Raw genomic sequence first — 56819 nt, forward strand, 5'->3', positions numbered from 1 at the left:
CCTTGACGTTTAGCCTGACCGCGACAAAAACAAAAGCCCGCTGTCACGCGGGCTTTTGTGTGTGGCGCAAATGCCTCATTCCCACTCAATCGTCGCCGGCGGCTTGCTCGACACGTCATACGTCACGCGCGAGATCCCTTCGATCTCATTGATGATCCGCCCGGAGACGGTCTCCAGCAGCTCGTACGGCAGGTGTGCCCAGCGAGCGGTCATGAAGTCGATGGTTTCCACGGCGCGCAGGGCGACGACCCAGGCGTAGCGACGGCCATCACCGACCACGCCCACCGATTTCACAGGTTGGAACACCACGAAGGCCTGGCTTACCTTGTGGTACCAGTCGGCCTTGCGCAGCTCTTCGATGAAGATGTGGTCGGCGCGACGCAGCAGGTCGGCGTATTCCTTCTTCACTTCACCGAGGATCCGCACGCCCAGGCCCGGGCCCGGGAATGGGTGACGGTAGACCATGTCATACGGCAGGCCCAGCTCCAGGCCGAGGCGACGCACTTCGTCCTTGAACAGTTCGCGCAGCGGCTCGACCAGCTTGAGGTTCATTTCCTCTGGCAGGCCGCCGACGTTGTGGTGGGACTTGATCACGTGGGCCTTGCCGCTCTTGGCGCCGGCCGACTCGATCACGTCGGGGTAGATGGTGCCCTGGGCCAGGTACTTGATGTTGTCCAGCTTGCAGGATTCGGCATCGAACACGTCGATGAAGGTACGGCCGATGATCTTGCGTTTCTTCTCCGGGTCGGACTCGCCGGCCAGGTTGTTCAGGAATTGCTCCTCGGCATTGGCGCGGATCACCTTGACGCCCATGTTCTCGGCGAACATGGCCATCACTTGCTCGCCTTCGTGCAGGCGCAGCAGGCCGTTGTCGACGAAGACGCAGGTCAGCTGGTCGCCAATGGCCTTGTGCAGCAGCGCGGCAACCACCGAGGAGTCAACGCCGCCGGACAGGCCCAGCAACACGTTGTCGGTGCCAACCTGGGCGCGGACCTGGGCAATGGCGTCTTCAGCGATCTTCGACGGCGTCCAGAGGGCTTCACACCCGCAGATGTCGAGGATGAAGCGCGACAGGATACGGCCGCCCTGCTTGGTGTGGGTCACTTCCGGGTGGAACTGCACGCCGTAGTAACGACGATCGTCGTTGAACATGCCGGCGATCGGGCAGCTCGGGGTGCTGGCCAGGATGTGGAAGTCTTCCGGCATCTTGGTGACCTTGTCACCGTGGCTCATCCACACGTCGAGGCCGAACAGGCCGTCGGCGTCGACGTGGTCCTCGATGCCGTCCAACAGGCGGCTTTTGCCGACCACGTCGACACGGGCGTAACCGAACTCGCGCAGGTCCGAACCTTCGACCTTGCCGCCCAGCTGTTCAGCCATGGTCTGCATGCCGTAGCAGATACCGAAGACCGGCACGCCCAGGTCAAACACCGCTTGTGGGCAGCGCGGGCTGTCGGCTTCGTGCACGGACTCGGGGCCGCCGGCGAGGATGACGCCTTTAGGCGCGAATTCGCGAATCGCTTCGTCATCCATGTCGAACGGATGCAATTCGCAGTACACACCGATTTCACGCACGCGGCGGGCGATCAGCTGGGTGTACTGGGAACCGAAGTCGAGGATCAGGATGCGGTGAGCGTGAATGTCGAGGGCCATGACTCATTCTCATGTAGTGAATCAGAAACAACTCGGGGCTGAATGAACAGCCCCGGTGATTAACGTTTTGCTGAAGGCCTTAACCTACACGGTAGTTAGGCGCTTCCTTGGTGATTTGCACGTCGTGGACATGGGACTCGGCCATGCCGGCGCCGGTGATGCGCACGAACTCCGGCTTGGTGCGCATCTCTTCGATGTCCGCGCTGCCGGTGTAGCCCATGGAAGAACGCAGGCCGCCCATCAGTTGATGGATGATGGCGCTCAGGGTGCCCTTGTACGGCACGCGACCTTCGATACCTTCCGGCACCAGCTTCTCGGCACCCGCGGAGGAGTCCTGGAAGTAACGGTCGGAAGAGCCCTGGGCCTGGGACATGGCGCCCAGCGAACCCATGCCGCGATAAGCCTTATAGCTACGGCCCTGGAACAGTTCGATCTCGCCTGGGGCTTCTTCGGTACCGGCGAACATCGAACCCATCATCACGCAGTAGGCACCGGCAACGATGGCCTTGGACAGGTCACCGGAGAAACGGATGCCGCCGTCGGCGATCAACGGCACGCCGGTGCCTTCAAGGGCGGCGGCGACGTTGGCGATGGCGCTGATCTGCGGCACGCCGACACCGGCGACGATGCGAGTGGTGCAGATCGAGCCAGGGCCGATACCGACCTTGACTGCGTCGGCGCCGGCTTCGGCCAGGGCCTTGGCAGCTGCGCCGGTGGCGATGTTGCCGCCGATCACCTGCACGTCAGGGAAGTTCTGCTTGACCCAGCGAACGCGGTCGATCACGCCTTTGGAGTGGCCGTGGGCGGTGTCGACCACCACCACGTCAACGCCGGCGTTGACCAGGGCGGCGACGCGGTCACCGGTGTCCTTGCCGGTGCCGACAGCGGCGCCGACGCGCAGACGACCTTGGTCATCCTTGCTGGCCAGCGGGTAGGCCTTGGCTTTTTCGATATCGTTGACGGTCATCATGCCCTTGAGGGCGAACTTCTCGTCGACGATCAGCACGCGCTCGATGCGGTGCTTGTGCAACAACTCGCGAACTTCGTCCTTGCTGGTGCCTTCCTTGACCGTGACCAGGCGCTCTTTAGGCGTCATCACTTGACGGACGGAAGCGTCCAGGCGGTTTTCGAAACGCACGTCGCGGGAAGTGACGATGCCGACCAGGTCGCCATCGTGCAGCACCGGAACGCCGGAGATGTTGTGCATGCGGGTCAGTTCGAACAGATCCCGGACCGTGGCGTCAGCCTCGATGGTGATCGGATCCTTGACCACGCCGGCCTCGAACCGCTTGACCTTGCGCACTTCGGCGGCCTGCTGTTCGATGGTCATGTTCTTGTGGATGATCCCGATACCGCCTTCCTGGGCCATGGCAATGGCCAGACGGGCTTCGGTCACGGTGTCCATGGCGGCGGAAACCAGGGGGATATTCAGTTCGATGCCACGGGTGAGACGGGTTTTGAGACTGACTTCGTTAGGCAGCACCTCGGAATAACCGGGCACTAGGAGAATGTCGTCGAAGGTCAGAGCTTCTTGGCTGATACGCAGCATCGCGGGGGCTCCCGAGCGGGAAAATGGAAGCGCGCCATTATACTCATGCACCCCGTCTGGCTCAATGTAAAACTCTGTCTATTATTGGCGGGGTGATTGGCGGGACTGAACACTGTACTTGGGCCACGGGAATTGCATGTTTTCTCCCCACTACAACTCCACCTTCACCCAACTCACCGGCTGATCCAGCCAATCGGCGAATTCATCGATAAAGTCCTGCTTGAACCCCGCCTCCAGCCAATTATTGAAAATGAAACCCAGGTTCGAGAAAGCGCAGGGTTGCAGGAACAGGAAACCGTTGATGTCGTCCTCATGCCCGCATTCAGGACAAGTGAAGTTATCGGTGCGCCCAGGCATCCAATCTTCCAGGCTTTCAAACAGCGCTTCGCCGATTTCCTTGCGACACTCGGCGCAACCGGCTTCTTCGAGAAAACCCTTGGCCGGCGTATAAATGCAGCGCTTGGTGATGACCTCCAGGCCGTTGACCGATTCGCCAAACGGCAGCGCGTCGGGATGCAGGACCACGTCACGGGCACCGGGAGCGATAGCGTGGGCCATTCGATTGCCAGTGCGGCCGCAGGTGGTCAGTTGCTCTTCGACGATATTCTTGCGCACCAGCCAGCGCACGATCGCCCGAGCCCGAGGCTCGTGGACCGGCAAGGTGGAAATTTTCGGGACGATGATGCTTTGCGAATTCATGGGACATCCTGCGGTGAATCTACTGGTGGCGGCGAGCGAGCCCGCGCCCACCTTGAACCTATGGGCAATGGTGCATTGTACCGCGCCGATTCGCGGAAGGTTTTTCGCTGAACATGGAGATTGAGCAGCGAATGCCCTTATCATGCCGCCCATGATTAAAGATCCCTTTGCCCGATTGGGCCTGGACCGCGAGGTCCTGACTGTCAGCCAGCTCAACGGCCGCGCGCGGGTGTTGCTGGAGGACGTGTTCAGTAACATCTGGGTCGAGGGCGAGATTTCCAACCTCGCCCGACCCGCTTCCGGCCACGTGTACTTCACCCTCAAGGACAGCGGCGCCCAGGTGCGTTGCGCACTGTTCCGGCAGAACGCCGCGCGGGTGCGCCAGGCCTTGAAGGACGGATTGGCGGTGAAGGTGCGCGGCAAGGTCTCGCTGTTCGAAGGCCGTGGCGATTATCAACTGATCCTCGACACCGTCGAGCCGGCCGGCGATGGCGCCCTGCGCCTGGCCTTCGATGCCCTGAAGGAAAAGCTCAGCGCCGAGGGCCTGTTCAGTGCCGAGCGCAAGGTGCCACTGCCTGCCCATCCGCAACGCATCGGCATCATCAGCTCGCCCACCGGCGCGGTGATCCGGGACATCATCAGCGTGTTCCGCCGCCGCGCGCCGCAGATATCCCTGACCTTGATTCCCACCGCCGTGCAAGGCCGCGAAGCCACTGGGCAAATCGTCCGAGCCCTGAAACTGGCCGATGCCCGCGGTTTCGATGCGCTGATCCTGGCCCGGGGCGGCGGTTCGCTGGAAGACCTGTGGTGCTTCAACGAGGAAGCCGTGGCCCGGGCGGTGGACGCCTGCGTCACGCCGATCGTCAGCGCCGTTGGCCATGAGACCGACGTGTCCATCAGCGATTTCGTTGCCGACGTGCGCGCCCCTACACCTTCCGCCGCCGCTGAACTGCTGGCGCCGGATGCCGGCGACCTGGTGCGCCGGGTGGAAAGCCTACACCGACGATTGGTAATGCGCATGCGCGATCGCTTGATGCGCGACCAGTTGCGCCTCGAAGGCCTCACCCGGCGCCTGCGCCATCCCGGCGAACGCCTGCGCCAACAGGCCCAACGCCTCGATGACCTGGACATGCGCATGCGCCGGGCCTTCGAACGCAGTCTCAATACCCGCCGCGAACGGCTGATCCGCCTCGAAACGCGCCTGGCCGGACAACACCCGGGCCGACAACTGGCCATGTTGCGCCATCGCCTCGACAGCCTCGCCGAACGCCTGCCCCGAGCCATGCGCGAAGGTCTTAAAACGCGACGCGTACAACTGCAAAACCAGATGCAGACGCTGCACATCGTCAGCCCGCTGGCGACTCTTGGCCGTGGCTATAGCATCCTGCTCGACGAACGCGGCCATGCCATACGCAACGCCGGGCAAACCCGCACCGGCCAGCGCCTGACCGCCAAGCTCGGCGAAGGCGAACTGCTGGTACGGGTCGAAGACAACCACCTGACGCCGGTCACCCTTTCTTTACTGGATTGATTCATGTCGCGATTTCTCGGCCCCTTGCTCTTGCTGTGCCTGACCTTCAACGCCCACGCCGACAGCTACATCACCCGCCTGTTGAACAAACCGGTGCCCGGTGGCGTGGCCGTGGTGGACCTGGGCAGCGCGGCCCAGGCTCCCAAAGCCACCTATCAGGGCAAACCGGTGTTGGTGGTCAAGGAACAGCAGAATTGGCTGGCGATCGTCGGCATTCCGCTGACGGTCCAGCCCGGCACGCAGCAGATCAGCAGCGGCGGCAGCACCCAACCCTTCGTGGTCGGCTACAAGAAGTATCCCGAGCAGCACATCACGCTGAAGAACAAGCGTCAGGTCAACCCGAACCCGGCGGACCTCAAGCGCATCGACGCCGAGCTGGCGGTGCAATTGAAGGCCTACCGCAGCTTCAGCCCGAACATCCCCAGCAACCTGTTGCTGGACAAACCGGTCAACGGCCCGCTGTCGAGCAAGTTTGGTGTGCGCCGCTTCTTTAATGGCGAAGAGCGCAATCCCCACGCCGGCCTGGACTTCGCCGTGCCCGCCGGCACGCCGATCAAGACTCCGGCAGCCGGCAAGGTGATCCTCACGGGCAATTACTTCTTCAATGGCAACACCGTGTTCGTCGACCATGGCCAAGGCTTCATCAGCATGTTCTGCCACATGTCGAAGATCGATGTGAAAGTCGGCCAGCAACTGGCCCGGGGCACCGTGGTCGGTAAAGTCGGCGCTACCGGTCGCGCGACGGGGCCGCACATGCACTGGAACATCAGCCTGAACGATGCGCGGGTGGATCCGGCGATTTTTATCGGGGCGTTTCAACCCTGAGTTTTGTGATGATGCAACGGGCTTGCTCGCGAAGGGCAGCCGCATCGCAGTCCGTCATCATGGATTGCCAGGCAAGAAACATCGACGCAATAAAATTACAAATACGTCAGCATCACGCGATTAAATCTCGCAAACCAACCTAAAAGCAGAACTTCTCTCAATTTTTTTCGACTGCTTGCAACCCCCCGTCCACACGGTTAGGGTTGAAGGCATGAAAACCTCTCACACCCTCATCCAGCTTCGCCAGCACCGCAGCCTGTGCCTCGTCAGCGCACGACTGCCAGGCTGAATCGCGGCACCTCGTCCCGGCTGAAAGGCCAACCCATTCGAACCACCGGCAGGCCGCCTCTTTCCGGCCACGACAATAAGGATTCCGCCCATGAGCATGCTCAAAGACCCGTCTTCGAAATACCGCGCTTTCCCGACCATCAACCTGCCGGATCGCACCTGGCCATCGAAGACCATCACCGCCGCGCCAATCTGGTGCAGTTCCGACCTGCGTGATGGCAACCAGTCGCTGATCGAGCCCATGGACGCCGCCAAGAAGCTGCGCTTCTGGAAAACCCTCGTTGCCGTGGGCGTGAAGGAAATCGAAGCGTCGTTCCCGGCCGCGTCCCAGACCGACTTCGACTTCGTGCGCACCCTCATCGAGGAAGGCCACATCCCGGACGACACCACCATCCAGGTGCTGACCCAGGCCCGTGAAGACCTGATCGCCCGCACGTTCGAATCCCTGCGTGGCGCCAAGAAAGCCATTGTCCACCTCTACAACGCCACCTGCCCATCGTTCCGCCGCATCGTGTTCAACCAGGACAAGGAAGGCGTGAAGGAGATCGCGGTGAACGCGGCCAAGCTGTTCGTCAAGTACGCCGCGCAACAGCCGGAAACCCAGTGGCAGTTCGAATACTCTCCAGAAACCTTCAGCGCCACCGAGCTGGAGTTCGCCAAGGAAGTCTGCGACGCAGTGATTGAAGTGTGGAACCCTACCCCGGAACGCAAGGTGATCCTCAACCTGCCGGCCACCGTGGAAGTCGCCACCCCGAACATCTACGCCGACCAGATCGAGTGGTTCCACCGCAACATCAGCCGTCGTGACAGCGTGCTCATCAGCCTGCACACCCACAACGACCGTGGCACCGGCGTGGCCGCCACCGAGCTGGGCCTGATGGCCGGTGCCGACCGTGTCGAAGGGTGCCTGTTCGGCAACGGCGAACGCACCGGTAACGTCGATCTGGTGACCGTGGCGCTGAACCTCTACACCCAGGGCATCGACCCCGAGCTGGACTTCTCCGACATCGATGGCGTACGCAAAGTGGTCGAGGAATGCAACCAGATCCCGGTGCACCCACGTCATCCGTACGTCGGCGACCTGGTTCACACCGCATTCTCGGGCTCGCACCAGGATGCGATACGCAAGGGCTTCGCCCAGCAGAAACCGGATACCCTGTGGGAGGTGCCGTACCTGCCGATCGACCCGGCCGACATCGGCCGCAGCTACGAGGCGGTGATTCGCGTCAACAGCCAGTCGGGCAAGGGCGGTATCGCCTACCTGCTGGAACAGGAATATGGCATCAGCCTGCCGCGACGCATGCAGATCGAGTTCAGCCAGGTGGTGCAGCGCGAAACCGATCGCCTGGGCCTGGAGATGACCGCCCAGCAGATCCATGCCCTGCTGCAGCGTGAATACCTGCAAGCCAACACCCCGTACGCGCTGGTCAGCCATCGCCTGCAAGAAGAAAACGGCAACAGCGCCGTGGAAGTGGAAGTGGCGAGCAAGGGCCAGGGCGAGACCAACCTGCACTGGCGCGGCAAAGGCAACGGCGCGCTGGAAGCGCTGGTGGCCGGCCTGCCGATTCCGGTGGAGATCATGGATTACAACGAACATGCCATCGGTGCCGGCACCAATGCCAAGGCGGCGGCGTACATCGAACTGCGGGTCAACGGCGAGCGTGCGGTGCATGGCGTGGGTATCGATGAGAACATCACCACCGCGAGCTTCAAGGCACTGTTCAGTGCGCTGAACCGCTCGCTGAGCCAGCCGGAAGCCAAGGCGGCTTGATCGGTCACTGAAAATCAAAAAGGCCCTGGGGTGTGAACCCCGGGGCCTTTTTGTTTGGCTTGATGGTTTTGTGCGGCCTGTCAGACAACCAGAATGTCAGGCATGGGTATCGATCGAAACTGTCATCGCCTGCAACAGCGCTGCCTGCAGGGTCTGCAAAGTCGCCTGGGTTGCCATGATCTGGGTCTGGATCGCCATGGTTTCCTGGGCTTTTTGTTCCTGGTCGGCTCGGCTTTTCTGCACTCGGGCCAGTTGGGCTTGCTGTTCGGCCAGCAACTTCTCGGTCCGCTCGATCTGCTTCTTCAGCTGTTCGATAACGTTGCTGCCACTGCTGCCGCCCACACCGGCGATGTTCGCGCCACTGGTGTCGACTTTCAGTGTCTTGTCCTTGCCTTCGCCGGTTTCAGACGATGTTACTGGACTGACCGCTTTTTCTTCTTCGGCCCCACGGATGGAGACTTTCGGGGCCGACAATGGATAAGGGTTTACGGTCGTTGCGCTGATGCTGGTCATAGGGACTCCTCCTTGGCTGACCCGTTATCGGCACGCAACAGCCGTTCTTGAGGGCTGAATCGTTTCAATTCGTGAATTCGAAGCGATCAGCGTCCAGGTTCGCCGGAAACCGAGTGCGATACGCCGCCAGCTCCGTCGCACTCAGGGAAACAGAAAACACCCCATCGGCTTCACCGGCGCTGAGCAGCGTCTCACCCTGGAAGTCGAGCACCTGGGTGTCGCCGGTGTAGGCGAAGCCCTTGCCGTCGGTGCCGATCCGGTTCACCGCCGCCACGTAGCACAGGTTTTCGATGGCCCGCGCCGGCAGCAAGCGGTTCCAATGCTGGCGCCGGGCGCCCGGCCAGTTAGCGGTGTACAGCAACAGATCGGTGTCCTCGGCGTCGCGGCTCCACGCGGGAAAACGCAGGTCGTAACAGATCAACGGTCGGATCCGCCAGCCCTTGAGCTCGAACAGCACCTGCCGCTCGCCCGGCGTGTAATGGTTGTGCTCGCCGGCCATGCGGAACAAATGGCGCTTGTCGTAATGCAGCACCTCGCCATCGGGCCGTGCCCACAGCAAGCGATTACGATGACTGCCGTCGCCAGCCTGGATGATCACGCTGCCGGTGATCACCGCATCCATTTTCGCCGCCTGGTCCTTGAGCCATCGGCTGGTGGGCCCGTGCTCCGGCTCGGCCAGGGCCTCGGACTCCATGGAAAAACCGGTGGTGAACATTTCCGGCAGGATGACCAGGTCCGCCCCTCGCGCCTGGTCGAGCAGTGCCTCGAAATGTTCCAGGTTGGCCCGACGGTCGTGCCAGGCCAACGTGGTCTGGATCAAGGCAATGTTCAGGTTCGGCAACGCGCTCAGATCACGCATAGTTTTTCCGCCGCTTCGCGCAGCGTCTCCTCGCGCTTGGCAAAGCACAGGCGCACCAGGCGCTGGCCCTGTGGCGGGTTCTGGTAGAAGACCGAGATCGGAATGGTCGCCACGCCGTGTTCGCGGGTCATCCACACTGCCATGTCGACGTCATTGAGGTCCGGGCGGATCTGCGAGTAATCCACCAGCTGGAAATAAGTGCCGGTGACGCGCTTGAAGCTGAACCGCGACGGCGCCAGCAGATCGCAGAACAGGTCGCGCTTGGCCTGGTAGAAGTCCGGCAGCTCGTCGACGTGCTCCGGATGCTCGGCCATGTAATCAGCCAACGCATACTGTAATGGGGTCACGCCGCAGAAGCTGACGTATTGATGCACCTTGCGCAGCTCCGCCGTCAGGGCCGGGGGCGCCACGACGTAACCGGTCTTCCAGCCCGTAACGTGGTAGGTCTTGCCAAACGAACTGACCACGAAGGCACGGCGATACAGCTCCTCATGGGCTAGCACGCTGACATGGGGCACGCCGTCAAACACCAGGTGCTCATAGACTTCGTCGCTGATCAGGTAGATGTCGCGGTCGCGGATCAAGGCCGCCAACTGGTCCAGCTCGGCGCGGCTGATAAGGGCGCCGCTGGGGTTGTGCGGCGTGTTGAGGATGATCATGCGCGTGCGCGGGCCCAGGGCTTGGTCCAGCTTGTCAAAGTCGATGGCGAAGTCGTCCACGCCCAGCTGAACGTGCACGCAACGCCCGCCGGCCAGTTGCACGGCTGGTTCGTAGCTGTCGTAGGCAGGATCGAAGACGATCACTTCGTCGCCGCTGTTAACCACCGCTGCGATGGCGCAGAAAATCGCCTGGGTCGCGCCAGGGGTCACGGTGACTTCCTGATCGGCATCGACGCTGGCGCCATAGCTGCGGGCGATCTTCGCCGCAATCTGCTGACGCAGCGCCGGCAGGCCGGTCATGGGGGAATATTGGTTGTGGCCTTGGGCTATGTGCCGGCCGACCGCATCGCGCAGGGCTTGCGGGCCATCGAAATCGGGAAAACCCTGGGACAGGTTCAGCGCACCGGTCTGCGCGGCGAGCTGGGACATCTGGGTGAAAATAGTGATGCCGACGTTCGGCAACTTGCTGGTGATCATCGAGGTTTCCCTGGGTCTGCACCCGGCTCTGGTGCGGCGCGGGAGAGGTCGAGGATAGCCCAATCGCCGGGCATGAAAAAGGGTGCCCGTGGGCACCCTCTTCAATTGCCGCCTCGCCACAACGGCGGTCCCGGGAGAAGACTGGATCAGCGCTTGTCGCGGCGCTTCTTGTCGGCCTTCTTGTGGTGCGACATCAAGCGACGTTTCTTGTTGACCTGACGGTCGGTGAGCGTGTTCTTGTTGCCTTCGTACGGGTTCTCGCCACCCTTGAACTCGATGCGAATCGGCGTACCGACCAGCTTCAGGACGCGACGGTAGGTGTTCTCCAGGTAGCGAACGTACGACTTGGGCACCTTCTCGATCTGGTTGCCGTGGATCACGATGATCGGCGGGTTGGCACCGCCCAAGTGGGCGTAGCGCAGCTTGATCCGACGGTTGTTGACCATCGGCGGCGCGTGCTCGCCGACGGCATCTTCGAGGATTTGGGTCAGGCGATTGGTCGGCCAGCGGGTCACTGCGGACTTGAACGAGTTCTGCACCGATGCGTAGAGATTGCCCACGCCCGTGCCATGCAAGGCCGAGATGAAGTGGATGTCGGCGAAGTCGACGAAGAACAGCCGGCGCTGCAATTCGACCTTCACGAAGTCGCGCTCGCTCGGCGTCATGCCGTCCCACTTGTTGATCGCGATCACCAGCGCACGACCGGCTTCCAGGGCAAAGCCCAGCAGGTTCAGGTCGTGATCGACCACGCCTTCGCGGGCGTCCATCACGAAGATCACCACGTTGGCGTCCTTGATCGCCTGCAGGGTCTTGACCACGGAGAACTTTTCGACTTCTTCGTGGATCTTGCCGCGCTTGCGCACACCGGCGGTGTCGATCAGCGTGTATTTCTCTTCGTTACGCTCGAAGGGAATGTAGATGCTGTCGCGGGTGGTGCCGGGCTGGTCGTAGACGATGACCCGATCTTCGCCGAGCATGCGGTTGACCAGCGTCGACTTGCCCACGTTCGGGCGGCCGATGATTGCGATCTTGATGCCGTCTTTTTCGCTCGGGCCCGGAATGCGCTTGGCTTCCTCGCCTTCGGCAACGACTTCTTCCTCGCCCTCTTCCGGCTCGTCTTCGTCGTCTTTCGGAAAACTCTCCAGAGCGATTTCCAGCATCTGGGTGATGCCACGGCCGTGGGCGCCGGCGATCGGGATCGCCTGGCCCATGCCCAACGGCGCGAACTCGGCGCGGGCCATGTCCGGGTCGATGTTGTCGACCTTGTTGGCGACCACGTAGGAACGCTTGTTACGCTTGCGCAGATGCTCGGCGATCATCTGGTCGGCGGCGGTAAAACCGGCCTTGGCGTCTACCAGGAACAGCACGACATCGGCTTCTTCGATGGCGAGCAGCGACTGCTCGGCCATTTTTTCGTCCATGCCGTGTTCATCACCGGAGATGCCGCCGGTGTCGACCAGAATATAGGTACGCCCTTGCCACTTGGCCTCACCGTATTGGCGATCACGGGTCAGACCGGACAAGTCGCCGACGATGGCGTCGCGAGTCCTGGTCAGGCGGTTGAACAGGGTGGACTTGCCGACGTTCGGTCGGCCCACCAGGGCGATTACGGGAACCATGCGGCTCTCCACTTCGTTATTTCAGAAAATACAAAAGCCGCTGCGAGGCAGCGGCTGGTGCTCGGGGCAGCCTGTGCTAGCACTGCAAGCCTCGTGAACAAGGCCGCTTGGGGGATTAGCCCCAAGCATAGTCTTACTTGATGGTCAGGGCTTCCAGTTTGCCGCTGTTGCCATACACATAAATCATGCTGCCCACCACCAGCGGACGGGCGCGCAGGCCGTCGCTGTCGATGCGCTCACGGCCGACGAAGCGACCGTCCACCTGGCTGAGCAGGTGCAGGTAACCTTCCAGGTCACCGACTGCAACGTAGCTGGAGAACACTTCCGGGGCCGACAGTTGACGACGGGCCAGGGAATCGTTGCTCCACAATGCGGTGGTGGAACGCTCGTCAACGCCTTCGACCGTGCCCGAGGACAGGCTTACGTAGACGCTGCCAAAGCCTTGTGCGACACCCGCGTAACTGGACGCATCGCGCTGCCACAGCGGACGACCGGTTTCCAGGTCAAGCGCCGCGACGCGGCCCTGGTAGCTGGCGACGTACAGCGTACCGCCGGACAGCAACAAGCCGCCGTCGATGTCGACCACGCGCTCCAGCTCCGAACGACCTTGCGGAATCGCTACGCGCTGCTCCCAGACCGGCACGCCGTTGGAAATGTCCAGGGCCACGACTTTACCGGTCGACAGGCCAGCCACCGCGAGGCGGTTGGTGACGATCGGTGCGCTGGTGCCGCGCAGGGTCAGGACCGCTGGGGTGCTGTCATACAACCAGCGCTGGTTGCCGGTGGCGGCGTCCAGGCCGATCAAACGGTCATCCTGGGTCTGGACCACAACCACGTCGCCGTTGGTGGCGGGCGGTGCGAGGACTTCGCTGGTCACGCGGGCGCGCCATTTCTCTTCACCGCTGCTCGCGTCCAAGGCGACGATCTCGCCCTTGAGCGTGCCGATCATGACCAGCCCGTAACCCACGCCAACGGCGCCGGACACAGGCAGCTCAAGATCCTTCTCCCACTTCACATCGCCATTCATGCGATCCATGGCCATGACGACGCCAGTCACGTCGCCGGCATAGATGGTGTCGCCGTCGATGGCAGGCACCAGCATGTTGTAGGTTTCACCCTGGCCGTCACCGATGGAGCGGCTCCATTGCTTCTGCAGCACGACTTCTTCTTTGAAGTCGGTCAGCTCGGCCGGAGGCAGTTCTTTCTTGCTGTTGCTGCTGCAACCCGCGGCCAGAATGGCCAGGGCCAGCAATGCTGCATGTTTCCAACGGATCACGTCACGCATCCCCTTTGGCCAGGTCGTCCAGCTTGATTTGCAGGCCACCGACCGCGGCTTCATCCGACAGCGCAGCCTTGGCTTTTTGGTAGGCCGCATGGGCCTCATCGGCACGGCCCAGCTGTACCAGCAGGTCGCCCTTGAGTTCTTCGCGAGTCGCCAGGAATGCCTTGTCGGCATCGCCGTCGAGCAGTTTCAAGGCGTCTTCGGCCTTGTTCTGTGCAGCCAGGACCTGTGCCAGGCGCTGACGCGCCACTTCGCCCAGGGTTGGGTTGGCCGGCTTGTCGACGATCGCCTTCAGCTCGGTGGCCGCGTCATCCAGCTTGCCACTGTCCACCGCGACCTTGGCCACGAACAGGCTGCCGTACTGGGCGTAGGCGGTGCCGCCGAACTCTTTGTTGAGCTTGCCGGCCAGGTCCGCCACGCGGGCCGCGTCAGGCTTGCCGTCCGGGGTCAGGGTGGTTTCCAGCAATTGCTGATAGAGCATCGAGGCGCCTTGCGACTGGTTGCTCTGGTATTTCTGGTAGGCCTGCCAGCCGAACACGATGACCAGCGCCAACAGGCCGCCAGTGACCAGCGGCTTGCCATTGCGCGTCCACCAGTCCTTCAAATCCGCCAGCTGTTCATCTTCGGTACTCGACACCCCAATACTCCTTAATCGCTAAATCGGCTGTTTGACAGCTTCAACCCTGCACGACGCAGGTGGCCAGGTGTGCAGCAAGCGCATCCCAGGCAATGCTTTGTTGTTCGCCCTGGCCACGCAGGGGTTTGAAACCTACCACTTGTTGGGCCAGTTCGTCGTCGCCGAGGATCAATGCGTACAGCGCACCGCTCTTGTCGGCCTTCTTGAATTGGCTCTTGAAGCTGCCGGCGCCGGCGTTGATCTGCAGGCGCAGGTTGGGCAACTGGTCGCGCACGCGCTCGCTCAGGGCAAGGGCGGCCAGTTCGGCTGCCTCGCCAAAGGCGCACAGGTAGACGTCGACCTGGCGGGACAGCTCCTCGGGTACTTTTTCCAGTGCTTCAAGCATCAGCACCAGCCGCTCGATGCCCATGGCAAAACCCACGCCCGGGGTCGGCTTGCCACCCATCTGCTCCACCAGCCCGTCGTAGCGGCCGCCGGCGCACACGGTGCCCTGGGCGCCGAGCTTGTCGGTGACCCATTCGAAAACGGTCTTGCTGTAGTAATCCAGGCCACGGACCAACTTGGGGTTGATCACGTAAGGAATGCCCACGGCGTCCAGGCGTGCCTTCAGCCCCTCGAAATGCGCACGGGACTCGTCGTCGAGGTAGTCGGCCATTTTCGGCGCGTCCACCAGGATCGCCTGGGTCTCGGCATTCTTGGTGTCGAGCACACGCAGCGGGTTGGTCTTCAAGCGGCGCTGGCTGTCTTCATCCAGCTTGTCGATGTGTGCGGAAAGAAACTCCACCAACGCTTCACGGTAGCGACCACGGGATTCGCTGGTGCCCAGGCTGTTGAGCTCAAGCTTGACCGCATCACGCAGCCCCAGCTCGCCCCACAGGCGCCAGGTCATCACGATCAGCTCGGCGTCGATGTCCGGCCCTTCCAGGTTGAACACTTCGAGACCGATCTGGTGGAACTGCCGATAACGACCTTTCTGCGGGCGTTCGTGGCGGAACATCGGGCCGACGTACCAGAGCTTCTGCACTTGGCCGCCGCCGGTGATACCGTGTTCGAGCACTGCACGCACGCAAGCTGCGGTGCCTTCCGGGCGCAAGGTCAGCGAATCGCCGTTGCGGTCGTCGAAGGTGTACATCTCTTTTTCGACGATGTCAGTCACTTCACCGATGGAGCGTTTGAACAGCTCGGTGAATTCGACGATCGGCATACGGATCTGCCGATAACCGTAGTTGTCCAGCAGACGCGCCACGGTGCCCTCGAAATAACGCCACAGGGGCGTCTGCTCGGGCAGGATGTCGTTCATGCCACGAATGGCTTGCAGAGACTTGCTCACATGTATTCCTTAATCTTGCGACTTAACCGCGGGCGATGACCGCTGCGTCGGCTTCGACCTTTTCGGCCGCTTTCTGGCGGATCAGCCGTTCCAGCTCATCCACCAGATTGTCATTCGTCAGTTTCTGCGACGGCTTGCCGTCGATGTAAATCAGGTTCGGTGTTCCGCCGGTCAGGCCGATATGGGCCTCCTTGGCTTCGCCAGGCCCGTTGACCACGCAGCCGATCACCGCGACATCCAGCGGCACCAGCAGGTCTTCAAGACGCCCTTCCAGCTCGTTCATGGTCTTGACCACATCGAAGTTCTGCCGCGAGCAGCTCGGGCAGGCGATGAAGTTGATGCCACGGGAACGCAGGTGCAGGGACTTGAGAATGTCGTAGCCGACTTTCACTTCCTCGACCGGGTCAGCCGCCAACGAGATTCGGATGGTATCGCCAATCCCTTCGGCGAGCAGCATACCGAGGCCGACGGCGGATTTCACCGTACCCGAACGCAACCCACCGGCTTCGGTGATGCCCAGGTGCAGTGGCTGGACGATTTCCTTGGCCAACAAGCGGTAGGCTTCGACGGCCATGAACACGTCGGAGGCCTTCACGCTGACCTTGAAGTCCTGGAAATTCAGGCGTTCGAGGTGTTCTACATGACGCAGCGCCGATTCCACCAGCGCCGCCGGGGTCGGTTCGCCGTATTTCTTCTGCAGGTCTTTTTCCAGGGAGCCGGCGTTGACACCGATGCGGATCGGGATGCCCCGGTCCCGGGCGGCATCCACCACGGCACGTACACGGTCTTCACGACCGATGTTGCCTGGGTTGATGCGCAGGCAATCAACACCCAACTCCGCTACGCGCAAGGCAATGCGGTAGTCGAAATGAATGTCGGCCACCAACGGGACCTTGACCAATTGCTTGATCTTGCCGAACGCCTCGGCGGCGTCCATGTCCGGCACGGACACCCGCACGATGTCGACGCCGGCGGCTTCCAGGCGGTTGATCTGCGCGACCGTGGCGGCCACGTCATTGGTGTCGCTGTTGGTCATGCTCTGCACAGCGATTGGCGCATCGCCGCCCACGGGCACGTTACCGACCCAGATTTTCCTGGACTCGCGACGCTTGATTGGAGATTCGCCGTGCATGACTTATTGACCCAATTTCAGGCGAGCGGTCTCGCCACTGGTGAACGGAGCCACATCGACCGGCTGGCCGTTGTAGCTGACCTGCGCGCCACGGGCATAACCCAGGCGTACGGCAAACGGCGGCTTGCCGGTGACCGAGGCAGTATCGCCCTTGCGCTTGAGGCCGCTGAACAACACTTTGCCGTTGCCGTCGGTGATCTGCGTCCAGCAATCGGCGATGAACTGGATTTGTACCTGGCCGTCGCCCGGCGCAGGGGCCGGAGCGGCTGGAGCAACCGGGGCTGCCGGCACCGTCGGAGCCGCCACGGTCGGCGCCGGCGTGGCAGGAGCCGGACTGGCCGGAGCAGCTGGGGCAACTGGCGTGCTACCGGCATGTGCCGGCGCAGTCGGCGCGGCAGGCGCTGGCGCAGGTGCTGGAACGGCTGGGACGGCAGGCTCTGAACCCGCGGCGGCATCGGCCTCGCCATTATCCGGGCCTGGCGGCAAGGCCAGGGCAGTTTCGCCTTCGGCCTGGCCCTGGACCACGGCCTGGTCTTCCGGCTCGTCCAGCGGATGGATCTGGGTGGTGCCGTCGGCGCCTTCGACTTCGACGTGCTCAGGGTTCATGACAACCGGCTCCTTGCCACGCAAGGAAGCCTGGTCCTGCCACCAGACGAAACCGCCACCGATCACCGCGATCAGCAGCAGCAGGCTGACGATGCGCAAGATGGTGTGGGAAACACGCACTGGCTCTTCGATACGGCCCAAGCTGTGCACATTGCTGCCCTGGGCGTCGGAACCGGTGTATTGATCGAATTGCTGGACCAGCGTGGTCTGGTCCATGTCGAGCAGTTTGGCGTAGGCACGGATATAGCCCCGGGCGAAGGTATGCCCTGGCAATTTGTCGAACGCGCCGGCTTCCAGATTGCTCAGGGAAGTTACGGTGAGATTGAGCTTGAGGGCCACTTCGGCCAGCGACCAACCATTGCTTTCGCGGGCTTGACGCAAGGTCTCACCGGGATTTACGCGAGTCGCTGCTACAACTTCGGGATGCGCCGCTTTCATCATTGCTCCGACAGGTATTGCTGATATTCCGGCGTACCGGGATAAAGTCTTTTGAGTTGCAGGCCATAGCTTGCGGCCTTGTCACGATCTTCAAACACATGTGCCAGCCGAACGCCGAGCAATAGACTACGTGCATTTTGCTCGCTGAGCAGGCTAAAACGCTCGTAATAGTCACGCGCTGGCACATAATGCCTGTCTTCGTAAGACAACTCAGCCATTTCCAGCAACGCACGCGGTTGTTGGCGGTTGAGCCGCAGCGCCTTTTCAAGTTGCTGGCGGGCCAGGTCGCGCTGGCCGAGTTTCGCGGCGGTGATGCCGAGGTTTTCAAAAACCCGTGAACGTTCGGGGTAAAGGGTATCGGCGGCCGCTTGCTCGAAACGTTCGTAAGCGTCCTTATAGCGGGCCTGCTCGTAGAGAAAACTGCCGTAGTTGTTCAGGATACGGGCATCTTGCGGCCGGGCGGACAAGGCCTTGCGAAAATGCTCGTCAGCCAGTTCCGGCTCCAGCTCCGCCTGGAACACCAGGGCCAACGCCGCGTTGGCATCGGCATCGGAGCTGTCCAGTTCCAAGGCTTTCTTGAGGGGCACCTTTGCCCTTTCGGTCATGCCCTGCTGCAGGTAGCCAATGCCCAACTGCACATAGGCTTCACGCGCCTCGTCGCGCCCTTTGCTGGTCTTCATCGGGTTGTAGTCGCCCGACAGTACACAACCGGAGCAGAGTCCGGCCAACAGCAACAGCAGCGCAAAGCGCAGGGACATAGAGTTCCTCTCTTAGTGACTGTTCGCAGCGTTCTGCGCGACATCGTCGGCGGCGTTCAATTCGCGCACGGCAATGTAGCGTTCGCTGCGACGGGTGCGATCCAGCACCTGTCCTACCAATTGGCCACAGGCGGCATCGATGTCTTCGCCGCGAGTAGTGCGCACGGTGACGTTGAAGCCTGCGTGATGGAGCTGATCCTGGAAGCGACGAATCGCGTTGTTGCTCGGACGCTCATAACCGGAATGCGGGAACGGGTTGAACGGGATCAGGTTGATCTTGCACGGGATATTCTTGAGCAGCTCGATCATCTCGACCGCGTGTTCAACCTTGTCGTTCACATCCTTGAGCAGGGTGTACTCGATGGTCAGCACGCGCTTTTCGCCCAGGGACGACATGTAGCGCTGGCACGACTCGAGCAGCATCTTAAGCGGATATTTCTTGTTGATCGGCACCAATTGGTTACGCAATGCGTCATTGGGTGCGTGCAGCGACAACGCCAGGGAGACGTCGATGTGCTTGGCCAGCTCATCGATCATCGGCACCACGCCGGAGGTGGACAGGGTCACGCGGCGCTTGGAGATGCCGTAGCCCAGGTCGTCCATCATCAGGTGCATGGCGGAAACGACGTTGTCGAAGTTCAGCAGCGGCTCACCCATGCCCATCATCACCACGTTGGTGATGGCACGGTCGACGGTCGCCGGGACGCTGCCAAAGGATTTGTTGGCAATCCACACCTGGCCGATCACTTCGGCGGCGGTGAGGTTGCTGTTGAAGCCTTGCTTGCCGGTGGAGCAGAAACTGCAATCCAGGGCACAGCCTGCCTGGGACGAAACGCACAAGGTGCCGCGCTTGCCCTGGGGAATGTAGACGGTCTCGACGCAGCTGCCGGACGCCACGCGCACTACCCATTTACGGGTGCCGTCGCTGGAAATGTCCTGGCTGACCACTTCGGGGCCGCGAATCTCGGCAACAGCCTTGAGCTTTTCGCGCAGGGCCTTGCCGACATTCGTCATGGCGTCGAAGTCGTCGACGCCAAAGTGGTGAATCCATTTCATCACCTGGCCGGCACGGAAACGCTTCTCCCCGATCGAGTCGAAGAATTTCTCCATTTCCGGCTGGGTCAGGCCCAACAGGTTGGTTTTGCCGTTCGATGTAGTCATGGATTCACCTTCACTCAAAAGCCTGGGCTTAGCGAGTGGTTACTTCAGTAGCGGAGAAAAAGTAAGCGATTTCGCGAGCAGCGGCGGCTTCGGAGTCCGAACCGTGGACGGCGTTGGCGTCGATGGACTCAGCGAAGTCAGCACGGATAGTGCCGGCAGCAGCTTCTTTAGGGTTGGTAGCGCCCATCAGCTCACGGTTGCGAGCGATGGCGTTTTCGCCTTCCAGCACCTGAACGACAACAGGACCGGAGGTCATGAACGCAACCAGCTCACCGAAGAAACCGCGCTCGCTGTGCTCAGCGTAGAAGCCTTCGGCTTCGGCTTTGGACAGTTGCTTCATTTTCGAAGCTACAACGCGCAGGCCAGCGTCTTCGAAGCGGGTAACGATCTTGCCGATCACGTTTTTTGCAACGGCGTCAGGCTTGATGATGGAGAAAGTACGTTGAACAGCCATGGTGTAACTCCAGAAACGGTAATTTGCGAAAAATTAAACCCGCGAATTATACGCGGGTTCTTGGGTATTGCCTAACCTGCGAGGCGATCAGTCCAATTCTTTGGCCCAGAGCTCCTGGACCGCTTCCAACACCTTCTCGCCGACTCGGCCAGAAGTAGCATCGAAGTCAGGCAGCTCCAGAATCATCTGCTGCAGACGGACGAAACCTACAGAGTACGGATCCAGATCGGAGTGGGCTTCAGCCAACTCTTCAGCGATGCGTTGTACATCATTCCAACCATAGCTCATGACAGTGTCACCATCAGTGCGGCGCTTCGGCCGCATGGTTAAGCGAATATTTCGGGATTTCGACGGTCAGGTCTTCGGTGCCGACGATGGCTTGGCAGCTCAGACGTGATTGTGCCTCCAGGCCCCAGGCCCGATCGAGGAAGTCTTCTTCCAACTCGTCTGCCTCTTCCAGCGAATCGAAGCCCTCACGAATGATGCAATGGCACGTCGTGCAAGCACAGACGCCGCCACAGGCACTCTCTATCTCGATATGGTGCTCATGGGCCAGCTCGAGAATGGAAATTCCCGGCTCAGCCTCCACGACCATCCCCTCGGGGCAGAACTTCTCGTGAGGCAGAAAAATCACCTGCGGCATCAGTTATTCCTCGATTTCATTCAGGTTGCGCCCCGCCAGGGCGGCTTTCACCGTCGAGTCCAGGCGGCGGGCAGCAAAGGCATCGGTGACTTGCGACAGACGCTTGGTCTGCTGTTCGATGGCATAACCATCGGTGCCTTTCATCAATTCTGACAATTCCTGCATTTGCAGCTCGATGACCATGCGCTCTTCGGCATCGAGCAAACGGTCCCCATCGGCTTCAAGGGCGGCTTGTACGGCTTCGATCAGGCGCTGGGCGTCGACCTGCTGCTCGCGCAGCATGCGGGCAACTTTGTCGTCGCTAGCGTGCTGGAAGGAGTCCTTGAGCATCTTGGCGATTTCGCCATCCGTCAGGCCATAGGACGGCTTGACCTGGATGCTCGCCTCCACGCCGGAGCCCAGCTCGCGGGCGGAGACGTTGAGCAAGCCGTCGGCGTCGACCTGGAAGGTCACGCGGATCTTCGCCGCACCAGCGACCATGGCCGGGATGCCGCGCAGCTCGAAGCGGGCCAGGGAACGGCAGTCGCTGATCAGCTCACGCTCGCCTTGCAGCACGTGGATCATCATGGCCGACTGGCCGTCTTTGTAAGTGGTGAAGTCCTGGGCGCGGGCAACGGGGATGGTGGTGTTGCGCGGAATCACCTTCTCCATCAGGCCGCCCATGGTTTCCAGCCCCAGGGACAACGGGATCACGTCGAGCAACAACAGTTCGCCGCCGTCACGCTTGTTGCCGGCCAGGGTATCGGCCTGGATCGCGGCGCCGATGGCTACTACCTGGTCCGGGTCGATTTCGGTCAGCGGCTGGCGGCCAAAGGCCTCGGCAACCGCTTCGCGAACCCGAGGCACGCGGGTCGAGCCGCCGACCATGACCACCGCTTTCACGTCTTCCAACTCAACACCCGAATCGCGCACGGCACGGCGGCATGCCTTGAGGCTGCGGGCGACCATGGGCTCGATCAGCGCATTGAAAGCGTCGCGGGTCAGGGGGGCGTTCCAGTCGCCATAAGCGACTTCAACGGAGGTAGCGTCGGTCAAGGCTTCCTTGGCGGCGCAGGCAGTTTGTAGCAGATGGCGCTGCGCACCGGGGTCGAGGTCGGCGGAGAGACCGGCCTGTTCGATGATCCAGCCGGCAATGGCGTGGTCGAAATCGTCGCCGCCCAGGGCACTGTCGCCGCCGGTAGCGAGAACTTCGAAGACACCGCCGGTCAGGCGCAGGATCGAAATATCGAAAGTACCGCCGCCCAGGTCATAGATGGCGACCAGGCCTTCGGCATGCTGGTCCAGGCCATACGCAACGGCGGCGGCCGTCGGCTCGTTGAGCAAGCGCAGCACATTCAGGCCGGCCAGCTTGGCGGCGTCCTTGGTGGCTTGGCGCTGGGCATCGTCGAAATAGGCCGGCACGGTGATGACCGCACCCACCAGTTCACCGCCCAACGCGGCTTCGGCACGTTGGCGCAGGACTTTCAGGATGTCAGCGGAAACCTCTACCGGGCTTTTCGGGCCCTGGACGGTTTCGATGAACGGCATGTGGGATTCGCCACCGACGAAGCGGTACGGCAATTGATCGCCCAGTTGCTTGACGTCGGACAGACCACGACCCATCAAGCGCTTGACCGAGACAATAGTGTTCAGGGGATCAGAGGCGGCGGCCAGCTTGGCGGATTCGCCCACTTCGACGCGCTCGGCGTGATAACGCACGGCGGACGGCAGGATCACCCGCCCCTGCTCATCGGCCAGCGGTTCGGAAAGACCGCTGCGCAAGGCAGCGACCAGGGAATTGGTGGTACCCAAGTCGATCCCGACAGCCAGGCGACGCTGGTGCGGTTGTGGACTTTGGCCGGGTTCGGCGATCTGCAGTAGGGCCATCGTAATCAGGTCTTATCTGTAATCAGGCGTGCGACCGGAGCGGCACTGGGTTAATCGTCGAGGCGCTCTTCTAGCTGGCGCACTTCGTGGGTGAGCTTGTCGAGGAACTGCATGCGCCGCATCAGCCGTTCGGCCTGTTCGCGTTGCGCGGCATCGTTCCAACAGGCTGCGAAGCTTTCATTGAGTGCTTGCTGGGCATCCTTCAGGCGACGCTTGAATACCGCGACACCGGCCAGGTCGGCGCTGTCCTGCAGATCTTCAAGCTCTTCGCGCCATTGCATCTGCTGCAACAGAAACTCAGGGTCGTGCACCGTAACTTCCAGAGGCAGCTCGTGACCGCTGATGGCAAGCAGGTAGCGCGCGCGCTTGGCCGGGTTCTTGAGCGTCTGGTAGGCCTCGTTGAGGTTCGCCGACTGCTCGAGCGCCCGTCGTTGCTCCGCCTCGGAGGCATCGGCAAAGCGGTCGGGATGGACGCCACGGGCCAGTTCCAGATAACGCGCAGACAACTGATCGAGGTCCAACTGGAAAGCAGGCTGCAACTGGAACAACGCAAAATGACAAGGAGTACCCACGAGCAGCCTCAGATGTTGAAGCTTTCGCCGCAGCCACATTCACCGCGCACGTTGGGATTGTTGAACTTGAAGCCTTCGTTCAACCCTTCCTTGACGAAATCCAGCTCGGTGCCGTCCAGGTACGTCAGGCTTTTCGGGTCGATGATCACTTTCTGACCATGACTCTCGAATACCTGATCGTCTTCGCCGACTTCGTCGACAAATTCCAGCACGTAGGCGAGGCCAGAGCAGCCCGTGGTGCGAACACCCAGGCGGATACCCTCGCCCTTGCCGCGCCCCGCAAGGGAGCGCTGGATATGGTTAGCTGCCGCTTCTGTCATCTGGATAGCCATGAAAACTCCTTACCAATGCGCGGATCAGATCAAGCCTTTCTTCTGCTTGTAATCGCGAACGGCGGCCTTGATGGCGTCTTCGGCGAGTACCGAGCAGTGGATCTTCACTGGCGGCAACGCCAGTTCTTCGGCCAGCTGGGTATTCTTGATGGTTTCGGCTTCGTCGAGGGTCTTGCCCTTCATCCACTCGGTGGCCAGGGAGCTGGACGCGATGGCCGAACCGCAGCCGTAGGTCTTGAACTTGGCGTCTTCGATGATGCCTTGCTCGTTGACCTTGATCTGCAGGCGCATCACGTCGCCGCACGCCGGGGCGCCGACCATGCCGGTGCCGACGTCAGGATCCTGCGCGTCCATCTTGCCGACGTTGCGCGGGTTCTCGTAGTGGTCGATGACCTTTTCGCTATATGCCATTTGCTTCAATCCTCATCAGTGGAGCCGCTCTGGTGGCGACTTCTCAGTGCGCCGCCCATTCGATTTTCGAAATGTCGACGCCGTCTTTGTACATGTCCCACAGCGGCGAAAGAGCGCGCAGCTTGGTAACGGCCTCGCAGACTTTCTGCGCGGCGTAATCGATTTCTTCTTCGGTGGTGAAACGGCCGAAGGTGAAGCGGATGGAGCTGTGGGCCAGTTCGTCGTTGCGGCCCAGGGCGCGCAGTACATACGAAGGCTCCAGCGACGCCGAGGTGCACGCCGAACCGGACGACACGGCCAGATCCTTGAGCGCCATGATCAGCGACTCGCCTTCAACGTAGTTGAAGCTCAGGTTCAGGTTGTGCGGTACACGGGCCGTCAGGCTGCCGTTGACGTAGAGTTCTTCAAGGTGCTCGACCTGCTTGAAGAAACGGTCGCTCAAGGCTTTGATGCGCACGTTTTCCGCCGCCATGTCTTCCTTGGCTACGCGGAACGCTTCGCCCATGCCGACGATCTGGTGGGTCGCCAGGGTGCCGGAACGCATGCCACGCTCGTGACCGCCGCCGTGCATGGTCGCTTCGAGGCGAACACGCGGCTTGCGGCTGACGTACAGGGCGCCGATGCCTTTAGGGCCATAGGTCTTGTGGGCGGAGAACGACATCAGGTCGACTTTCAGCTTGGACAGGTCGATGTCGACCTTGCCGGTGGACTGCGCGCCGTCGACGTGGAACAGGACGCCCTTGGAACGGGTCAGCTCGCCGATGGCGGCGATGTCGTTGACGGTGCCGATTTCGTTGTTAACGTGCATGATCGAGACCAGGATGGTGTCGTCGCGCAGGGCGGCTTCGACCATGGCCGGGGTGATGATGCCGTCTTCACCCGGCTCGATGTAGGTGACTTCGAAGCCTTCACGCTCCAGTTGGCGCATGGTGTCCAGGACCGCCTTGTGCTCGATCTTGGAGGTGATCAGGTGCTTGCCCTTGGTGTGGTAGAAATGCGCGACACCCTTGATTGCCAGGTTGTCGGACTCGGTAGCACCGGAGGTCCAGACGATCTCGCGCGGGTCGGCGTTGACCAGGTCGGCGACTTGGCGACGGGCGTTTTCGACCGACTCTTCGGCTTTCCAGCCGAACACGTGGGAGCGCGAGGCCGGGTTACCGAAGTTTCCGTCGACCAGCAGGCATTCACTCATCTTTTGCGCGACACGCGGATCAACCGGGGTGGTCGCAGAGTAATCAAGGTAAATCGGCAATTTCATGGACTCTCTCCTAAATCAGGCTGGCTGGCGTTCCGCTTGCTCTGCGGCGGTCATTCGACGGCGGACGCTTCAATCTTGTCCAGGTGCGGCGCCTTGCCATTGCAACGGCGCTGGTCCTGACGCTGGGCGACTTCTTGTACCTCACGGCGAGTGACAAGGTCGGCCAAGCTGATACCGCTCAGAAATTCGTGGATCTGCAGGCTCAAGTCGCACCACAGATGGTGGGTCAGGCAAGTATCGCCGCCATGGCAATCGCCCAACCCCTGGCATTTGGTCGCATCGACCGATTCGTTCACAGCGTCGATCACCTGGGCGACCTGGATGCCCTGCATGTCGCGCGACAGCTGGTAGCCGCCGCCGGGGCCGCGAACGCTGGAAACCAGGTTGCTACGGCGCAGCTTGGCGAACAGCTGTTCAAGGTAGGACAGGGAAATGCCCTGGCGCTCGGAGATATCGGCCAGGGACACCGGCCCGTGCTGCGCATGCAATGCCAGATCCAGCATCGCGGTCACGGCGTATCGGCCTTTTGTAGTCAGTCGCATGGACAATTACCACGGAGTTCGGAATGAGGGCGAGTATGCAATTCCCGAGTATTTAAGTCAAGTATAAGACCTAGTGCTTTACTCGGGATTACCCGCAAAAGAGCGCGCGCATCATAGCAAAGGTAGGCGACTAACGACCAGCTATACCGCGTTATCGTTTATCGCGAGCAAGCTCGCTCCCACAAGGGATCTGCGGGGCGACAGGGATCCAATGTGGGAGCGAGCTTGCTCGCGATGAGGCCAGCAGGGTTTCAACTGGCCTGAGTCTCATCCTTGTCCTTCACGCAGGCGAAATCTTCCTCGCGCAGTTCAGGCAGGTCCTTGGCACAATAATTACTCCCCAACTCCTTCAGGGCGCCGCACATCCCCTCCAGGCGTCCGTCAACCGCTTGCAAGTGATCGAGCAATTGATTGATGGCACGAGCTACCGGGTCGGGCATGTCTTCGCCAACACCGTAGGCGTCGAAGCCAATCTTCTCGGCCATGGCCTTGCGCCGGGCGTCCTGCTCTTCATCCGATTTAACGATGATCCGACCTGGAATGCCCACCACGGTCGCGCCGGGAGGCACGGCTTTGGTCACCACGGCATTCGAGCCGACTTTCGCCCCCGCCCCGACCGTGAACGGCCCGAGCACCTTGGCACCGGCACCCACCACCACACCGTCTTCAAGGGTTGGGTGGCGCTTGCCTTTGTTCCAACTCGTACCACCGAGGGTCACGCCTTGGTACAGCGTCACGTCGTCGCCGATCTCGGCGGTTTCGCCGATGACGATGCCCATGCCATGATCGATGAAAAACCGACGACCGACCTTGGCGCCTGGGTGGATCTCGATCCCGGTCAGCCAGCGCCCGAAGTTCGAGACCAGCCGCGCCAGCCACTTCCAGCCCATATTCCACAAGGCGCCGGACAGGCGATGGATCCAGATGGCATGCATGCCCGGGTAGCAGGTCAGCACTTCAAAGGCATTGCGCGCCGCCGGGTCACGATGGAATACGCTCTGGATATCTTCACGCAAACGTTCGAACATTTTATTCCTTCCGCTTAATCAGCTCGCCACGGGCCGCTTTCTGGGTTTCCGTGAGGATGCCGCGCAATATATTCATTTCCGCCCGGCTCACCGAGCTTCGTCCGTACAACCGACGCAGGCGCGCCATCAAGTGCCTAGGCTTTTCCGGGTCGAGGAATTCGATGTCCACCAGGGTCTGCTCCAGGTGCTCATAGAATCGCTCCAGTTCGTCCATGGTCGCCAGTGTCTCACTGCGGGGCGACGTTGCCTCGAACTTTTCAACCTTGCTGGGCTGGCCTTCGGCTTTCAGCCAGGCCATGCGCACTTCATAGCTCAACACCTGCACCGCCGCCCCGAGGTTCAGCGAGCTGAATCCGGGGTCGGAAGGGATATGCACGTGATAATGACATCGCTGCAGCTCTTCATTGGTAAGGCCGGAATCTTCACGACCGAACACCAGGGCGATCTGCACGCCCTGCCCGGCTTCCTCGATTACCTTGGTGCCGCATTCGCGGGGATCGAGCAGCGGCCAGGGGATACGCCGATCGCGAGCACTGGTACCGAGCACCAGATTGCACCCCACCAGGGCGTCTTCCAACGTCGCGACGACCTCGGCATTGGCCAGGATGTCATTGGCGCCGGATGCACGGGCATCGGCTTCGTGATGAGGAAACGAACGGGGCTCGACCAGCACCAGCCGCGACAGGCCCATGTTCTTCATGGCCCGCGCAGCTCCGCCGATGTTTCCCGGATGGCTGGTATTGACCAGGACGACACGAATGTTCTGCAACAAGGGAGGCGCTCTCGAACACTTAAAAGGGAGCAAATCTTACCTAAGCACCTACCGTTAAGCTATGAAAGCGAACACCAACCTTCTCCTGAGAAAACTTTCTGATAGAATGCGCGGCTTTCTTTAACAACCTTAGGTGACACATCCATGCAGCCCATGCTGAATATCGCGCTGCGCGCCGCCCGCAGCGCCAGTGAACTGATCTTCCGCTCCATCGAGCGCCTGGATACCATCAAGGTCGATGAAAAAGACGCCAAGGACTACGTGTCCGAGGTGGATCGCGCCGCCGAACAGAAAATCGTCGACGCCCTGCGCAAGGCTTACCCGAACCACTCGATCCGCGGTGAAGAGACCGGCATGCACGCCGGTACCGGCATCGAAGGCGAAGAGTACCTGTGGATCATCGATCCGCTGGACGGCACCACCAACTTCCTGCGCGGCATTCCTCACTTCGCTGTCAGCATCGCCTGCAAATACCGTGGCCGCCTGGAACACGCCGTCGTGCTGGATCCGGTTCGCCAGGAAGAATTCACCGCCAGCCGTGGTCGTGGCGCCCAGTTGAATGGTCGTCGCCTGCGCGTCAGCGGCCGCACCAGCCTGGACGGCGCCCTGCTGGGTACCGGCTTCCCGTTCCGTGACGACCAGATGGACAACCTGGACAACTACCTGGGCATGTTCCGCGCCCTGGTCGGCCAGACCGCCGGCATCCGCCGCGCCGGTGCTGCCAGCCTGGACTTGGCCTATGTGGCCGCTGGCCGTTTCGATGCATTCTGGGAGTCGGGCCTGTCCGAGTGGGACATGGCTGCGGGCGCCCTGCTGATCCAGGAAGCCGGCGGTTTGGTGAGCGACTTCACCGGTGGCCACGACTTCCTTGAAAAAGGCCACATCGTTGCCGGCAACACCAAATGCTTCAAGGCTGTACTGACGGCTATCCAGCCTCACCTGCCGGCTTCGTTGAAGCGCTAAGCAACTCGGCTACAGGAAAAGCACCTTTCGAGGTGCTTTTTTTATGCTTGTTAAAACATTCAGCTCAGGCAGGAATACTTCCTGGCGACGGATTCCGCTTTGGGAACCGGGCAGGTTGAACCACCGCTATCCCGAGCAATTGTGGGGCACAAAATGCAGGCGTAAAAAAGCACCCCGAAGGGTGCTTCTTGTACAGCTTCCAATTACTGGGCCGGTTCGTTCTGGCCCAGGATCAGTTGGCCTTCCTTGCTGACCGGGATCTGGTTGCCCGGATCGCGGTCCATGCGGACTTTGCCTTCCTTGCCGTCGAGCATGTAGCGAACGTCGTAGCCTACAACCTTATCGCTAATGTCATTGACCGTGTTGCAGCGAGTTTGGGTGGTGGTGTACGTGTCGCGTTCCTGCATGCCTTCCTGGATCTTGTTACCGGCATAACCGCCACCGGCCGCACCGGCCACGGTGGCGATTTTCTTGCCGGTACCGCCACCGATCTGGTTCCCCAACAGGCCACCCGCCACGGCGCCGAGCACGGTGCCGGCGATCTGGTGTTGGTCCTGGACTGGCTTCTGCCGAGTTACGGTGACGTCCTTGCACACTTCACGCGGAGTCTTGATCTGGGTCTTGACCGGTTCCACGGCCAATACTTGCGCATACTCAGGGCCACTTTTTACCAAGCTGTAGGTGGCGACCGCACCACCGGCTGTTACACCGACAGCACCCAATACCGCACCAACCAGCATCGATTTGTTCACTTGAACCTCCTGACCATCACAAGCGGATTAATCCGCGCTTCTCCCAGCCTTGGAGCACAAAAAAAGGCGCGAGTTCAACTCGCGCCTTTTCAGTGGTGACGGACGGATAACCGAGCCTTACGGGCGGTCGTCCACCTCGGTGTCAGTGGCCGCTGGAGGAATCAGGTCCTCGGTGGTCAGGTTTAGCCAGATCAACACCACGTTGGCGATGTAGATCGACGAGTAAGTACCCGCCATCACACCGATGAACAGCGCGATGGAGAAGCCGAACAGGTTGTCGCCGCCAAAGAACAGCAGCGCAGCAATCGCCAGCAAGGTGGAGATCGACGTCGCCATCGTCCGCAACAGGGTCTGGGTGGTCGAGATGTTGATGTTCTCGATCAAGGACGCCTTGCGCAGCACACGGAAGTTTTCACGCACCCGGTCGAACACCACGATGGTGTCGTTGAGCGAGTAACCGATGATCGCCAGCACCGCCGCCAGCACCGTCAAGTCGAAGGTGATCTGGAAGAACGACAGGATGCCTACGGTGACGATCACGTCGTGGATCAGCGAAACAATCGCGCCCACCGCGAACTTCCACTGGAAGCGGAAAGCCAGGTAGAGCATCACGCCGCCCAGCGCCAACAGCATGCCGAGGCCGCCCTGGTCGCGCAGCTCTTCACCCACCTGCGGGCCGACGAACTCGACGCGTTTGACCTGGGCCGGGTTGTCGCCGCCGGCCTTCTGCAAGGCCTCGGCGACCTGGTGGCCCAGTTGCGGGTCTTCACCCGGCATGCGCACCAGCAAGTCGGTAGTGGCGCCAAAGCTCTGCACGACGGCATCGCTGTAGCCCGAGGCCGCCAGTTGCTCACGCACCTTAGTGACATCGGCCGGACGCTCGTAGGTCAGCTCGATGAGCGTACCGCCGGTGAAATCCAGACCGTAGTTCAGACCCTTGGTGGCCCAGCTGAACAACGCCAGGGCCGTAAGGAACAACGTGACGCCGAACGCAATGTTGCGAACGCCCATGAAGTTGATAGTACGTAACATGGCAGCCCCTTAAATCCACAACTTCTTGACGTCACGGCCACCATAAATCAGGTTGACCATTGCACGGGTCACCAGAATGGCTGTGAACATCGAGGTAAAGATCCCGAGGGACATGGTCACTGCGAAGCCCTTGACCGGGCCGGTGCCCATGGCAAAGAGAATCCCGCCGACCAGCAACGTGGTCAGGTTGGAGTCGATAATCGCAGTGAATGCGCGGCCGAAGCCTTCGTTGATTGCCCGCTGGATCGACATGCCCGCGGCGATCTCTTCACGTATCCGCGAGAAGATCAGCACGTTGGCGTCCACCGCCATGCCCATGGTCAAGACGATACCGGCGATACCCGGCAGGGTCAGCGTGGCGCCCAGCAAGGACATCAGGGCCAGCAGCAGCACCATGTTCACCGCCAGCGCAACCGTGGCGATCAAGCCGAAGAAGCGGTAGATGGCGATGATGAACAGCGACACGAACAGCATGCCCCACAGGGATGCATCGACGCCCTTGGTAATGTTGTCGGCACCCAGGCTCGGGCCGATGGTGCGCTCTTCAGCGAAGTACATCGGCGCGGCCAGGCCACCGGCACGCAGCAACAGGGCCAGTTCCGAGGATTCGCCCTGGCCGTTCAGGCCGGTGATGCGGAACTGACTGCCCAGTGGCGACTGGATGGTCGCCAGGCTGATGATCTTCTTCTCTTCCTTGAAGGTCTGGACCGGTACGTCTTTCTCGACGCCGTTGACCACTTGCTTGGTGTAAGTGGTGGTCGGCTTCTGCTCGATGAAGATCACCGCCATGCTGCGACCGACGTTGCTGCGCGTGGCGCGGCTCATCAGTTCACCGCCGTGACCGTCGAGGCGAATGTTCACCTGCGGACGACCCTGCTCGTCGAAGCCCGCCTGGGCGTCGGTCACCTGGTCACCGGTGATGATCAGGCCGCGCTCGATCTGCGCCGCCGGACGACCGCCTTCACGGAACTCGAAGCTCTCGGACGTGGCCTTGGACGCACCCGGCTCAGCGGCCAGGCGAAATTCCAGGTTGGCGGTCTTGCCGAGGATACGCTTGGCTTCGGCCGTGTCCTGCACGCCTGGCAGTTCAACCACAATGCGGTTGGCGCCCTGGCGCTGCACGATCGGCTCGGCCACACCCAGCTCGTTGACGCGGTTACGCACCGTGGTCAAGTTCTGCTTGATGGAGTATTCGCGGATTTCCGCCAGCTTCACCGGGGTCATCGCCAGACGCAGCACCGGTTGGCCATTGAGGTCGGCCGGTACAATATCGAAATCGTTGAAATTCTTGCGGACCAGTGCACGGGCCTGTTCGCGGGCATCTTCATCACTGAAGCCCAGCTGAATGGCACCTTCGAACTGCGGCAGGCTGCGATAGCGCACGCGCTCTTTGCGCAGCAGGCTCTTGACGTCGCCTTCGTAGACTTTCAGGCGCGCGTCGAGGGCTTTTTCCATGTCCACTTCCAGCAGGAAGTGCACACCGCCGGACAAGTCCAGGCCCAGCTTCATCGGATGCGCGCCGAGGTTGCGCAGCCATTGCGGGGTGGTCTGGGCCAGGTTCAGGGCTACTACGTAGTCGTCGCCCAACGCCTTGCGCACCACGTCCTTGGCTGGCAATTGGTCTTCAGCCTTGACCAGGCGCAACAGGCCGCCCTTGCCGTTTTCGGCGATGGACGCAGCCTTGACCTCGATATTGGACGCCTTGAGCGCAGCGCTCGCACGGTCCAGATCGGCCTGGGTGACCTGCAGCGCAGTGCTTGCGCCACTGACCTGAATGGCCGGGTCATCCGGGTAAAGATTGGGAGCGGAATAAATCACACCGACCGCCAGCACCGCCAGGATCAGTAGGTATTTCCACAGAGGGTATTTGTTCAGCATCACGCCGCCCGCTTATGACGCGGGGCGCCTTGCGCGCCCCGTCGATTGAAGAGAAGTTGTTACTTTAGATCGCTTTCAGCGTGCCTTTTGGCAGCGTGGCCGCGATGGCGCCCTTCTGGAACTTCATTTCAACCGTGTCGGAGACTTCCAGTACCACGAAGTCGTCGGACACTTTGGTGATCTTGCCAGCGATGCCGCCGGTGGTGACCACTTCGTCGCCCTTCTGCAGGCTGCTGAGCAGGTTCTTCTGCTCTTTGGCGCGCTTGGCCTGTGGACGCCAGATCATCAGGTAGAAGATGACCAGGAAGCCGACCAGGAAAATCCACTCGAAACCGCCACCCATTGGCGCAGCTGCAGGTGCAGCGGCATCGGCCATGGCGTTAGAGATAAAAAAGCTCATTTAGCACTCCAGTTGCAAGTATTGAATCTAGGGATCGGAAAACTCAGTCCAAAGGCGGAACAGGCAACCCGCGCTTGGCATAGAAGGCCTCGACAAAGGCGGCCAATGTACCCTGTTGGATAGCCTCGCGCAAACCAGCCATAAGCACCTGATAATGGCGCAAATTGTGGATGGTATTGAGCATGCTGCCGAGCATTTCGCCGCACTTGTCCAAATGATGCAGATAAGCGCGGGAGAAGTTCTGGCAGGTGTAGCAATCGCACGTCGGATCGAGCGGCGAATCATCATGGCGATGGAACGCGTTACGGATCTTCAGCACACCAGTGTCGATGAACAGATGCCCATTGCGGGCATTACGGGTTGGCATCACGCAATCGAACATGTCCACCCCGCGGCGCACACCCTCAACCAGATCTTCCGGTTTGCCAACGCCCATAAGGTAACGAGGTTTGTCAGACGGCATTTCGCCCGGCAGGTAATCGAGCACCTTGATCATCTCGTGCTTCGGCTCACCCACCGACAGGCCGCCAATCGCCAGGCCGTCGAAGCCGATCTTGTCCAGGCCTTCCAGCGAGCGCATGCGCAGGTCGCGGTGCATGCCGCCCTGGACGATGCCGAACAGCGCCGCCGTGTTTTCGCCATGGGCATTCTTCGAACGCTGGGCCCAGCGCAACGACAGCTCCATGGACACCCGCGCCACGTCTTCATCGGCCGGGTACGGCGTGCATTCGTCGAAGATCATCACGATGTCCGAGCCCAGGTCGCGCTGCACCTGCATCGACTCTTCCGGCCCCATGAACACCTTGGAACCGTCCACCGGAGAAGCGAAGGTCACGCCCTCCTCCTTGATCTTGCGCATCGCACCGAGGCTGAACACCTGGAAGCCACCGGAGTCTGTCAGGATCGGGCCTTTCCACTGCATGAAATCGTGCAGGTCGCCGTGGGCCTTGATCACTTCCATGCCCGGGCGCAGCCACAGGTGGAAGGTGTTGCCGAGGATGATCTCGGCACCAATCGCCTCGATGTCACGCGGCAGCATGCCCTTGACCGTGCCGTAGGTGCCCACCGGCATGAACGCAGGGGTTTCCACCGTTCCGCGGGGGAAGGTCAGGCGTCCGCGACGAGCCTTGCCATCGGTGGCAAGCAACTCGAAGGACATGCGACAGGTGCGACTCATACGGTTTCCTCGGGCCCGCGTGGCGCGGGGTTACGGGTGATGAACATCGCATCACCGTAGCTGAAAAAGCGGTACCCATGCTCGACGGCGGCCTTGTAGGCGGCCATGGCTTCGGGATAACCGGCGAACGCCGAAACCAGCATCAACAGCGTGGATTCGGGCAAATGAAAGTTGGTGACCAAGGCATCGACAACATGGAACGGCCGGCCCGGGTAGATAAAGATATCGGTGTCGCCACTGAACGGCTTGAGCACACCATCGCGCGCGGCGCTTTCCAGGGAACGCACGCTGGTGGTCCCCACCGCCACCACTCGACCGCCGCGAGCGCGACAAGCCGCCACGGCATCGACCACGTCCTGGCTCACTTCCAGCCATTCGTTGTGCATGTGATGGTCTTCGATACGCTCCACGCGCACCGGCTGGAACGTCCCGGCTCCGACGTGCAGCGTAACGAACGCCGTCTCCACGCCCTTGGCCGCAATCGCCTCCAGCAACGGCTGATCAAAATGCAGCCCCGCCGTCGGCGCCGCCACCGCCCCCAGGCGCTCGGCGTACACAGTCTGATAACGCTCGCGGTCCGAACCTTCGTCCGGGCGATCTATATAAGGAGGCAACGGCATGTGCCCGACACGGTCGAGCAGCGGCAACACCTCTTCGGCAAATTCCAGCTCGAACAACGCATCATGCCGCGCCACCATCACCGCCTCACCGCCGCCGTCGATCAAGATCGACGAACCCGGCTTGGGCGACTTGCTCGACCGCACATGGGCCAGCACGCGATGGCTGTCCAGCACCCGCTCCACCAGAATCTCCAGCTTGCCGCCGGAGGCCTTCTGGCCAAACAACCGCGCCGGAATCACCCGGGTATTGTTGAACACCATCAAATCGCCCGGGCGCAAATGCTCGAGCAAATCAGTGAATTGACGGTGAGCCATGGCACCGCTGACCCCGTCCAGGGTCAACAGTCGACTGGCGCGACGCTCGGCCAGAGGGTGGCGAGCGATCAGCGAATCCGGGAGTTCGAAGGTAAAGTCAGCAACACGCATGATGGGGTTCGTCTAGCAGGGCCGGAAAGTCTAGCGGAAATATTAAAAATTCACCATGAAACGTGATTGACCAACGGTAGGCACCTCTCTATACTTCGCCGCCATTGAGCCCTGATGGCGGAATTGGTAGACGCGGCGGATTCAAAATCCGTTTTCGAAAGGAGTGGGAGTTCGAGTCTCCCTCGGGGCACCATTTGCAGTACATAGACGACTACCAGCGTCTACGTAACACCCCTAGAGCCCGCTAACTGCGGGCTTTTTGGTCTCTGGGGTTCCACCCCCATCTCTTGCAAGCCAGCCTCTTTTTGGTACATTTTCTGTACATATTCCAGTTCGAGAACCGGAGGTGTACGGCGATGCCATTGACCGCCTTGCAAATCAAAGCGTCCAAGCCTGCCGACAGACCGTTCACGTTGAGTGATAGTTCGGGTCTTGCCTTGCTGGTGAAACCCAACGGCAGCAAGTATTGGCACTTCCGGTACACCTATCAGGGGCGGGCGGCGCGCATGTCACTGGGTGTGTATCCGCATATCTCCTTGCAGGAAGCCCGTGAACGAGCTGCAGAATGCCGCAACCTACTCAAGCAAGGCACCAACCCCGGCGCCAAACGCCGCGATGACAAACTGCGACAGCAGGAGGCCGGGCTCAACACCTTCAGGCGAGCCGCGGAGTACTGGTATCAATTCAAATCGGACTCCGGCCGCAGCAGCGCGACGCTGAAGAAGATCCGCGACTATCTCGATAAGGATCTACTGCCCGCTCTCGGCGAGAAGCAACTGGAGCTCATCACGCGAAGCGACTGCGCAAAACTGCAGGCCTGCATCGAAAAACGAGGCGCCTTCAATGTTGCGGACAAGACCCGTACCTGGCTGAAACAGATTTTCAGTCAAGCCATTGCACGCGGCCTGTGCGAACACAATCCAGCCTCCGAACTCCATGCCATTGCGATAGCCCCACCGCCCACTCAACACTACCCACATCTGCACGAACACGAACTACCTGAGTTTCTCCGGGCCTTAAGCAAGACCACCAGCCGGCTACCAGCGAGGATTGCATCATGGATGACAATTCTGACAGCGAGCCGCCCCGGCATGGTTCGCTACGCAAAATGGGAGGAAATCGATTTTGAGGAAGGGATATGGACCATCCCGGCCGCCCGCATGAAGATGCGCAGAGACTACGTCAGCCCTCTACCTCATCAGTTGATCGCCATGCTTACCAAACTGAACCAAAGCACTGGCCGCAGTCGGTATCTATTCCCAGGCAATGGTGAAAAGCAGCCAGTCATCAGTGAAAACACGATCAACCTGGTGTTCGCCAAGATCGGCTATAAAGGACGACTCGTCAGCCATGGCACTCGTCATACCGCAAGCACGCTGCTGCGCGAACATGGCTGGCTGAAGGACCATGTCGAAAGCCAGCTGGCTCACGTCGAGGGCGGCATCTCTGGCGAGTACAATCAAGCCCTATACCTGCCGCAACGTCGGATCATGATGCAGTGGTATGCAGACTATCTCGACGCCCTCAAAGAAGGCATTACAGCCAACCTTCGCGATCAATTTGATACTCGCGTTAATCAGTTCCTCGCACGCCCTTCTGCACCGCCTCTAACAGCATCCCATGCACACAAAGATGATCACCTCCAAAAGTTGCCTATCGAGACAGACTCAACGGCGACTCAGTGATCACGTGACGCCTCACCAATTCGACCCGGTCGACGACAACATCATCGCCTTGCAAAACTACCGTGGCGCATTCCAACACTGGTAAGTCGGTGAGATCTCCACAGCCCAGCCTTCCACGCGGGTCCATCCAAACAGGGCTGCAAAGCCGCCCTGCTTGGATGGACCTCACTTAAAAAATCTAAAGCCCATACAGCTGTCTGTGGAAAACTACTGATTTCCACCGGTGGATAATTTCACCCACCGCCGCAGAACGCCGGATAATTCGAGCCTTGACCCGAATTATCCACAGGCGTAAAAAAGATCGGGCAAAGCGCTGTCGTTGACAGCAACTCAGGTAGCCAGAACCTTTAAGGCTACGCCACACCGTGGTGGTTCTCCCAAAGTGCGATGAGCGTCCGGCGGCTCGCACAGTCACAGCGATGTGATGGATGCCTACTTCTACCAGAGTGCCCACTGCGGCAACTCACACCCCTTCGTAGCTGCCCTGCAGCAACCTATCCGCTTGGCCATTTCATTGCGCCAACCTGCGCCCGTCTCTTTCTTCCGGAAAGAGACGGGCGCTCCTACCGCTGCTGCAGCCCATCTCGTACAAGGCTTTGCGGCATTTCCCCTCGTGACAATCGGCGTGACAAACACCGAAGTCACCAGCAACGGCGATGCAGATGATGGTGCCGCAGCCTACGGAATGGACTGCACCTGACTGACAGTCAGGCATGCCCCGCTCATCGCTTCACTGCCTTCACCTGACTCAGGATCTCGCGGCACTGGTCTCGTCAGCCAGTGCAGCCTCCACCCGCCCACCGGTAACGGTGTTCAGGAGGCCAGATCATGAGATGCCCAAGCTCCCGGTCGTAAAGAGCCGACAGTCCCGCGTTAGTGGACAACCCTCACAGGTCGCAGGGGCCTTGATCCCTGATAACACTCAACATTCTTGGCGGGATGACGTGGGGAAAAGCTTCAACGTTTTGACTTCGAGAGGAGTTTGATCATGGCGCTGGTCGGTAAACGGGATGGGCGCAATTTTGGCTATGGCCAGCAATTGAGCTACGCCGGGCCGCAGGCGTTGAAAGACATGTTCGGCGGTGGGCATTACGGCACGGTCAAGGCGCACAGTGATCGCTGGCAGGCGTTTGTACGCTGGTGTCGGTCGGAGGATGGACCAGGGTTTAACGATGCGCGACAAATTGATCGGCAGACCTTGCTGGACTACGCCGGGTATCTGCGCCAGCAAGTTGAACAAGGTGAGCTCGCTATCGCGACTGCGCAAAACCGATTATCCAGTGTGAATCGGACCATGGCCACGCTGAGAGGTGATCAGTATGTGAAGGTGTCGAGTCCGAGCAAGGCTTTAGGACTGCAGCGCACAACCGTCCGCACAGCAACCCCGCGAGGCCAGGATCGTGAACAGGTGAAGCGGATCGTCGAGGCGCTCTGCGAATACCAACTGCCGCGCGCGGCTGCCATCGTGCAGCTGGCCCGAGCCACAGGCATGCGCTTACGCGAGGCCATTTTGGCCGACCTACCACGCCTAAAACGTGAGGCCGAACAGTACGGCAAGATCAACATCCAGGATGGCACCAAAGGTGGCCGTTCAGGTGCCTCGGCACCTCGCAGGATTACGGCAGATGATAATATTCGTGACGCACTGAGGTTTGCCGAACAGATCTCGCCCGACGGTAGTCGCAACCTGCTTGCACCGAACGAAAGCTACCTCGATTTCCAACAGCGAATCGTGCGACCCGCACGGGACATCCTCCATAAGCACAACCTCAAAGGCTTCCACGAATTGCGGGCGGCCTATGCTTGCGAGCGCTATGAGCAAATCACCCATCATCCCGCGCCCGTCAACGGTGGCCGTTGCTATCAGCTCGACCGACGGCTAGATAAGGATGCACGAGTGCAAATCAGCGATGAACTCGGGCACGGTCGTATCGATGTGGTATCGGCTTACATTGGTGGTCGAGCATGAGTGAGCCATTCGATATGGAGTTGTTCCTGGCGGGCGTCTTGACCGGGTCACACACCACACGCCAACGCCACCTGCGTCAGGCGAAGACTATCCAAACAGCGATCGCTGAGCGCTGGCAATGCGACAATCCATGGACTTGGCAGAGAAAACACCTTGCATGGTTTTTGAATCACCATCTAAACCAGCGCACTGAGTCGACGCGCTATTACTATTTGCTGACCATGCAATTACTCACTCATCGTCTAGGAAAATCCTGGCAGTTCACCCCCTAAGCGAAGGTCAGAAAACGGCCAGAAACGGTGACTCAGCATCTACAAACTTAGAGGGTGACTCGGAAGAGCTTCAGGCCAAGCACGAAAACTGTTGATCGGCTTCCTCGAATGAGCCAGCCTGATAAAAATAAGGTAGGGTTAGCTCTACTAAAAATTTCTCACGGTCCCGGAACGTCACCATGGATGAAGCGAATTTCGAACAGCTGCTGAAGCGGTCGGAGTCTGACACTCTAGATTTTAAATCACAGGGTTACTCATTTTCAGACCAAGACTCGTATGAGTCCAATGTCAACCGAGCTAAATTTGCCAAGGATATAATATCCATGGCAAATACTCCCCGCGACCATACTGCTTTCATTGTGATAGGGGTCGAGGCAAAAAAGAACGGTGACAGGATCTTACGCGGAATTTCTGAACATGAGGATGACAATACCCTTCAGCAAAAGTTGGAGTCTTTGGTCTATCCGCACCCGAAGTTTAGATACATTGAAGTGTCTTACCAGGGGCAGCAGTTCGGCGTGATTGAAATTCCCGTGGATACCCCGATTCAGGGGCCTTACCTTGTAACGCTAAAACCAAAAATGGCGGTGGGGGATATTTTAGTTGATAAAACCCTTTACTGGAGAAGAAACTCTAAAAACTCTCCAGCCTCGTATGAGGAGACCAGAGGGATTTATGAGTGGTTCTTAAATAAATCTAAAGGCTCGATAGCTTATGGCGAGGACACTCCATCATGGCAAAATTTAATAAATACTGCCGATATTTCAATTAGCGGGCAGCGATATATTTTATTGGTAGCGCTTGATGGAGGTAGGGAGGAGCTAAACTTAAAGAATTTAGCTGGAGTGGATTGGAATTTTGTAGTTGACTTTGATGGCGACAGCTCAGGCTCAGAAAGCACTACTGCGTGTATAAATACGTTATCGCAAGTAAGAAGTGTTCATCAAGTAACTAGAGGGGATGCTCTGTCTGGAAATTTGCTAGTATCCACGACTTGGTACTACGCCAGAGGTATTGCTGGAAGAGAGGCCACAAAGATTGGGAGAAAGTGGAGTGATTGGTTAAAGTATTATGCTTCGGACTTTAAACAAAAACTATCAGAAATTGCAAAGTGCAGCTCTGATCCAGTAGTAATCGTGGCGCTATGGAATGATCTAGCTCTTTTGCCGCATTTGACTCGTTGCTTGGATGATGCGACTGAGTTATTAGGGGATTTAGTCGTAAAAATTATAGTTACAGATCATGTTTCGGAGCTGTCTTCCGTCGCTGAAAATAGTGAGGCAGTATTAGTTGAGTTGTCCGCGGGCCATTTTTTAGATGGTATCGCAACTCTTCGGAGTGCAAAAGAAAGCAAAGGCAAAGAGCTTATTTTGCTTCCTGGGAAAAATGGCACTCAAAAAGAAATTTCCTTAGAAGATTTATCTTGGATATCGGAAGACTTAGAAGTTGTTCATCTTAATTCTGGTCTTAATGCCGAACCTCAAAGAGAACTGAGAACTGAGTTTCTTCGCGGCGCACCTATTTCTTGGTTTGATTTAAATATTCACGCGGACGTCGATCGAGACCTCACTGCATCGATATTAAAAACCGCGCGCAATGACCTTAGGTCTAGAAAGTCATCACGTATAAATTTATATCATGGGCCCGGTGCTGGAGGGTCTACGATCGCAAAAAGGATATTGTGGGAATTGCACACTCAATTCCCTACAGTCGTTTTATCGCATTGTCGACCTAAAGAGACAATTGAACGTATCTCTAGAATATTCCATACGACCGAAAGCCCAATATTCATTCTACGTGAAGGTGGCAATATCGCTGATAAAGACAGCGATGAACTTAGTGATTTATTGGCGTCAAGACAGATACCATCTGTATTTCTACAGGTTTTTAGACGTTCCGACTTGCCTAAAATCTCAGACCGAACATTCTCTGTTTCATCTCAGTTGAATGATGCTGATGCGGGTCGTTTTGCGGCGGTTTATTCGGGGGCGATGCCGGCGAAGCGTGCTGCGATAGATGCTCTCGCGTTTGAATCTTCCCAGTCCCGAACCGCGTTCCTATTTGGCCTGACAGCTTTTAACGATAAGTATGAAGGCTTATCATCTTATGTCTCAAACCACTTGGCAGGGCTCCCCCCACTTCAGAAAAAAATTCTTGTTTTCCTTAGCGTTGTTTACGTGTATGGACAACAAGCATTGAGCGCCCAAAACTTTGCTGGACTACTAGCGCTACCGCAATCGAAAATAGTTGATTTTAGAAGGGCCTTATCGCCTCAAGCACTAAATTTAATCATCGAAGAAAGAACGGGGGTCTGGCGGCCTGCCCACTATTTAATTGGCAAAGAAGTACTCGTTCAATTATTAAGTGAGAATCTACCTGATCCTAGGGCATGGAAAGCTCGATTGGCAGACGTAGCATGTGACGTTGCAGATTTTTGTAGAACAAATAACTCCTTAGCTCCTGAGCAATTAAAGTCGACCGTAGATAGAACTTTTTTTTATCGAAATGACGCGGAGCTTCTCGGAACAGTGTCGGCAGGAGAACGTTATTTTTCTGAAATAGTTATGCAAATTCCTACACCGGAAGGTAGGTTGAGGGTCTTTAAGCATATTGTATCGCTCTTTCCAGAAGAACCGCATTATTGGGCGCATCTGGGAAGGCTCTATTCCTTGCAGATGCAGAGATATGGAGATGCCCGGGAAGCATTAGAAAAAGCGGTTGCCTTGGAATCTGGAGATTCTCTACTGCACCATATGCAAGGAATGGTAGAGAGATCAGAGGCCTATCATAAAATGGAAGTAAAAGAACCTCTTGAAAGTGTTCTTGAGTCAGCTTCTGCAGCGTCAATATTTTTTGAGCGCGCTAGAGATATAAATGGCGACGATGCTCACAAATATATAAGCGAAGTTCAGCTTATAATAAAGGTTCTTGATTACGCCGGGAGGGCGGCAAAAACAACGCCGGTACTCGCGGCGAGCAATAGTAAAAATAGCTGGCTTCGTGAGTCTTTCGAAAGAGCTGAGGCATTTTTAGATGTAGTTCGGAGAATGAATGCGAATTCTCACTCTAATCCGTACGAAGAGAGGTGTCGGGCAGAGCTCGATACTCTTTACGGATCGCACGAGGCTGCATTGCAACGCTGGCAAAACCTGCTTGATCGTCACGATGCGCAAGGTGTGTACGCCCCCCCGATTAGAAGGCAGCTAGTATGGACTTATTTAGCTCGACGCGACAGAAAGTGGCAAAATCTTTCGGTCAAAGAGCTTGTGAGGTGCGTAGAGCTGCTCGAAGAAAATGCAACTGAAGAGCCCGGGTTCGGCGAGAATATTAGACTATGGATTCAAGCGTCGCGTTTCTTATCAAATCCGCCATCGCTAGACGATGCGATTGAGAGAGTAGCATATTGGAAAAGCATAAAAGGGGGAGTTGATGCGGCCTACTACCTTTCCGTCCTGTACGCTCTTCAGGCATTAGAAGGATCTACTCTTGCGTCGGATCGCCACCTACGAGAGTTGGAAGAATGCAGAAATTTAAGCCGGCTGCGTAGAACTCGAAAGTTGAGTTTTGAATGGCTATCTAATGGTGATGGCTTACAGCAAATAACTCGAGCAGAACAACTTGGGGAGTGGAGTAAAACCGCCGGATTCTGGACTGATACCGACAAGCTAATGCGCATCGAAGGTTCCGTATCCTCCATAGCAGGGCCTCAAGCGGGCGAGATTGAATTGCCCGGTGGGATAAAAGCTTTTTTTGTGCCAGCCCTTGCCGGTCTAGACCGAGGGAGGTCCGAGAACGCAAGAGTAACTTGTATCCTTGGCTTTAGTTATGACGGCCCTAGAGCTTGGCTGGTTAAAGCACTTTAATAATGTGCAAAATCCGGTTGGGTTGTATTTCGGTGCAATTCAATCGGATGCTTGATAGCGGCATTTCAAATGGAATCGGCTTCGGCGAGCGCCTTCTTTGGGCCGATAGCTGCCTTCCACCAAAGGCGGCTTTGGGTCGACTGCGGCCCTTCGTGACTGGCAGCAATCGACTGTGGATGCACCATCCTCCCGGCGTCCTTCCGACCATGCGCAACTCCCTACCGAGGTCAGTAATCCCCCTGCTACGCTGAAAATTTCACGGAGGATTGCACAATGCCAAACTCAGACTTACTCCCTTCCCTGCTATTTAAGATCAACGAAAACCAGCTCGCCCTGGAGGCCGCCATCATGGAGCTTTCGAACTGGGTAGAGATGCGCGGATCGGCGGACGTCGCCGACAATGTTCGGGGCGCCCTGGACACGATCGATCGAAACGAGGAGTTCATCAAGATAACGCTTGCTGTACTCATGACGCCCGACTAATCGCGAAAGTTCGCCATGTGTCGGTTCGGCATTTTTTGGTAGACCAGGGAGTCTATCCGTAACCAGTTTTTTGTAGATATCGTTCACAGCTCGTCGGAAATTGGATGGAGAAATCCTATCAAGCTTCCATCCACACCAGTCCTTACTGGAGGCAGGTAGGATGTACACTTCACGGTACAACGTGGAAGTGTACACATGCAAAAAACTATGTTAATTATACAGTTATGCTATTATTCGAGTCTCCCTCGGGCACCATCTTAAAGAAAGACCTTGAAATTCAAGGTCTTTTTTTTCGTCTGCAGGAAAGTGATCCACCTCCAAGAACACCACACCCCCGTGGCGAGGGAGCTTGCTCCCGCTTGAGCGCGTAGCACTCACAAAAATGTCACTGCACCCACCGATGCTTCGAGTGGCCACCCCCTCCCCACCCAGTCACAAAGGATTTCACCCCATGGAATTGCTGCTGGAAACGGTCGCTCTTTACTCCCTCAAGCTGGCTTATGAGACGGAAGGCCACAGTCCGATTCTGCGGGATGATCCGTTGATGGGGGGTTGTGATCGGGAGGTTTTTGAGTTGCTGATACGGCGGGGCGATGTGGCCGGGATTCAGGGCGAAATCGGTCGATGCCTGGATTTAGCGTTGGGGGCGGTGGGTGGGGTAGATACAGTGCTGGGCCGAGAGCTGATTCGCCTGGCAGAAAATCTCCGAGCCGTGCCAACGGTGGCACAATTGGATACGCCGCTTATTGCGCTTAAAGACTATTTGAAGAATATCCAGTAAGCGGCCAGATCCCATCTCCCTACCTTGGCATGAATGTCAGATGAGCAAACTTCAAGAACTGATCGATAAAGCCAGATCAGGCTTATCGGTCCAGGAGAACATCTCCGACGTCGGTTGGCAGGCAATTGCCACACAATGTGGCGCCGCTGAACTCGCAGAGATTCAAGAACGCATCAACAAGCTACGTGCGGAACTGGAGACCGTTGAGGAGTGGGACGGGGATACCCAGGACGACCTCTATTCCGCAATTTCCACCCTTACTCGTTTACTGGAAACGGTGACAAACGCGCTGTCTGAAACTAAAGCTTAAGAACCATGTGGAACAAGTCAGATTAAGCTGATCGCTGAACTGTCGAATGCCTTTGGTTTCCATAGGAACTTTCTTCTACCCTTACCTGAAGTTTCTCCACGGCGCGGCCTACAACCTGCACCAGATCCTGGAGGGGCTTGGCGTCGTCTCATCGACCTTCAACGGGCGTAACGACGCCGGGCAAATCATCGGAACCTACTGGTCGCCCGACGAAGCGATGGTGAACACGCTTGGCTGTCTGATGATGCTGTCGCTGCTGCTGATCCCCTTGCTGGCAGCAGCGGCCTACACGGTGGGCAAGAAAAGAGGCGTGCTCATCTTCTTCGCACTCTTGCTCCTACCGGGAGCGTTGAACTGCCTCGGCCTCTTTCCCAACAACATCAATTACCTGCCCATCCGTTACGCCATCAATGGCGTTGGGAAACTGGGCAGCGAGATCGGGCTGATCCCCTTGTTGATGCTTTGCGCCATCACCGGATGGGCCGTCATGGTGCTTATCTATGACAACCTCAACCTGACCGACCGCTTCCGTCAGATATACGATCACTTCTGGTTTCCACTGGCGTTGGTCGCCGCGGTGTTCTTCGTGGCGGACAACGGCGCCAATGAAGACACCGCAATGCTGAAGGAGGCGACAGCGAGCATCCAGGAGGCCAGCGCGTTCCTGCTGAGCCAGATCAAGCGCTATGATGATTACTGCAGGGCGAATGGCCTGGATAGCCTGAAATCGTGCCAGTGGAGCAGCAATTCACAATGGACCTTTACCCACATCAAGGAAGGTGAAGCCAGCTACTTCATGGATTTCGCACCGGACGACTCCAAAGGGTTCTACGCCGCGACGAGAAGAACCATAAGCGACGAGGATGTGATCGCCATCCGCAAAGAGATCAACGACTACAACCTACGGTTGTGCCCCGTGAAGCACTTTTCCAATGGCATGTCGCGCTCATCGCCACTCTCCAGCACCTGCGAGTACGTCCCCCGTGGCTTTTGCTTGAACAATCCTGATGGCCCACCCGGCCTCGTGGACAACAATATCAGCAGTCACACCGTAGCCTTGGCCAGCGAATGCATCGTTCCCTGGCTTGCTGGTGTCAAGCCCTCCTTGAAGCAGCAGTTGGCGCTGGTCGGCCAGCATGACAAAGCGAAGAATCACCGTTGGTTGTATTTTCTTGCTGTTGCTGTGGCGGTGGGAACGAAGGTGGCCTTGGCGACTACCAAGCTGTGCTTGATTGATGCGCGGCCTGGGGTTGATAGGCGTCGGGTTCTGAGGGTTGCAGGGCAGAGGCTGGGGCAGTGCGTCAGGATAATGAGGCGACTGCTGGTTGGTTTCGGACGGTTAGCATGGTTTGCTGAGAGCCGGGTATTCAAGGTGTTTAAACGCGGAATAGCACGGTGGGACTAGCGTTCGACTATTGGGCACACCGGGTTCCGGACGTTTCACGCAGCGCCGCCTAGGCAACAAAGGAAGAGATGGGCCTGTATGAGCCAGAAAATAAATCCATTTCTTTTTGGGATTATCTGAGGGTAAAAAGGATATACGGGTAAGCACTCTGCTGCTATTAGGTGCACGCAATGGCCGCTTGCCATTGACCCGTAGCGGTTCATCATATAAGACAGAATATTAGTAAATGCTTTCCGTCGCCAACATCGGAAAACCATCCTAAGCTGATCTCTCGTACCTAGATAGCTGAAATACTTTCACAATAGGAATGCGACGGACATCCGACCGATCAATGTGTTTAAAGTGAGGTACATGGACGTGACACCGACAACCGCAGAGCTAGTTAACTTGTTCAATGGCGGGAGGCTAGCTAACCAAATGGCATGCGGATTTGGAATGAGCGGCAGAGTGAACACTCATGAGCTCGAAAAGCTTTGCATTACATTGCACAACGCTGGAACCATTGACCTATTGGCCCTTGTTGAGAATGGAGCTATTCAGGAGCTCCAAGGAACTGATTTTTTTAGTGCGTCGTGCTTTCTCTGCCGTCTCTTACCGGAATTAGATACGTCCCCTGAACGTATGATGCGCTGCGTTAATGAATTGGTGGTCCACGGGGGGACCGACGGAGCAGCGAATGAACCTAATGCTGCATTTCGCGAATGGTGCGAGCATGTTCCCCAACGTGCCAAGGAGGTAATCGCTGCTGCGCTTAAAGGTGACGAGCTCGCTTGCCACCATCTTGCATTCGCGTTGGAGGCTACTAACGATCTGATCGAGGCGCGCCGTATTACACTTGGGTATGAGACTTGTCGTCAGGCAGCCATTGCTGCATTGGGACGTATCCAGCACCCAAACTCAGCGTCCTGTGCAGAGACTTTTACAGTCTTCAACGCCCTGCTAGACGGCAATATTGACGATTTTGTAAGGGCCAGCGTACTACATGCCTCGATGCGAATTTTAGCATGTGGTGCATATACTTCGCCTGCAGATGCAAACTTGCTAATAAGTAGGCTGCTAATTAACCCTAGCAAATTCACTATACACCAGTGTGCACACGTCCTTTGGGCGTATCAAAAAGCCCTTACGTTAGACATCGTTACCCTCTTACTGGGTGCATTGAGCCATATGGATTCCGCTAACAAGGGAACTGTAGAGGAGCTAGATATTGGCCTGCAAACATTGTTAAAGCTTGGCTATGATGAGCCGGCTGTTTCTTTCGTTACCGAGCTTCTATCACGCCCAGATAATAATTTAGAACTTGGAGCGTTAGATAGTTTCAGCCGGACTTTGCTTTCTGGGCCTCCAGACGTCCTTAGCCGAGTCGTAGTTCAATGGCTAGGACTCGGCGCCCCCCGACTTTGTAACGGGCTCGCCGACGCGATACAAGGGCCGAGACTAGATGGTGTACCGCTGAACCTCAAGGCCGACGACCTAGCTCTCTCTCCCACAGCACAGCTGTTCATTTGCCGAAAGGCTGTTGGCTGGTTTTTCTTTAAGCCGATAACGGCTGCGTCTATATTGGTCTCTGTGCTACAGGCCTGTGACGCCAATACTGCCCAAGAAGTGCAAAAACTACTGATCGACCCCTTGCTTCAAAACTATAGCGGAGTACGGAAATATCTCGAAAGCCTTGCTCCGGACGATACAGGGAGTAAGGCTATTATCCGGGCCCTAGCTCATAACGAGAGCAACCTCAAAGCTCAACAAACAGTTCCACTGATTGTCGAGCTTCAACCATCGGAACACCATCGTCGCATAGAACGCCTACGTATTTCGGATCAGATGCGAGACGCCCACAAACAGGCGGAAAGCGCGTCTGTTTTTTTGAATCTGATAAGCCGCTCCGTGCTGCTCTATGGCAATCGTTCATTGAGTTTCGTAGATGACGGCCAAGAAAGGCTGCGCCCCATGGAATTCGACCTTCACTCTCATGGTGTTTCCTATGAGATGCCGCGCATGTCGGCCATTGATCCCGTCGGTCTTGATTACATCCTCCGCGTTTTCCGCAACGAAAGGATGGAAAAATGAAGCTATTGATTCGCGACTATTTGGCATCGCTCAAGGAGCGAGATGAATTAGATGCCATCCTCCCAGACCTGTTGAGCGAAATTGGCTTCAACGTTTATTCACGCCCTCAAAGAGGAACAAGCCAGCTTGGCGTAGATATTGCCGCCGTCGGGAAGGACGACGATGGGGAGAAAAAACTCTTTCTGTTTTCCGTCAAAAAAGGTGACCTTACCCGTCAAGACTGGGACGGTAACCCACAGGCTCTACGGTCATCGTTGAATGAGATTCTAGACGCGTATATCCCCGGCAGAATTCCAGCCAAATACAAGCATCTGAAGATTGTTATCTGCCTAGCTTTTGGAGGAGATGTTAACGAGCAAGTCCGAGAAAAATTAACAGGCTTTATCAACAAAAACACCACAACGGAAGTTTCCTTTGATGAGTGGAATGGCGACAAAATCGCCGAAATGATTCTAAAAGGAATATTGCGAGAGGAGCTTCTTCCGAAGCCGCTGCGTAGCAGCTTTCAGAAAGCTGTTGCTATGGTCGACGAGCCAGACGTTTCATACGAACACTTTAGCCATTTGGTAGGGGACCTATGTAAATCTGGCACGGTATCGAAAAAAGCCCGCGTACGCGCTTCCCGGCAACTAAATATTTGTCTGTGGATTTTATTTGTTTGGGCCCGTAGTGCCGGCAATCTTGAGTCTCCGTACAGGGCAAGTGAACTGGCGACGCTGGCTGCTTGGGAACTGCTTCGCCCCATTCTCGGCAGTAACACCAGTGAATTGAAGGCCCTCAGCATCGTAGTCAATCAAATAATTCAACTGCATTTCACTATCTCCCTGGAGTTCTTAGAGCAACGAGTTCTGCCATACGTGGAAATTCACCATGGAATATCAATGGCGACAGGTTCCCACAGCCCATTGGACGTGAATCTTGCTCTATTTGAAATATTGGGTCGCATCGGTCTGGCCGGATTATGGCTCCATTGGATCGGAGAGCGGAGCAGCGAGGAACACAAAGAGCAACTCAGCAAAAGCGTTGTGCGGCTTACGCAAGCAGGACTGGCGCTAATCCGAAACAATCCGGCACTATTTCTACCGATAAAAGATCGGCAAGGAACTAGCATCGCCTTATTCCTTCAACTTTGGATGGTTAGCGGACTTGATGCGACGGAGGTGGCGTCCTGGCTCGAGCAAATGGCTTATCGCCTCAACTTCTCCCTCCATACACATGGCCGTTATACAAGCTCCTTTTCAGATTACCGAGATCTAGCCGAGCACCCACGCGATAAATCCGATGAATACTTCAAGGAAGCGATGGCGGGCAGTACAGTAGTTCCCTTGATCGCAGCTTGGTTGCATGCATTTGGTGAACATGAGGCGGTTGAGATTCTGAGTCGCCTCGCTCAGAATGAATTAAAACACTGCACCTTACAGCTTTGGCTGCCTGATGCCGCATCAGAAGAAAAAATTTATGTGGGTAACAATTCCCATGGGCGAGCCCTTTGTAGGCTACCGCTGAACAAAGGCGGGCGTCAGCTCATTGCAACCATCGTAGAGGCATGTGCCATGAATAGCGACTTGCAAAGTCTGTCGCCTGTCAAGTCAGGATTCTGGCCAGTGATTATGGTCGCTTGTCACCATCATGAATTACCAATACCCCCAGGGTTTTGGATCAATTTCCTAATGGAGCCTGAAACAGACTGATATAGTTCTAATAATGACCCTCGAACCGATTTGGCTGAAGTTCAGGTGGACCGTCTAAGAGATTAAAGCTGAAGCCAACCAATGCAATGTGGTGCTCCTTAACTCAGGTTCTGGTGCGGCATGACACCTCCAAGTCTGAAGGATACCCTCGTGGACGACGCAGCAAGGTTTGCATTTATGAAAAAATTTATTTCTACGAACTGGAACGTAAAGAGAAGCTAATATCGAGGCTCAGCCTTCCTCTGGCCATTCTTGGCGTACTTTTATCTTTTTTATCGTACATGCTGAGTAAGGCGCCCAACACAGATGACGGTTTTGTGGGCGTATCATTTTGGACGCTTTATTTATGCGCTGTCTTCTGCCTACTTTGCGGCGCATATTATTTTCGTTCATCTTGGCAATTACGCGATTTTGACAGAGGACTTCCGACACTGAGCGAACTAGAGGCGTATCGTGCCACTACGACCGCTCACTTCGCAGTTCACGGCGAAAATGATGACGATGCCGAAATCTATTTTAAATCTATCATTTTGAATTACTATATTGAAGGCGCAACAGTTAATACAGTAAACAACGACAAGCGTGGTTCGAAACTCGTATCATTAGCGAACTACGTGACGCTCACCATGATCCTTTCGGTAGTATCGTTCGTTCCTTTCTACACCCACCAGCAGGAGCTTAACCAGCATGAGCAATCAAAAACCTCCACCGCCACCGCCGCCTCCAATGCGCTTCGTTAAAGATCACGGAAACCTTTCGAAGTCTCCACCGCCACCGCCACCGCCGAAAAAAAGCTGAAGGGAAAGGCGCCTGACTTAACGCTTCATGAGTTTGGCGCCTATCGCCTTCAAGACAAACGGTGCAACTATATATAAAGGTGACGAGTTTATTCGGCACATATAAAAAATAAATCCCCCCTCGTCTCATAGCGCCTCGGGGGGATATGCGCCATCAGACTAAGACAAGAGGATTAGGATCGCTGAAGCCTACGCACCCACGTGTCCCAAGACTCAATTCTGATCGGTGGAGTGAAACGGTGTTCGTAGTCGTGCCTCTTCGTACTTTCTGCTCGATCATCAACCGTCCGTCCTCCTATGAGAACTGCTCGAATGTTAATGTCCTTTTGGGGGTCGACCTCAAGCCCATCGTGAGGCCCCATAAAAGCGTTATGAATCAACTCTCCCCGCTCAGCTCGGGCCCTGACGGAATGGACATGATCTCTGAACGTTGAAAGCTCACGATAGATATGTCCTAGACGGTTTCTGAGCTGGCCGGCCGCTTGATGGACCTTATGATTAAACTCCTTGTAATGGTCTGCGTTCAGCAAGTTGAAATCGGCGCCCTTTATCTCAATCAAAATTACGTCCATGCGCGAGCGCCCAGTCAGCACCACGAAGTCAACGTATCCGTCTGCCAAAGGAAACTCCGAAAAGCAAATGTACTCACCATCTGGCTGGGCGTAGGTCTCTGCAAAGATTGAAAGGTCCTTTTTCAATAGGCATTGGAGATCTCGCTCGCGAGCACCTGCGCTGATCAATGCCTCCACTTCTGCCCGAGAAATCATTCCGTCATCGATCTCTAAACGACGCTTTATTACGGCATTGCTCCCCTGATAGGGAGAATCAACAAATCGGTCTCTAGAAAAACGTAGCCGGTCCGCCTCCGAAACAATGCGAGTATTTTCCCAACTCCGCTCCTCCAACTCGCTCATTGAACATCCGATCAGTCGACATGCCTGCTCACGATTTATAGTTTGCCAGTGCGTCCCACCAAGAGACCCAACGGTGACAACATCGAAGGTATCGCCCCGAGAGTCTTCCCGCTCGTAGTGCTCCAAATAAGTTGCCGGGCCCATGACGACACCCAGTACCTGCAGCGACTTAATAATATGCTCCACAGCGTTCGTTACTGATTGGCCGTCATTTTTATTGCCCAGATCAGTAAGCAGAACCACTATCCCCGATTCGTTCACGAACAATCTAACTCGACACAAACCACGAGCTAAGCAGGAACCATCTGGGTAATTATGGACAACATCCGTAATCTTCATGTGTAGAACCTTTTCCATGGTATGGCCAAGTGAAAATTCATCGACAAAATCGCAAGATAATGTTTTTTACCAATACTGATCGAAGATCAGTTTAGCAACGTCAATACGAAACGCGAAAATAAAAAAATCGACTAAGAAAAATAAATCCGTCCTGTTACACTTTCTACAAACGAGCTTACTCGTCACTTGGAGCTGCCGAAACTGGGCAGGCTATTGGCGGCTGGCTGCAACCCTAACCGCGTGACTGGATAAGTTAAGCCAAGCCTTTTTCCACCGAGCATAAATTCAGTGTCTCAAACGGAATTTCCGTTAGGCCTCCCTTCCGAAATCGAGCAGCATGTATCTTCAAATGTAATGTCAGCAATCCACTCGTTACAAGACACCGTCTATGAAACGCACGAGTCTCCCTCGGGCTAGAAAAGGTCTTGCTGGACAAGACCTTTTTCTAGCCTAGGTAGCATGTGATATTGCTATCTACCTCACCTCAACAATATCCAACGCCCGATTAGCCAACAACTCACTCACCTCAATCACCTGCAAAATCCCAACGCAACCCGCCGACGCGAACCATCCAGATCAAACGCCAAATCACTAATCATCGCGTTCGCCGAAGCCAAATTTTCACTGAGATTCGCAAGTAAACATTCAGAATCCACACCCGGATCAATCCGAAAAATGGAGTCGGTCTTGTCAGACGTTTCGCTCTTAGACTTGGGTTTCAGGTAGTGTTCCAACGCTCGCGTGGCAGCGTCATCGATTTTCTTGTTGCGGGCAGACTGAGCACGGGAGACGTGTTCGTTCGTATCAGGAGGGTTCGGAGTATCTTTTGCCATTATCTTGCTTCCTTGTAGTTAGAGCCATCACCCGCTCGCGACTAAACGATGGGAGGCAGCTGTACGCAGGTTAGTCGACCGGGGAAACAAGAAACCGGCGCGTCCGAGGACGCCCTGCGCACAGCCACCATCGAGTGCAGGATGGAAATCCCGACTGGATGACGCCTTGCACAACCTGTTTCACCCTGGGCGACTAAACCCGATCACTGATGAGCAGTGACAGGACTCAAACTACCGACGCGGCCCCAGGCGAACAAGCCGGCGGATTCTGGCGTAGTTGTAGGCAATGGCGCAAGGCGATGTGGGCTTGGGGTTCTAGTCGCCCAACGTCTGACGGTCTAGCGACTGGTATCTCTCAGACAATCGACCCATTCAGCATTATGGAACGGCTCTTGCGCGCCGGCTCACGACTCGTCTCGATAACGATTCCCGGACAGTAATGTCCGCTCCGCCGCGGCTGCGATTTTTTCGGCCACTGCCGGATCGGCTACCGCTCGAGCGAGCGTTACGGCGCCAACCAGCGTGGACAATGCGAACATGGCTTCGCCTATGTCGGCAGGAGCGTGCTCCGACGTGGGGCCGGCCACGATCACGGCGGCGACGTTGAGCAGTTCAGCCTCAAACTCCGCGCGTGAGTTGGGATCAGACCTGGAAATTTCTGACGCAAGACTCTGCAGGGCGCAACTCTCCGACAGTTCGCATTTACGCTTCTCTCCCAAGTAGAAACACACGAACTCAGGCCACCAGGTGTGCCCGTGTTGGCCTTGGAAGTGGCGCACACCCTCCTTGAGTTCAGCCATCCCCTGTGCGACCGACTCACGAAATGCAGCAGCCTTGGAGTCGAAGTGGGCATAGAAGGCGCCGGACGTAACGCCTGCTTCCTTTGCCAAGCCATCCACACCAATGCCGCCAAAGCCAGCTTTGCGAAAGCCACGGCCAGCGGCGTCAAGGATTCGTTGACGTGTCTGCTGCTTTCGTTCGGATCGAGACATGCATACCTCTCTACGGGATTCCGGGTGGGTGAATCCAGATTGTACTTGGCAATGTAACGATCGTTATGTAAATTAAAATAACGATCGTTATTTTATGATCGATGCGGTCGCCGATGCGTCGCACACCTCGCTTACAGGAGTATGGAAATGCCTCTCACCCTTACGCTTACTGAAGGTGTCCTGCCTAAAGGCAGCGAGAAAATTGCTTTCGCCCAGCTGTCTGACGCGATGCTGAAGTGGCATGGCCTGACCGGCAACAAGGCCATGACCCCGAACATTGTCGGTTCCATTCATGTTTTGACCGCAGAAAACACCTTCTCTGGCTCCGCCGAAGCGCCTGTGGCTTTCATCGAATGGAAGGTGCCTGCCTTTGCATTCGCCAACCGCGAAATACAGATTGGCTACATTGATGAAGTAACCAACATTATCCATGAGATGTCCGGCGGACAGCTGCCCAAGACAAACATCTGGGTCAACATCGTGCATGCCGTAGATGGCGCATGGGGTATTGCTGGCAAGGCGATGACCAATCAGCAACTCGGTGAGGCCATCGCAAGGGGTTGATCGACTTGAGGCAGTGAAAAAGGTCTTGCTAGGCAAGACCTTTTTTTGACCGAAGGACAGTTTTTACCCGCCGAATCTACCTCAGCTCAACAATATCCAACGCCCGATTCGCCAACAGTTCACTCACCTCAATCACCTGCAAAATCCCCAACGCAACACGCCGTCGCGAGCCATCAAGGTCGAATGCCAGATCACTGATCATCGCATTCGCCGAAGCCAGATTCTCACTGAGATTCGCAAGCAAACACTCAGAATCCACACTCGGATCAATCCGAAAAATGGAGTCGGACTTGTCAGACGTTTCGCCCTCAGGCTTGGGTTTCAGATAAAAATCCAACGCTCGCGTTGCAGCGTCGTCGATTTTCTTGTTGCGGGCAGACTGAGCACGGGAGACGTGTTCGTTCGCGTCGGGAGGATTCGGAGTAACTTTCGCCATCGTCTTGCTTCCTGTAGTTGGAGCCATCACCCGCTCGCGACTAAACGATGGGAGGCAGCTGTACGCAGGTTAGTCGACCGGGGAAACAAGAAACCGGCGCGTCCGAGGACGCCCTGCGCACAGCCACCATCGAGTGCGGGATGGGAATCCCGACTGGATGACGCCTTGCACAACCTGTTTCACCCTGGGCGACTAAACCCGATCACTGAAGAGCAGTGACAGGTCCCAAACTACCGACGCGGCCCAAGGCGCACAAGCCGGCGGATTCTGGCGTAGTTGTAGGCAAAGGCGCAAGGCGATGTGGTTCATGGGCGGAGGTCGCTCGATGCCTGACAGACCCAGCCTACGTTATCCAGTTCAGCCGGATATCCGGGCCTCGAATCAAGGATTCTCAGGCTGCTCAGCTACCTGACGATGCGTCGTCACGATGAAGGGTCTGCCCTGCAAGTCCATTTGCTCCAAAACAATCTTGTTCTTCTCCACCTCCCTGATCCGCGCCTGTCCCGATCCCCCTTCGGGAAAGATATCACTGAGGTTGGGCATGCTAGGGCCGATAAATTGCGCCACCATCAAAGGCGAAATATCTTCGCCGTCAACCGTGTAGGTCTTGGGTAATGTTTTCATCTGCCGCAGCGTGAACGACAGCTTTTCACTGTCTGCGCTCCAAGTCCCGGCGCCATTGGCGCTGTATTCGAACCTGAAGGGTTTCGAAGGCTCTGTTCCAACCAGCGCGACCACGCCACTGACGTTGTAATGGTTGTTGGCGAAGTACTCGATCATGCCCTTGAACTCGAACTGAACGCCGTCGGCATTGGGATAGCTGAACTCTTCGGTCCAACGGCCAATGAAATGGCTTTTGTAGTAGTCGGCCCTCATTTCGGCCAACCAGGTTGAAATGCTGGGGAAACCGGCCAGTAAGCCAACAACAGCCACGATCGCGGCCCAGCTTTTTAGTGAGTACTGCTTGAGTGTCGAGACAGCGGTCATCCATAACTCCTTGTCCATGTGGAGGCGTGCAGCACTCCGGTTCCGTCTGAGCTGTTATTGCTTCAGATCATCTATCAGCTTGCCTGCCGCCAAGTCTGGTTTGTTTGGGGTAGTCACTCATTTACAAAAAAGAGGTCTCGTCGCCAAGACCTCTCTCATGCTGAGGCAAACGCCTCGGCTATCTTACTTCAACAATATCCAAAGCCCGATTCGCCAACAGTTCACTCACTTCGATCACCTGCAAAATCCCCAACGCAACCCGCCTTCGCGAGCCATCCAGATCGAACGCAAGATCACTGATCATCGCATTCGCCGAAGCCAGGTTCTCACTCAGATTCGCCAGCAAACACTCAGAATCCACGCTCGGATCAATCCGAAGAATGGAGTCAGTCTTGTCCGACGTTTCGCTCTTAGGCTTGGGCTTCAGATAGTAATCCAACGCCCGCGTGGCAGCGTCGTCGATTTTCTTGTTGCGAGCAGATTGAGCACGCGACACGTGTTCATCTGTAACTGGAGGATTCGGTGTAATTTTGACCATGGTCTTAACTCTCTATTGAGGCCACGACCCGTTCGCTGCTAAACGAAATGGGAGGCAGCTGTACGCAGGTTAGCAGACCGACGAGTTAAGAAATCGGCGCGCCCGAGGGCGCCCTGCGCACAGCCACCATCAAGTGCAGGGATGGGGATTCCTGACTGATGACGCGTTGTGCGACTTAACTCGGCGAGCTGCTAAACCCGATCACTGATAAGCAGTGACAGATCCAAACTACCGACGTAACCCAAGGCGCACAAGCCGGCGGATTCTGGCGTAGTTGTAGGCAAAGGCGCAAGGCGATGTGGGCTGGCGAGGCTTTGTTGGCGGTGTCTGTCGGGCTTTACTGACAGGGCTTCATTTGGCTGGCGTGAGCGGTTGGCCGATGGATGAAGAGGGGCTGCTGCGCAGCCCAGCGGGAGCAAGCTCCCTCGCCACGGGTTCGTCGCTTTTCTTAAGTGAGTGGCAGTACCATCGGCCGTTGGCAGGCTGCCGCTGGGCGCCCTCGCCTTTCTTCGCCGATACAGCACTTCAATAGCTGCGCCTCAACATCGCCAAGCGAACACAGTCGTTGGCATAAAGGAGTAAGGGCAGCCGGTTGCGCTCGGTCAATCCGGCAAGGCGCCATCAAGGTGGCGTAGCCCCATCAACCTACTTTCTTAAACAACCGCTCGGCAATCTGCCGACCTCGCTCCAACCCTTCATCAGTCAACCAGATCGACTTGTTCCTATTTACCGGGTTGGTGAATAAGACCTTGTTCATGCAACCGGTTCATGACCTCGAAATCGAACCCCTTCCAGGCGTTACCGTCGTCGGAACTGAAGGCTGCCAACAAGGCAAGCACAGCTTCTTCTATCAATGTGTCGTCGTATTCCATGGTCGTTGCTCCGTTCGTGTTTAGTCGGTAGCGCCGGAGTTAGGCATTAGCGCCGCTGGACCCTGCCTGCTCAAGATAAGCAGAAAGATTAGCTATCCGGCAGGG

At 57.5% G+C, this 56819-nt stretch carries 56 protein-coding genes, 1 tRNA gene and 1 pseudogene (2 of these 58 only partly in view); 18 read left to right on the forward strand and 40 right to left on the reverse strand.

Going from position 1 to position 56819, the window contains the following annotated elements; all coding sequences use genetic code 11:
* Positions 1–6: the final stretch of a DUF3883 domain-containing protein gene (locus J3P79_RS21590; RefSeq protein ID WP_434605604.1), read on the forward strand. The gene continues 999 nt to the left of window position 1, outside the view; 6 of the gene's 1005 nt are visible here — the last part of the coding sequence; the start codon falls outside the window, past its left edge; its stop codon occupies positions 4–6.
* A gap of 69 nt (positions 7–75) precedes the next feature.
* Here J3P79_RS21590 and guaA read toward each other — a convergent pair whose 3' ends face one another.
* From guaA to J3P79_RS21605, 3 genes are all read right to left on the reverse strand, one after another.
* Positions 76–1653 (reverse strand): glutamine-hydrolyzing GMP synthase, encoded by a 1578-nt coding sequence (gene guaA / locus J3P79_RS21595; protein WP_045155136.1) that lies wholly within the window; start codon positions 1651–1653, stop codon positions 76–78.
* Between the two features lie 79 nt (positions 1654–1732).
* Positions 1733–3202, reverse strand: coding sequence for an IMP dehydrogenase (guaB, locus tag J3P79_RS21600; RefSeq protein ID WP_039592097.1), 1470 nt, complete (start codon positions 3200–3202; stop codon positions 1733–1735).
* 150 nt (positions 3203–3352) lie between these two features.
* Entirely contained in the window at positions 3353–3901 is a 549-nt protein-coding gene (locus J3P79_RS21605; RefSeq protein WP_434605606.1) for a sugar ABC transporter ATPase, read from the reverse strand.
* Positions 3902–4052: 151 nt separating this feature from the next.
* On the opposite strand from J3P79_RS21605, the gene xseA reads away from it, so the two are divergent.
* From xseA to leuA, 3 genes are all read left to right on the forward strand, one after another.
* Positions 4053–5432: an exodeoxyribonuclease VII large subunit gene (gene xseA / locus J3P79_RS21610; RefSeq protein ID WP_039592102.1), complete on the forward strand. Its 1380-nt coding sequence runs from the start codon at positions 4053–4055 to the stop codon at positions 5430–5432.
* Positions 5433–5435: 3 nt separating this feature from the next.
* Positions 5436–6257, forward strand: coding sequence for a peptidoglycan DD-metalloendopeptidase family protein (locus tag J3P79_RS21615; RefSeq protein WP_434605608.1), 822 nt, complete (start codon positions 5436–5438; stop codon positions 6255–6257).
* 379 nt (positions 6258–6636) lie between these two features.
* On the forward strand, positions 6637–8316 hold the full coding sequence (gene leuA / locus J3P79_RS21620; protein ID WP_039592105.1) for a 2-isopropylmalate synthase: 1680 nt from the start codon (positions 6637–6639) through the stop codon (positions 8314–8316).
* 96 nt (positions 8317–8412) lie between these two features.
* Here the strand turns inward: leuA and J3P79_RS21625 are convergent, their stop codons facing one another.
* The 22 genes from J3P79_RS21625 to trmJ all read right to left on the reverse strand — a co-directional run bounded on the left by J3P79_RS21625 (position 8413) and on the right by trmJ (position 27665).
* A complete protein-coding gene (locus tag J3P79_RS21625; RefSeq protein ID WP_434605610.1) occupies positions 8413–8829 on the reverse strand; it encodes a hypothetical protein in 417 nt (138 codons plus the stop codon).
* A gap of 64 nt (positions 8830–8893) precedes the next feature.
* Positions 8894–9688 carry an amidohydrolase gene (locus J3P79_RS21630; RefSeq protein ID WP_434605612.1) on the reverse strand — a complete coding sequence of 265 codons (795 nt, stop codon included), beginning with the start codon at positions 9686–9688 and terminating at the stop codon, positions 8894–8896.
* Positions 9676–10824, reverse strand: coding sequence for a pyridoxal phosphate-dependent aminotransferase (locus J3P79_RS21635; protein ID WP_434605614.1), 1149 nt, complete (start codon positions 10822–10824; stop codon positions 9676–9678). Before J3P79_RS21635 ends, J3P79_RS21630 begins: the two co-directional genes overlap by 13 nt.
* Before the next feature lie 146 nt (positions 10825–10970).
* Positions 10971–12443, reverse strand: coding sequence for a ribosome biogenesis GTPase Der (der, locus tag J3P79_RS21640; RefSeq protein WP_045155133.1), 1473 nt, complete (start codon positions 12441–12443; stop codon positions 10971–10973).
* Between the two features lie 133 nt (positions 12444–12576).
* Positions 12577–13728 (reverse strand): outer membrane protein assembly factor BamB, encoded by a 1152-nt coding sequence (gene bamB, locus J3P79_RS21645; RefSeq protein WP_039592111.1) that lies wholly within the window; start codon positions 13726–13728, stop codon positions 12577–12579.
* Entirely contained in the window at positions 13721–14362 is a 642-nt protein-coding gene (locus J3P79_RS21650) for a tetratricopeptide repeat protein (RefSeq protein WP_039592112.1), read from the reverse strand. The genes bamB and J3P79_RS21650 overlap by 8 nt, the downstream gene beginning before the upstream one ends.
* Before the next feature lie 40 nt (positions 14363–14402).
* Complete coding sequence (gene hisS, locus J3P79_RS21655) at positions 14403–15692, reverse strand: histidine--tRNA ligase (RefSeq protein WP_434605616.1); 1290 nt, start codon at positions 15690–15692, stop codon at positions 14403–14405.
* Between the two features lie 22 nt (positions 15693–15714).
* On the reverse strand, positions 15715–16824 hold the full coding sequence (gene ispG / locus J3P79_RS21660; RefSeq protein WP_003185136.1) for a flavodoxin-dependent (E)-4-hydroxy-3-methylbut-2-enyl-diphosphate synthase: 1110 nt from the start codon (positions 16822–16824) through the stop codon (positions 15715–15717).
* A gap of 3 nt (positions 16825–16827) precedes the next feature.
* Complete coding sequence (locus J3P79_RS21665; protein WP_434605617.1) at positions 16828–17868, reverse strand: RodZ domain-containing protein; 1041 nt, start codon at positions 17866–17868, stop codon at positions 16828–16830.
* Entirely contained in the window at positions 17868–18626 is a 759-nt protein-coding gene (pilW, locus tag J3P79_RS21670) for a type IV pilus biogenesis/stability protein PilW (protein WP_434605618.1), read from the reverse strand. The genes J3P79_RS21665 and pilW overlap by 1 nt, the downstream gene beginning before the upstream one ends.
* Positions 18627–18638: 12 nt before the next feature.
* Entirely contained in the window at positions 18639–19787 is a 1149-nt protein-coding gene (gene rlmN / locus J3P79_RS21675; protein ID WP_434605620.1) for a 23S rRNA (adenine(2503)-C(2))-methyltransferase RlmN, read from the reverse strand.
* 28 nt (positions 19788–19815) lie between these two features.
* Positions 19816–20241, reverse strand: coding sequence for a nucleoside-diphosphate kinase (gene ndk, locus J3P79_RS21680; RefSeq protein ID WP_042727994.1), 426 nt, complete (start codon positions 20239–20241; stop codon positions 19816–19818).
* An 87-nt stretch (positions 20242–20328) separates the two neighbouring features.
* Positions 20329–20529, reverse strand: coding sequence for a Fe-S cluster assembly protein IscX (gene iscX, locus J3P79_RS21685; protein ID WP_434605622.1), 201 nt, complete (start codon positions 20527–20529; stop codon positions 20329–20331).
* A 13-nt stretch (positions 20530–20542) separates the two neighbouring features.
* Positions 20543–20884, reverse strand: a complete 342-nt coding sequence (gene fdx / locus J3P79_RS21690) for an ISC system 2Fe-2S type ferredoxin (RefSeq protein ID WP_039592120.1) — start codon at positions 20882–20884, stop codon at positions 20543–20545.
* 3 nt (positions 20885–20887) lie between these two features.
* Positions 20888–22750: a Fe-S protein assembly chaperone HscA gene (hscA, locus tag J3P79_RS21695; protein WP_434605624.1), complete on the reverse strand. Its 1863-nt coding sequence runs from the start codon at positions 22748–22750 to the stop codon at positions 20888–20890.
* A 50-nt stretch (positions 22751–22800) separates the two neighbouring features.
* Positions 22801–23322, reverse strand: a complete 522-nt coding sequence (gene hscB / locus J3P79_RS21700) for a co-chaperone HscB (RefSeq protein WP_039592122.1) — start codon at positions 23320–23322, stop codon at positions 22801–22803.
* 8 nt (positions 23323–23330) lie between these two features.
* A complete protein-coding gene (iscA, locus tag J3P79_RS21705; protein WP_003185155.1) occupies positions 23331–23654 on the reverse strand; it encodes an iron-sulfur cluster assembly protein IscA in 324 nt (107 codons plus the stop codon).
* Between the two features lie 24 nt (positions 23655–23678).
* Positions 23679–24065: a Fe-S cluster assembly scaffold IscU gene (iscU, locus tag J3P79_RS21710; RefSeq protein WP_003185157.1), complete on the reverse strand. Its 387-nt coding sequence runs from the start codon at positions 24063–24065 to the stop codon at positions 23679–23681.
* A 43-nt stretch (positions 24066–24108) separates the two neighbouring features.
* Positions 24109–25323: an IscS subfamily cysteine desulfurase gene (locus tag J3P79_RS21715; RefSeq protein ID WP_060739094.1), complete on the reverse strand. Its 1215-nt coding sequence runs from the start codon at positions 25321–25323 to the stop codon at positions 24109–24111.
* 50 nt (positions 25324–25373) lie between these two features.
* A complete protein-coding gene (gene iscR / locus J3P79_RS21720; protein WP_024777044.1) occupies positions 25374–25865 on the reverse strand; it encodes a Fe-S cluster assembly transcriptional regulator IscR in 492 nt (163 codons plus the stop codon).
* 251 nt (positions 25866–26116) lie between these two features.
* Positions 26117–26893, reverse strand: a complete 777-nt coding sequence (gene cysE, locus J3P79_RS21725) for a serine O-acetyltransferase (RefSeq protein ID WP_434605626.1) — start codon at positions 26891–26893, stop codon at positions 26117–26119.
* Position 26894: 1 nt separating this feature from the next.
* Positions 26895–27665: a tRNA (cytosine(32)/uridine(32)-2'-O)-methyltransferase TrmJ gene (gene trmJ / locus J3P79_RS21730; protein WP_434605627.1), complete on the reverse strand. Its 771-nt coding sequence runs from the start codon at positions 27663–27665 to the stop codon at positions 26895–26897.
* A gap of 144 nt (positions 27666–27809) precedes the next feature.
* On the opposite strand from trmJ, the gene suhB reads away from it, so the two are divergent.
* Positions 27810–28628 carry a type III secretion system regulator SuhB gene (gene suhB / locus J3P79_RS21735; RefSeq protein ID WP_039592127.1) on the forward strand — a complete coding sequence of 273 codons (819 nt, stop codon included), beginning with the start codon at positions 27810–27812 and terminating at the stop codon, positions 28626–28628.
* 203 nt (positions 28629–28831) lie between these two features.
* On the opposite strand, the gene J3P79_RS21740 is transcribed toward suhB, so the two are convergent.
* From J3P79_RS21740 to queA, 6 genes are all read right to left on the reverse strand, one after another.
* Complete coding sequence (locus J3P79_RS21740; RefSeq protein ID WP_014336691.1) at positions 28832–29380, reverse strand: glycine zipper 2TM domain-containing protein; 549 nt, start codon at positions 29378–29380, stop codon at positions 28832–28834.
* Between the two features lie 117 nt (positions 29381–29497).
* Positions 29498–30412 (reverse strand): protein translocase subunit SecF, encoded by a 915-nt coding sequence (gene secF / locus J3P79_RS21745; protein WP_434605628.1) that lies wholly within the window; start codon positions 30410–30412, stop codon positions 29498–29500.
* A gap of 9 nt (positions 30413–30421) precedes the next feature.
* Positions 30422–32290: a protein translocase subunit SecD gene (gene secD, locus J3P79_RS21750; RefSeq protein ID WP_434605629.1), complete on the reverse strand. Its 1869-nt coding sequence runs from the start codon at positions 32288–32290 to the stop codon at positions 30422–30424.
* A 64-nt stretch (positions 32291–32354) separates the two neighbouring features.
* Positions 32355–32690, reverse strand: coding sequence for a preprotein translocase subunit YajC (gene yajC, locus J3P79_RS21755; protein WP_039592131.1), 336 nt, complete (start codon positions 32688–32690; stop codon positions 32355–32357).
* 43 nt (positions 32691–32733) lie between these two features.
* On the reverse strand, positions 32734–33849 hold the full coding sequence (gene tgt / locus J3P79_RS21760) for a tRNA guanosine(34) transglycosylase Tgt (RefSeq protein WP_434611573.1): 1116 nt from the start codon (positions 33847–33849) through the stop codon (positions 32734–32736).
* 14 nt (positions 33850–33863) lie between these two features.
* Positions 33864–34913, reverse strand: a complete 1050-nt coding sequence (gene queA, locus J3P79_RS21765; RefSeq protein WP_028237240.1) for a tRNA preQ1(34) S-adenosylmethionine ribosyltransferase-isomerase QueA — start codon at positions 34911–34913, stop codon at positions 33864–33866.
* 108 nt (positions 34914–35021) lie between these two features.
* Here queA and J3P79_RS21770 point away from each other — a divergent pair.
* The 12 genes from J3P79_RS21770 (at position 35022) to J3P79_RS21825 (ending at position 50182) form a co-directional block, all read left to right on the forward strand.
* Positions 35022–35106 (forward strand) — tRNA-Leu (locus tag J3P79_RS21770).
* Between the two features lie 163 nt (positions 35107–35269).
* The gene (locus tag J3P79_RS21775; RefSeq protein ID WP_027605406.1) at positions 35270–36598 is read left to right on the forward strand and encodes a tyrosine-type recombinase/integrase; all 1329 of its coding nucleotides are present in this window, start codon (positions 35270–35272) and stop codon (positions 36596–36598) included.
* 988 nt (positions 36599–37586) lie between these two features.
* Positions 37587–38567, forward strand: a complete 981-nt coding sequence (locus J3P79_RS21780) for an integrase domain-containing protein (RefSeq protein ID WP_434605630.1) — start codon at positions 37587–37589, stop codon at positions 38565–38567.
* Complete coding sequence (locus J3P79_RS21785; RefSeq protein ID WP_027605403.1) at positions 38564–38839, forward strand: hypothetical protein; 276 nt, start codon at positions 38564–38566, stop codon at positions 38837–38839. The genes J3P79_RS21780 and J3P79_RS21785 overlap by 4 nt, the downstream gene beginning before the upstream one ends.
* 179 nt (positions 38840–39018) lie before the next feature.
* The gene (locus J3P79_RS21790; RefSeq protein WP_434605631.1) at positions 39019–42702 is read left to right on the forward strand and encodes an RNA-binding domain-containing protein; all 3684 of its coding nucleotides are present in this window, start codon (positions 39019–39021) and stop codon (positions 42700–42702) included.
* A gap of 273 nt (positions 42703–42975) precedes the next feature.
* Positions 42976–43185, forward strand: a complete 210-nt coding sequence (locus tag J3P79_RS21795) for a hypothetical protein (protein ID WP_027605401.1) — start codon at positions 42976–42978, stop codon at positions 43183–43185.
* A gap of 451 nt (positions 43186–43636) precedes the next feature.
* A complete protein-coding gene (locus J3P79_RS21800) occupies positions 43637–43966 on the forward strand; it encodes a hypothetical protein (RefSeq protein WP_434605632.1) in 330 nt (109 codons plus the stop codon).
* A 40-nt stretch (positions 43967–44006) separates the two neighbouring features.
* Positions 44007–44276, forward strand: coding sequence for a hypothetical protein (locus J3P79_RS21805; protein ID WP_434605633.1), 270 nt, complete (start codon positions 44007–44009; stop codon positions 44274–44276).
* Between the two features lie 46 nt (positions 44277–44322).
* Positions 44323–45681: a hypothetical protein gene (locus J3P79_RS21810; protein ID WP_434605634.1), complete on the forward strand. Its 1359-nt coding sequence runs from the start codon at positions 44323–44325 to the stop codon at positions 45679–45681.
* 351 nt (positions 45682–46032) lie between these two features.
* Positions 46033–47751, forward strand: a complete 1719-nt coding sequence (locus tag J3P79_RS21815; protein WP_434605635.1) for a hypothetical protein — start codon at positions 46033–46035, stop codon at positions 47749–47751.
* On the forward strand, positions 47748–49442 hold the full coding sequence (locus J3P79_RS21820; protein ID WP_434605636.1) for a chemotaxis protein: 1695 nt from the start codon (positions 47748–47750) through the stop codon (positions 49440–49442). Before J3P79_RS21815 ends, J3P79_RS21820 begins: the two co-directional genes overlap by 4 nt.
* Before the next feature lie 113 nt (positions 49443–49555).
* A complete protein-coding gene (locus J3P79_RS21825; RefSeq protein ID WP_434605637.1) occupies positions 49556–50182 on the forward strand; it encodes a hypothetical protein in 627 nt (208 codons plus the stop codon).
* Between the two features lie 230 nt (positions 50183–50412).
* Here J3P79_RS21825 and J3P79_RS21830 read toward each other — a convergent pair whose 3' ends face one another.
* From J3P79_RS21830 to J3P79_RS21840, 3 genes and pseudogenes are all read right to left on the reverse strand, one after another.
* The gene (locus J3P79_RS21830) at positions 50413–51492 is read right to left on the reverse strand and encodes a Shedu anti-phage system protein SduA domain-containing protein (protein ID WP_434605638.1); all 1080 of its coding nucleotides are present in this window, start codon (positions 51490–51492) and stop codon (positions 50413–50415) included.
* 474 nt (positions 51493–51966) lie between these two features.
* Positions 51967–52325: pseudogene (locus J3P79_RS21835) on the reverse strand (DUF6124 family protein).
* 404 nt (positions 52326–52729) lie between these two features.
* Entirely contained in the window at positions 52730–53317 is a 588-nt protein-coding gene (locus tag J3P79_RS21840; RefSeq protein WP_434605639.1) for a TetR/AcrR family transcriptional regulator, read from the reverse strand.
* A gap of 147 nt (positions 53318–53464) precedes the next feature.
* On the opposite strand from J3P79_RS21840, the gene J3P79_RS21845 reads away from it, so the two are divergent.
* On the forward strand, positions 53465–53881 hold the full coding sequence (locus tag J3P79_RS21845; protein WP_434605640.1) for a 4-oxalocrotonate tautomerase: 417 nt from the start codon (positions 53465–53467) through the stop codon (positions 53879–53881).
* A 76-nt stretch (positions 53882–53957) separates the two neighbouring features.
* Here J3P79_RS21845 and J3P79_RS21850 read toward each other — a convergent pair whose 3' ends face one another.
* The 6 genes from J3P79_RS21850 to J3P79_RS21875 form a co-directional block, all read right to left on the reverse strand.
* Complete coding sequence (locus J3P79_RS21850; protein WP_434605641.1) at positions 53958–54317, reverse strand: DUF6124 family protein; 360 nt, start codon at positions 54315–54317, stop codon at positions 53958–53960.
* A gap of 381 nt (positions 54318–54698) precedes the next feature.
* Positions 54699–55304 carry a hypothetical protein gene (locus J3P79_RS21855; protein WP_434605642.1) on the reverse strand — a complete coding sequence of 202 codons (606 nt, stop codon included), beginning with the start codon at positions 55302–55304 and terminating at the stop codon, positions 54699–54701.
* Positions 55305–55482: 178 nt separating this feature from the next.
* Positions 55483–55842, reverse strand: a complete 360-nt coding sequence (locus J3P79_RS21860) for a DUF6124 family protein (protein ID WP_258648242.1) — start codon at positions 55840–55842, stop codon at positions 55483–55485.
* Between the two features lie 640 nt (positions 55843–56482).
* Entirely contained in the window at positions 56483–56599 is a 117-nt protein-coding gene (locus tag J3P79_RS21865; RefSeq protein ID WP_434605643.1) for a DUF6429 family protein, read from the reverse strand.
* Entirely contained in the window at positions 56565–56714 is a 150-nt protein-coding gene (locus J3P79_RS21870) for a DUF6429 family protein (protein ID WP_434605644.1), read from the reverse strand. Before J3P79_RS21870 ends, J3P79_RS21865 begins: the two co-directional genes overlap by 35 nt.
* A gap of 88 nt (positions 56715–56802) precedes the next feature.
* Positions 56803–56819, reverse strand: the final stretch of a protein-coding gene (locus J3P79_RS21875) for a hypothetical protein (protein WP_434605645.1). The gene runs 304 nt beyond the window's last position; 17 of the gene's 321 nt are visible here — the last part of the coding sequence; the start codon falls outside the window, past its right edge — the gene reads right to left on this strand; its stop codon occupies positions 56803–56805.

It is taken from the genome of Pseudomonas sp. R1-7 (assembly GCF_051132105.1).
GTDB lineage: Bacteria > Pseudomonadota > Gammaproteobacteria > Pseudomonadales > Pseudomonadaceae > Aquipseudomonas.

Bases quoted from the DNA above. Each gene is read 5' to 3' on its own strand.
- J3P79_RS21865 (WP_434605643.1), bottom strand. From the start codon at position 56,599: ATGAACAAGGTCTTATTCACCAACCCGGTAAATAGGAACAAGTCGATC.
- queA (WP_028237240.1), bottom strand. From the start codon at position 34,913: ATGCGTGTTGCTGACTTTACCTTCGAACTCCCGGATTCGCTGATCGCT.
- J3P79_RS21810 (WP_434605634.1), top strand. From the start codon at position 44,323: ATGCCTTTGGTTTCCATAGGAACTTTCTTCTACCCTTACCTGAAGTTT.
- fdx (WP_039592120.1), bottom strand. From the start codon at position 20,884: ATGCCGCAGGTGATTTTTCTGCCTCACGAGAAGTTCTGCCCCGAGGGG.
- iscA (WP_003185155.1), bottom strand. From the start codon at position 23,654: ATGGCTATCCAGATGACAGAAGCGGCAGCTAACCATATCCAGCGCTCC.
- leuA (WP_039592105.1), top strand. From the start codon at position 6,637: ATGAGCATGCTCAAAGACCCGTCTTCGAAATACCGCGCTTTCCCGACC.
- xseA (WP_039592102.1), top strand. From the start codon at position 4,053: ATGATTAAAGATCCCTTTGCCCGATTGGGCCTGGACCGCGAGGTCCTG.
- J3P79_RS21715 (WP_060739094.1), bottom strand. From the start codon at position 25,323: ATGAAATTGCCGATTTACCTTGATTACTCTGCGACCACCCCGGTTGAT.
- J3P79_RS21625 (WP_434605610.1), bottom strand. From the start codon at position 8,829: ATGACCAGCATCAGCGCAACGACCGTAAACCCTTATCCATTGTCGGCC.
- J3P79_RS21605 (WP_434605606.1), bottom strand. From the start codon at position 3,901: ATGAATTCGCAAAGCATCATCGTCCCGAAAATTTCCACCTTGCCGGTC.
- J3P79_RS21855 (WP_434605642.1), bottom strand. From the start codon at position 55,304: ATGACCGCTGTCTCGACACTCAAGCAGTACTCACTAAAAAGCTGGGCC.
- guaA (WP_045155136.1), bottom strand. From the start codon at position 1,653: ATGGCCCTCGACATTCACGCTCACCGCATCCTGATCCTCGACTTCGGT.
- J3P79_RS21870 (WP_434605644.1), bottom strand. From the start codon at position 56,714: ATGGAATACGACGACACATTGATAGAAGAAGCTGTGCTTGCCTTGTTG.
- iscU (WP_003185157.1), bottom strand. From the start codon at position 24,065: ATGGCATATAGCGAAAAGGTCATCGACCACTACGAGAACCCGCGCAAC.
- J3P79_RS21630 (WP_434605612.1), bottom strand. From the start codon at position 9,688: ATGCGTGATCTGAGCGCGTTGCCGAACCTGAACATTGCCTTGATCCAG.
- J3P79_RS21840 (WP_434605639.1), bottom strand. From the start codon at position 53,317: ATGTCTCGATCCGAACGAAAGCAGCAGACACGTCAACGAATCCTTGAC.
- J3P79_RS21795 (WP_027605401.1), top strand. From the start codon at position 42,976: ATGCCAAACTCAGACTTACTCCCTTCCCTGCTATTTAAGATCAACGAA.
- J3P79_RS21820 (WP_434605636.1), top strand. From the start codon at position 47,748: ATGAAGCTATTGATTCGCGACTATTTGGCATCGCTCAAGGAGCGAGAT.
- J3P79_RS21805 (WP_434605633.1), top strand. From the start codon at position 44,007: ATGAGCAAACTTCAAGAACTGATCGATAAAGCCAGATCAGGCTTATCG.
- ndk (WP_042727994.1), bottom strand. From the start codon at position 20,241: ATGGCTGTTCAACGTACTTTCTCCATCATCAAGCCTGACGCCGTTGCA.
- secF (WP_434605628.1), bottom strand. From the start codon at position 30,412: ATGTTACGTACTATCAACTTCATGGGCGTTCGCAACATTGCGTTCGGC.
- guaB (WP_039592097.1), bottom strand. From the start codon at position 3,202: ATGCTGCGTATCAGCCAAGAAGCTCTGACCTTCGACGACATTCTCCTA.
- ispG (WP_003185136.1), bottom strand. From the start codon at position 16,824: ATGCACGGCGAATCTCCAATCAAGCGTCGCGAGTCCAGGAAAATCTGG.
- der (WP_045155133.1), bottom strand. From the start codon at position 12,443: ATGGTTCCCGTAATCGCCCTGGTGGGCCGACCGAACGTCGGCAAGTCC.
- yajC (WP_039592131.1), bottom strand. From the start codon at position 32,690: ATGAGCTTTTTTATCTCTAACGCCATGGCCGATGCCGCTGCACCTGCA.
- J3P79_RS21775 (WP_027605406.1), top strand. From the start codon at position 35,270: ATGCCATTGACCGCCTTGCAAATCAAAGCGTCCAAGCCTGCCGACAGA.
- J3P79_RS21830 (WP_434605638.1), bottom strand. From the start codon at position 51,492: ATGAAGATTACGGATGTTGTCCATAATTACCCAGATGGTTCCTGCTTA.
- rlmN (WP_434605620.1), bottom strand. From the start codon at position 19,787: ATGACTACATCGAACGGCAAAACCAACCTGTTGGGCCTGACCCAGCCG.
- suhB (WP_039592127.1), top strand. From the start codon at position 27,810: ATGCAGCCCATGCTGAATATCGCGCTGCGCGCCGCCCGCAGCGCCAGT.
- pilW (WP_434605618.1), bottom strand. From the start codon at position 18,626: ATGTCCCTGCGCTTTGCGCTGCTGTTGCTGTTGGCCGGACTCTGCTCC.
- J3P79_RS21785 (WP_027605403.1), top strand. From the start codon at position 38,564: ATGAGTGAGCCATTCGATATGGAGTTGTTCCTGGCGGGCGTCTTGACC.
- J3P79_RS21845 (WP_434605640.1), top strand. From the start codon at position 53,465: ATGCCTCTCACCCTTACGCTTACTGAAGGTGTCCTGCCTAAAGGCAGC.
- cysE (WP_434605626.1), bottom strand. From the start codon at position 26,893: ATGTTCGAACGTTTGCGTGAAGATATCCAGAGCGTATTCCATCGTGAC.
- J3P79_RS21615 (WP_434605608.1), top strand. From the start codon at position 5,436: ATGTCGCGATTTCTCGGCCCCTTGCTCTTGCTGTGCCTGACCTTCAAC.
- iscR (WP_024777044.1), bottom strand. From the start codon at position 25,865: ATGCGACTGACTACAAAAGGCCGATACGCCGTGACCGCGATGCTGGAT.
- secD (WP_434605629.1), bottom strand. From the start codon at position 32,290: ATGCTGAACAAATACCCTCTGTGGAAATACCTACTGATCCTGGCGGTG.
- iscX (WP_434605622.1), bottom strand. From the start codon at position 20,529: ATGAGCTATGGTTGGAATGATGTACAACGCATCGCTGAAGAGTTGGCT.
- J3P79_RS21790 (WP_434605631.1), top strand. From the start codon at position 39,019: ATGGATGAAGCGAATTTCGAACAGCTGCTGAAGCGGTCGGAGTCTGAC.
- bamB (WP_039592111.1), bottom strand. From the start codon at position 13,728: ATGCGTGACGTGATCCGTTGGAAACATGCAGCATTGCTGGCCCTGGCC.
- hscA (WP_434605624.1), bottom strand. From the start codon at position 22,750: ATGGCCCTACTGCAGATCGCCGAACCCGGCCAAAGTCCACAACCGCAC.
- tgt (WP_434611573.1), bottom strand. From the start codon at position 33,849: ATGTCCTTCGAGTTGCTTGCCACCGATGGCAAGGCTCGTCGCGGACGC.
- J3P79_RS21635 (WP_434605614.1), bottom strand. From the start codon at position 10,824: ATGATCACCAGCAAGTTGCCGAACGTCGGCATCACTATTTTCACCCAG.
- J3P79_RS21815 (WP_434605635.1), top strand. From the start codon at position 46,033: ATGGACGTGACACCGACAACCGCAGAGCTAGTTAACTTGTTCAATGGC.
- J3P79_RS21780 (WP_434605630.1), top strand. From the start codon at position 37,587: ATGGCGCTGGTCGGTAAACGGGATGGGCGCAATTTTGGCTATGGCCAG.
- J3P79_RS21800 (WP_434605632.1), top strand. From the start codon at position 43,637: ATGGAATTGCTGCTGGAAACGGTCGCTCTTTACTCCCTCAAGCTGGCT.
- J3P79_RS21850 (WP_434605641.1), bottom strand. From the start codon at position 54,317: ATGGCGAAAGTTACTCCGAATCCTCCCGACGCGAACGAACACGTCTCC.
- J3P79_RS21860 (WP_258648242.1), bottom strand. From the start codon at position 55,842: ATGGTCAAAATTACACCGAATCCTCCAGTTACAGATGAACACGTGTCG.
- J3P79_RS21665 (WP_434605617.1), bottom strand. From the start codon at position 17,868: ATGAAAGCGGCGCATCCCGAAGTTGTAGCAGCGACTCGCGTAAATCCC.